Here is a 57,671-nt window from a genome sequence, read left to right as displayed (position 1 = left end):
TTCAATCAACCGCTGGCACCAAGCATTATGGCGCAGTACCTCAACAATAAACTCTCTGGTACGCGCGTGAGTCAGCGTTTCCTCGCTGGACAAGTCAACTTCTGTACCTTGATGCCGATGCGTTCGATCCCGTTTAAGACAGTTTGTCTGCTTGGCATGAATGATGGTGTCTACCCGCGCTCGATGCCACCTGAAGGGTTTGATCTTATGAATGGTCGCACGCGTGCTGGTGACCGTTCCCGTCGCGATGATGACCGCTACCTATTTTTAGAAGCGATTCTCTCCGCGCAGCAAACTTTGTATATCAGCTACGTAGGGCGTTCGATTCAAGATAATACCGAGCGTGTACCGTCGGTATTGGTGTCGGAATTAATGGAATACTGCCATCAAAACTATTGTCTGGTTGGCGACGAAGAGCAGAGTGTGGATGATTCGGGTGATCAGCTTCTAGCACACCTGCATAAACACCACACGATGGTGCCATTTAGTCCAACCGCGTTTAGTCATGATCAAGCCAGCCTAACTTATGCTAGTTATGCTAAAGAGTGGCTACCTGCGGCTAATCGTCTCGGTCAGCGCAGCGGCGAGTTTAACCGCGAGCTCAGTGATTATCTGCTTGATGTCACCTATCCACTTGAGTTGGATATGGTCGAGTTGCAGCGTTTTTGGCGCTTGCCAGTGCAGTACTTCTTTAATCGCCGTTTAAAAGTGATGTTTGAGCCGCCACTGCCGATCTTACCTGACGATGAACCGTTTGTGTTAAATGGTCTAGAAAGCTATCAGATGCGTGATGGGCTGCTACACCAGTTATTGGATCATCATGGCACAAACGATCAAGTGATCGAACAGTTTGTCGTAGAGCAGAGAGCGCAGGGTAAGTTGCCAGTGGCAGCGTTTGGTGAGATTGAATTTGAAACCAACCGCGTGCAAGCGGAGCAGATGCTCGAAGCGCTCAGTTTTGTCTCAAATGCACCAGGTGACGATATTGAAATTAATCTTAGTCTCAATGTGCTCGGTGATGACAAGCTGGTCAATCTGCAAGGTTGGCTGACGCAAAACTACCAAGCAGGTTTGGTGCGTTACCGTAGTGGTAAGATTCGTCCGCAAGATTATCTCGCTGCTTGGATAGATCACTTGGCGATGTCGGCGATGGGTGTGGCTAAGCGCACCCACATGCTGGGTTACGATCGTAAAGAAGGCGTGGTGCATTTAGTTTATCCTGCGCTTGATGACGCCCTGCAGGCAAAAAGCATGCTGTCAGAGTTGGTGCGACTTTTCTATCAAGGCATGACTAAGCCTTTGGCTTATTTCCCGAAAACCTCATTGGCTGCGATAGAAGCGGGCTTTAGTCGTGGTGGCGAATGGGCGGATGATGAAGAAAAATCACTGAAGAAAATGGCCGATGCGTTTAACGATAGTTTTATCGCACCCGGTGAAGGAAAAGATACTTATATTGCACGCATTTGGCCGCAATGGAATGAGCAATTAGCGCAAGAGGTGCGCACGTTGGCTGCGCTTGTGATGCAAGCACCGAGATTACAGATGCGAGATGCACACGATGTATAACGGGGAAAAGCAAAGGAATAAGTGGCCGCCAGTAAATCATTATTTTGTGTAGGGCGTTCGCTGTACGGCCACAGGTCAGAGGGACCATGATTCGGTTGGTTGTAGTATCGAAGACGATTACTCAACACGTGGCGCGGATAGTAAAGCCTTACTTCGGGATCTTCTGTGAGTCGGATCCCATTAAACCGGAATGATGGCTGCAACAAGCAGCTAAACCACCAATATCACGATTAGATCACACCAAGCTGTGTGAATTAATTGATTCAAAAGTTACATAAAGGTTTGATTGTTATGACATCTTCATCAGTTGTCACACCATTGGAAACAATGACGTTCCCCTTACATGGAGCACGATTAATTGAAGCATCTGCAGGTACAGGTAAAACTTTTACCATTGCTGGCTTATATTTACGTCTCTTACTTGGGCATGGCAGCCAAGGAACGCGCCACCAAGTTCCTTTGACGGTCGATCAAATTTTGGTGGTAACTTTTACCGAAGCGGCAACCGCCGAGTTGCGCGATCGTATTCGGGCGCGAATTCATGATGCGCGCATTGCTTTTGCGCGTGGCGAAAGTAGCGATCCGGTGATCCAACCTTTATTAACTGAAATTAGCGATCATCAACAGGCGGCGGCGATTTTGCTGCAAGCTGAACGTCAGATGGATGAAGCGGCGGTCTACACCATTCACGGTTTCTGTCAGCGTATGCTGACGCAAAACGCGTTTGAATCTGGTAGCCGTTTTGACAATGAATTTGTCACCGACGAAAGTCATCTTAAAGCGCAAATCGTGGCGGATTACTGGCGTCGCAACTTCTACCCATTGCCATTAAAACTGGCGGGCGAAGTGCGCTCAATTTGGGGCTCGCCAGCCGCATTGCTTGGTGATGTTTCCGGTTATTTAACTGGCGCGCCACTGAAACTCTCGGTTGCGGCGATGCAAGGTGATTTGGCTGAGCTGCATCAAGCTAACCTTGAACAGATTGACCAGCTTAAAGCGCAGTGGCGCAGTGAGCAAAAAGACTACCATGATCTGATTGCGAATTCGGACATCAATAAGCGCAGTTACAGTAAAAAATCACTGCCGACATGGCTTGCCGCTGTTGATCAATGGGCGAGTGTTGAAACCACCGGTTATGATTACCCAGAGCAGTTAGAAAAATTTGCTCAGAATGTACTTCTAGAGAAAACGCCTAAAGGCAGTGCGCCACAGCATCCAGTGTTTAAAGCAATAGAAGCGTTTCTCGCCGAGCCGATTAGCCTTAAAGCACCGCTGCTCGCTCATGCAATTGAGCATTGCCGCACTATGCTAGCCAAAGCCAAGCAGCAAAAGCAGTGGCTCTCTTTTGATGACCTGCTGACCAACTTATCGGCGGCGCTTGATAACGATGATGATGGCTTATTGGCAGGGCGTATTCGCGAGCTTTATCCAGTGGCGATGATTGACGAATTCCAAGATACCGACCCACTGCAATACAGCATTTTTAGCCGCATTTATCTTCCGCATCCTGAGTGTGGTTTGTTTATGATCGGCGATCCTAAACAGGCGATTTACGGTTTCCGTGGCGCGGACATTTTTACGTATATCAAGGCGCGTAATCAGGTTTCGTCTCACTTTACCCTCGGCACTAACTGGCGTTCGAGCGCCGATATGGTCGCGGCAGTTAACCAAGTGTTTGCTTTGCCTGACAGTGCCTTTATCTATGATCAAGATATTCCATTTATCCCTGTCGCTGCCAGCCCAAATGCTGATAAGCGTCAGTGGCAACTGGGCGGTCAGGTTCAACCTGCCTTGACTTACTGGTTGCAAGAGGCAGAAGACAAACCGCTCGCCAAAGGCGAATACCTTGATGCGATGGCGCAAGCGACCGCTGATCAGATCCAGACCATATTGACTGCTTCCCAACAAGGGCAAGCGAGCTTTCACACTGGTAAAGTCGATCACGCGATTCAAGCGGGTGACATTGCCGTGCTGGTGCGTACCGGTAGTGAAGGGCGAATGATCAAAAAAGCGCTGGCGAAACAGGGTATTGCCAGTGTTTATCTCTCTAACCGTGATAGCGTATTTAGCGCCATTATTGCTCAAGATGTGCAGCGTTTACTGCAAGCGGTGTTAACCCCAGAAAATGACCGCGCGCTGCGTGCCAGTTTGGCTTCGGAATTGTTTGCACTCGATGCAGGCAGTCTTGATGCGCTCAATAACGACGAAAGCGTGTGGGAAAACGCGGTTAATGAGTTTAAAGAGTATCGCAAACTGTGGCTGCAACGCGGCGTGCTACCTATGCTGCGTGCGGTGATGAGCAAGCGTCATATTGCTGAACGTTTATTGGAAGAAGAGAGTGGTGAACGCCACTTAACCGATTTGATGCACCTTGGTGAGTTATTGCAACAAGCGAGCGGCGAACTCGATAGCGACCATGGCTTGTTGCGTTGGTTGGCGCAAGCGATCAGCGACGCGCAAAATGGTCTTGGCGGCAGTGAGGATCAAATTCAGCGTTTGGAATCAGAGCGCAATTTGGTGCAGATCGTCACCATCCATAAATCGAAAGGTCTCGAATATGACTTGGTGTTTTTACCATTTGTGCTGAGTTACCGTGAGGCAAGTGAAGCGAAATACTACGATGTGCAAACTGACTCGACCATTTTGGATATCACCAAAAATGAAGCGGCACTGGCGCAGGCGGACAAAGAACGTCTAGCGGAAGACTTACGTCTGATCTATGTAGCCTTAACCCGTGCGGTTTATGGCTGTTTCATTGGCGCTGCGCCACTGAGAAATGGTCGTTCGACCAAAGAGCCAACGGGCGTGCACCATAGTGCCATGGGTTACTTGCTGCAAAATGGTCAAGCGGGTGGCATTAGCGATCTTACTCAATCGATTGAGCAGCAAGCGAAAGCTTTAGCGTGTGTCACGCTAAGTGGCTTACCTGATAGTAATGACGCGCCATTTGTTGCCGAGCAGCAACAGCAAGAGACTTTGCATGCGCGTGAGTTGGCGCAAGAGATTGATCGCAGCTGGCGCATTACCAGCTATTCAGGGCTAATTAAACAAGGTTCGTATCATTCAGCCGATGACGATTTACTTCGGCTTGATGTTGACTCCTCTCAAGAAGAGGATGAGCAAGAAATGCTAGAGCCAGAGCGCTCAATTTTTACTTTCCCACGTGGCGCGCGTCCGGGTACGTTTTTGCATAGCTTGTTTGAAGAAGTTGAGTTCACCGAACCTGCCAACAGTGAAGCCAACCAACAAGCGATCATCGCTTTGATGGAAAGCGAGCAATTGGATCTTGAGTGGTTGCCAATTTTGCAACAACTGGTGGATACCGTGTTAGCCACGCCATTGGATGGTAAAGAGCTGCGTTTAAATCAGAAATCACCCAACCAACGTTTAGTTGAAATGGAGTTTCTGCTGCCGATTGAAGTATTGGCATCCGCAGAACTGAATCGCGTAATTCAGCGTAACGATACCCTTTCGGCGAAAGCGGGCGATCTTGGTTTTCAAACGGTGCAGGGCATGTTGAAAGGTTTCATCGACTTAGTGTTTGAGCATCAAGGCAAATACTATGTACTTGACTGGAAGTCGAACCATCTTGGTGATGAGATCCACGACTATCACGGTGATGCGCTGCGTCAAGCGATGGCGGACCACCGTTATGATCTGCAATATCAAATTTACGCGCTCGCCTTACATCGTTTTCTGCGTAGTCGCCTAGCCAATTATGATTATCAGCAACATTTTGGTGGGGTTTACTATCTATTCTTACGTGGCATGGATGGGGAAGGGGAACATGGTATCTTTTCCGCCAAACCAAGTTTGCAGTTTTTAACTGAATTAGACCAACTGATTGATGGCGAGACCATTGAAGTACGTGGCAATTCCGCAGGACAAATGGCGCTAGATCTATGAGTAATGTAATCACCCCTCCGTTATCTGCTGCGCCACTAGGCAATGCCCCACTAATGGCGACGCTACAACGTTTGGCACAAAAAGGTTCACTGCGCCAGTTGGACTACCAATTAGCGCGCTTTATTTTCAGTAAATCTCACAGTGATCAATTAGCGTTTATTGCTGGAGTGGTGAGTAGTGAGCTGGGCAAAGGACACATTTGCTTGCTGCTACGCGATGCGCAATCACAACCGGTCGATCTTGCTAGCAAGCTAGGTCTGTTTGGCGATGCGGCGTTAGAGCTTAACCAAGTATTAATCTCGATTGATTGGCAGCAACTGCTGAGTCACTCTATTTGGGTTGCCAATCCGAGTCACAGCAAGGCTTCAGCTTTACCGTTAGTCTTTGACGGTGAGCGAGTTTATTTGCACCGTTACTGGCATTATGAAGTGACACTCGCCGAGCGATTAAATAGCTTTGGGACACCGATGATCTTAAAGCCTGTCGAGATCCAAAAGCTGACCAATTTGCTCGATCATTTGTTCGCCCGTAGTTACCAATACTTGTTTGCCTCCTTAAGTCGTGCGGCGAAAAATCCAAACTTTAGTCAAGTGCAGCGCCAGCAGTTGGTGTGTGATCATTTAGATGTGGTTGAAGATGGCTCGCTGGATTGGTCGGCAATTGATCAAGTATTGCTGCAAGTAAAACGCGCCGAACAATTGGCACCATTGGATCAGCTTGTCCCTCAAGCGGTGTGTGTCAACTGGCAGAAAGTTGCGGCTGCGATTGCGTTGACTAAACGTTTTGCGGTGATTTCGGGTGGTCCTGGTACGGGTAAAACCACTACGGTGACTAAGTTGCTGGCAGCCTTAATTGAACAAGCGCAAAACTCTGAGAGTGGTGCTAATGTCGTTCCTACTATCAAGCTGGTGGCTCCAACGGGTAAAGCCGCGGCACGCTTGACCGAATCGATTGGTAAGGCGGTAGCTGAGCTGCCGGTTAGCCCAGAGCTAAAAGCGGCGATCCCGACCGAATCGAGCACCTTGCATCGCTTGTTAGGTGCATTGCCAAATAGTGTCGAGTTTCGCCATAACCAAACCAACCCGCTGCACCTCGATATTTTGGTGGTCGATGAAGCGTCGATGGTTGATTTGTCGATGATGTACAAGCTGGTGGACGCCCTGCCAAAGCATGCTCGTTTGATCTTGCTGGGCGATAAAGATCAGCTCGCTTCGGTAGAAGCTGGCGCAGTACTGGGTGATATTTGTTCATTCCATCAATATGGTTACAGCAGCAGCCAAGGTGAATTGATTGCTCAGCTCACTGGCTTTAATACCCTTACACAAAGTCAGCAAAAAGGCAGCCAAGTCGGCGATAGTCTTTGTATGCTGCAAAAGAGCTATCGTTTTGATGCTCGCTCAGGCATTGGTCAGCTTGCTAAAGCCGTCAATGCGGGCTCGGGTTTTAAGTACGATGCCGTGTGGCAGCGCGACTTTGCTGATATTGCCCAGTATCCACTTGATATGCAGCACTACAATCAGCTGATTCAAACCATGGTCAGTGAATACAGCGTATACCTTAAGCGCATTGCCAAGCGCGAAGTGAATCCTCAAACCGAACAGCTTGAATCAGTCACAGCTTTGGCAAAGGCGGGTTTAGACGCGTTTGCTGGTTGCCGTTTACTGTGTGCGATACGCGAAGGCGATTTTGGCGTGACGGGCTTAAACCAGCGTATTGAGCGTGCGTTAGTGGCGCGCAAATTGGTGCAAACTCAAGATGAGCTTTGGTATCACGGTCGACCAGTGATGATCACCCGTAACGATCACGCTTTAGGCTTGTATAACGGTGATATCGGTATCTGTATTTGGGATGACTCGCTGGAAGAGCCACGTTTAAAGGTCTTCTTTGAGTTGCCAGATGGTAGTGTGAAATCGGTACTGCCAAGTCGCGTGCCGGAGCATGAGACCGCTTACGCGATGACTATTCACAAATCACAGGGTAGTGAGTTTGAATTCACTTTGATGATTTTGCCAAAAGAGTTTAGTCCGATTTTAACCCGGGAGCTGATATACACTGGTATTACTCGCGCGAAAAAACGTTTGGCGATGTACGTTCAACCTGATGTGGTTAAGCGAGGTATTAAGGTAATGACTGAGCGTGCGAGTGGTTTGGTGGAGAGGCTTAAAAATTAATGCGCATAGGTTTTACGCAGGTAATAAAGAAGATTAAAAACCATCCTTGGTTATCGCCAGCAAAGCGAAGGTGAAGCTTAATTAAATACCGTAGTAAAGGAGATACTGCGGATTTGATATTGTTGTTGATAGTTGAGAATGAAGTTCTTTAAGCTATCAGTGACAGGGAAAACACAATGTACGCTGAGATCGGTCAGCAGTTCGTTTTCAGCCATATCCCAGAAGCTTTGCAGCGAGTTGCAAATAACGGTTTTCATGATGTTTGCTCATAGTTGACGTTGTTTTTATCTACTTAAGCAATCCATGCGGTCTAGTCGAGCTAGGTTAGTTGAGTCCAATTCGACCTCAGTTTTGAGGTGGTCGAATAATATACAACAGAGATTGTGAAATAAAGCTCATAAATGAGAATTTTAAACATATTATGAGCTTTAATTTATGCGCACGCTCGCGAAACCGTTTGCTTAAGTTTTAAGCAGTGTGAGAGGTGCCAATGGCGAGAATTTTCGAGTTGCGTTGATAGTTATAAAGGTTCTTCTTTTGCGATGGCAGTGACTCAACACCGACTTCGTAAAAACCTTGTTCTCTGAACCAGTGCAAACTATGTGTCGTAAGAACAAATAACTGAGTAATACCCTGCTGTTTGCATTGCTGACGCATGTGATTGAGCAAAATTAAACCACGGTTGCCATCACGATATTCAGGGTGAATCGCGACACAGGCCATTTCTGCCATGCAGTCTTCGATGTATGGGTAAAGAGCAGCGCAGCCGATAATTAACCCATCCTTTTCGATGATGGTGAATTGGTGTATTTCTTGTTCAAGTTGCTCACGTGAGCGGCGTACTAAAATACCTTGTTCTTCCAAAGGACGAATCAAGTCCAAAATACCACCAATATCATCGATTTGTGCTAAACGAACTCGCTCTGAACTGGCGTAGACTATTTGCGTACCGATCCCATCAAGGGAGAACAACTCTTGAATCAGCGCGCCATCAACTTTGTAGCTCACCAAATGGCTGCGGGGTACTCCGGCGCGACAAGCGGTAATCGCAGCGCGTAAGAAACGGAGAGATCCTGAAGCATTGTCATTCGACTGATCCACATCTTGCTCTAGCTTATTTAAGATTTGTTCGGCCTCTCGGGGGACGAGTTCAGCGATCACATCTCCTTGTTCATCCAAAATACCTTGCTCTGAACAGAAGCCAATTAATTTGTCGGCATTAAGACGAATAGCGACTTGAGTGGCGACTTCCTCCGAGGTGAGGTTAAAAGACTCGCCCGTCACTGAACTGGCCACAGGCCCAAGTAACACAATCGAGCCTTGCTCTAACATACGGTTAATGCCGGCGATATCAATACGACGAATTTTACCACTGTGGCAGTAATCAACGCCGTCATCGACCCCAAGTGGTTGAGCGATGACAAAGTTACCGCTGACGACATTGAGTTGAGTGCCTGCCATTGGAGTATTGTTTAAGCTCATAGAGAGCTGCGCGGTAATGGCAAGTTGTAATTGTCCAGCAGCTTGCATAACTAATGGTAGAGAATGTTCATCAGTAACCCGAATGCCTTTATGGTAAGCATTGTTAACCGAGTTAGTAGAGAGAATTGAATTGATTTGTGGTCTCGCCCCATGAACCAGAACGATTTTTACACCTAAACTATGCAGTAGTGCTAAATCGCTGATTATATTTTTGAAATTACCATCAGCGACAGCTTCTCCACCCAGCATGATGACCACGGTTTTATCCCGGTGGGCATTGACATAAGGGGCAGATTGACGAAATCCTTTTACTAACGCTGTACTACGTATTTTCACATTAAGTCCATCTTGGGTGAATTTATATGTAATTATAGTGCAAATTTATTCCAATTTAAGCAAGTGTTTTTTTGGAATAGATATCCAACTTAGACGACTTAAAATTGAGCCTTGTACTGCTGCGTGATATAGAGCTTTTTTCTGTAAGGTAAAGTTCAATGAACGTTAGTATAAAAAACAACTCAGGACAGGAAAAAAGACAGGGATTTGTGTCATACCACAATAAGTGGATCGTCACTTCTGTTTGGTTAGTAGCCATCATGAGCACTTACTTTATTATTCAGGCTGCTGTGACCCTCAGTGAGCGTTACCAAAAGATCTCGTATCCTGAATCATTGATTTACGGTGTTTGGATTGAGTCTGAAGTGGCACCGTATCGCGCAGAAAGGCTCGAGATAAACGCAGTTGGTATTGTGTTTGATGGGGCAGTTGTCGCGACAGAGTTTGAGTTCGATGGTGAATTCTTAGTTTATCAACATGGCACGCAAAAACGCCGTTTCAAGTTTCAAAATCACAACTGGAACGAAATGAAACAACTGACAGACAGCACTTACCAGCCCATATTTGTCAAAACTGCTTCAAAATGATTCTTCTACATTGACGATGATAGCGATAGTTTGTCATGCTCGAGCTATCTCGTTAATGGATTTCTACAAATAATGAAAAAGATCTTACCTTTAGCTGCGGTAACGCTGCTGTTTGGCTGTGCTCAGCCAAACGACCGAGCGCAACAATATTTCGATCAAGAGTTTGAAACAACCCTCAATAAAACTGAGAGTGTGCAATCAAACGTGACACGAGATTATACCGAATTCCATAAACAAGCAGAAAAGGTGGTCGATAGGTCACCTTCAATGGCTAAGGTCTATCAACCACTGTATGAAACCCTCAATGAGTGGGTTCTGCAAAGTGGTGATCCAAGTGAGCTAGGTAAATTTGGTATTCAAACGGCGCAGCTAGGTGGTGGCGATAAGAAAGGGAATGTTTTATTTACCGGTTACTTTTCTCCAGTTATGGAGCTTCGTCATCAAGCCGATGAAATCTATAAATATCCAGTTTATGCCAAACCTGATTGCGGTAAAAATTGCCCAACTCGAGCGGAGATTTATGCTGGAGCATTAGAAGGTCAAGGGCTAGAGCTTGGCTATGCTCCGAATATGATTGATCCCTTTTTGATGGAAGTACAAGGTAGTGGTTTCGTCCATTTTGAAGATGACGATACGCTTGAGTATTTCGCTTATGGTGGCAAAAACAACAAAGCGTACGTTAGTATCGGTCGCGTATTGATTGAACGTGGCGAAGTGCCGCGTGAAAAAATGTCGATGAAAGCGATCAAAGACTGGGTACTCGCCAATGATGAGGCGACAGTACGTGAAGTGCTGGAACAAAATCCATCATTTGTCTTTTTCGCCCCACGAGCGGATGCACCAGTAACAGGCTCGGCAGGTATTCCACTGCTACCGATGGCGTCTGTAGCGGGTGACCGAAGCATTTTGCCTATGGGAACCCCAATCCTTGCTGAAGTACCGCTACTCAATGCAGATGGTAGTTGGAGTGGTGCACATCAATTGCGTTTGCTTATTGTGCTTGATACCGGTGGTGCGGTGAAACAGAACCACCTTGATTTATACCACGGCATGGGACCACGTGCCGGCACAGAAGCGGGGCATTACAAGCATTTTGGTCGAGTATGGAAGCTAGGCTTAGAAAACTCACCAACTCAAGCGCCTTGGGCAATGCCACCAGAGAAACAAAACTAATTGTTTCGCACGCGGCCACTTGTTGGCACAGAGAGCGAGTATAGACATTTTCATAAAGAGTGCGTATAAATCGCACTCTTCTTTTTTGTAACCGATTTACGGGCTTAAACTATGCGTGAATTAGACACTCCTGCTTCAGATAATTACAACCAACGTTTTGGTGGTACACGCCGTTTGTATGGTAATAGCGAAGTGGAGATACTCCGTGCTGCACACGTATGTGTGATTGGTATTGGTGGTGTAGGTTCGTGGGCAGTTGAAGCGTTAGCACGTACTGGTATTGGTGAACTAACGTTGATCGATATGGATGATGTGTGTGTGACCAATATTAACCGTCAAATCCATGCGATGAGTGGTACCGTCGGTCAAAGTAAAATTGAAGTGATGGCAGAGCGCGTTAAACTGATTAACCCTGAATGTAAGGTTAATTTGATTGACGACTTTATTACGCCAGATAATCAACACGAGTACTTATCAAAAGATTATGACTATGTACTTGATGCTATCGACAGCGTAAAAGCGAAAGCGGCATTACTGGCTTATTGTCGTAGCAACAAAATCAAAGTGATCACCACGGGTGGTGCTGGTGGTCAGGTTGACCCAACGCAAATTCAAGTGGCGGATTTGACTAAAACTATTCAAGATCCACTGGCCAAGAAGATTAAAGATACGTTGCGTCGTCATCATAACTTCCCGAAAAATCCTCAGCGTAAATTTGGTATCGACTGCGTGTTCTCAACTGAGCAGCTAAAATACCCACAAGCAGACGGTTCTGTATGTGGCGTGAAAGCGACCGCTGAAGGTCCAAAGCGTATGGATTGTGCCAGTGGTTTTGGTGCAGCAACCGTCGTTACAGCAACGTTTGGTTTTGTTGCTGTTGCTCGTATCGTTGAAAAGCTGATTCAAAAGCACAAGAAGTAAGGTGACGTAATGTCGACATTTCCTTTAAATCCATTTGGTACTCAAATCACAGCAGACGACGTTGTCGAAACGATGCAGGGGATGCGTGGTTGGGAAGATCGTTACCGCCAAGTTATTCAATGGGGTAAAAAACTCCCAGTGATGCCTGAAGAATTAAAGTCGCAGCAAGTTACTGTCTCTGGCTGCGAAAGCCAAGTATGGCTGGTCAGTGAATTAGCTGGGGAGACTTGGTCTTTCTGCGCGGATTCCGATGCTCGTATTGTTCGTGGGCTAATTGCCTTAGTCATGGCGGCTTACAATCATAAAACCAGCGAGCAAATTCAACAGTTTGATATTGATGGTTATTTTGCGCAGCTAGGCTTAATTGATCATCTAAGTCCTTCCCGTGGGAATGGTTTAAAAGCGATTGTTGAGCAGATCAAACTGCTTAGTGCTTAATGTAGCTAAATTTTTTAGAATCCCGCGCTTTGGCGGGATTTTTATAGTTAAATGGCGTGTTGGTTAATTTTTAATCACTGCTTTTTTAATGTCTTAGCAAAAACAGGGTCTTGTCACACTTGTTGTCCTTGGCTAAAGGCTGTAAAATCCGCGCCCTTATTTATTGTTCCGTTGTTGAGAGGCTTCATGACTACTGAAAAAATCAACCTGCTTGATTTTGATCGCCAAGGATTGCGTAAATTCTTTGCAGAAGAATTAAACGAAAAAGCATTCCGCGCCGAACAGGTGATGAAGTGGATCTACCATTTTGGTGTTGACGATTTCGACAACATGAACAACATCAACAAGCAATTGCGTGAAAAGCTAAAGCAACGCTGTGAGATTAAAGCTCCAGTGGTTTCAGAGGCTCAGCACTCTTCTGATGGCACCATCAAATGGGCAATGCGTGTAGGTGACCAAGACGTAGAAACGGTTTACATCCCTGAAGATGATCGTGCAACGCTATGTGTTTCTTCACAAGTTGGTTGTGCTCTAGAATGTAAATTCTGTTCAACTGCGCAGCAAGGTTTTAACCGCAACCTGAAAGTATCGGAAATTATCGGTCAGGTATGGCGTGCTGCACGTGAAGTCGGATTGCAGAAAGAAACCGGTCGTCGCCCAATTACCAACGTGGTAATGATGGGCATGGGTGAGCCACTACTAAACATGAAAAACCTAATTCCAGCCTTAGAAATTATGCTGGATGATTTAGGTTTTGGTCTGTCTAAGCGCCGCGTAACGGTATCAACGTCAGGTGTTGTATCAGGTCTTGACCAAATGACTGGTCGTATTGACGTTGCCCTAGCAATTTCACTACACGCGCCAAATGACAAACTGCGTAGCGAAATCATGCCAATTAATGATCGTTGGGATATCCAAGATTTTCTTGCGTCAGTTCGTCGTTACATCGCGTCATCAAACGCCAACCGTGGTAAAGTAACCGTAGAGTACGTGCTGCTGGACCATGTTAACGATGATATGGACCATGCACGCGAGTTAGCGGAGTTAATGAAAGATACGCCATGTAAAATTAACTTGATTCCGTTTAACCCGTATCCAGGTTCGCCGTATAAGAAACCAAGCAATTCACGTATTGATCGCTTCCAGAAAACACTAATGCAATATGAGCATACAGTGACCGTTCGTAAGACTCGCGGTGACGACATTGATGCGGCATGCGGCCAGTTAGTCGGCGATGTTATCGACCGTACCAAACGTACAGCGATGGCAAAAGCTGCCAAAGGCGAAGAAATTGACATTAAAGCGCTATAATTAAATCGATTTAGACCAAAGCCAGAGCAATGCTCTGGCTTTTTTGTTGCAACTTATTTCTACAAAAATATAGCTTTCTCGCAGTTTTTTGGTTTTATCTTATTTAAAAATGTCAGTTTTTAGAAAAACCTTGAGCTTGCTGTAATTTATATCACCTGATTATGTTGTTTCGTGCTTTATATCTATTAGAATTAATAACTACATCCTTAAGTAGATGAACTGAGCTTCTAACCAAACCTCTTAAGGAAGAGTCGTAACAATTTTATCAGTGACATTCTTTTATCTTGTCTGCAAGATGCTTTTAATTGATAAATTAGTTAGCAAACATACATAACTCAGGTTTAGCCCACGACTAACAATAAATAACCAAGAGCGGCAGGCCAAGAGTGACACGAGAGACACAACTATTATGAATACAGAGCAATCGACTCCAATTTTAGAAGAGAATACTGAGAAATTTCACATTGAGCCGGGCACGATTCTAAAGCTAAAACGTGAAGAAGCCGGGCTAAGTAAAAAACAGGTCGCTGACCGTTTACGTTTGCGCGTTGCTATCATTGAGCAGATTGAGAAAAATGAGTTTGAACCGGATCAGGTCGCGACATTTACGCGTGGCTATTTACGCTCATACGCCAAAGTCGTTAATGCCGATGAAGCTGAGGTGCTAGCAGCGCTGGATGCGACTGTGGGTACACAAGCGCCACAAGAACAAGAGATGAAGAGTTTTTCGCGTAAGACGAACCGTGAAAAGCATGATAGCCGTATCATGGCGCTAACTTGGGGGATTGTGGTTGTTATCGTCGCTATCTCGTCTGTATGGTGGTGGCAAAATCAACAAAAAGATGGTCTAGAACTTAGTATCGAAGAAGACAGTGCGTTAATTGCTGAGACAGAACAACAGCCTGAGCTTGATACTGCCATTGATCAAATTTCCGCTGAGCCAAGTGAGCCGGTTGCCTTACCTAATGATGCAGCCGCTGAGCAAAGCCAACCAACCAGCCAAGAGCCCGTAGCAGACAACAGTGAAACAGTTGCCGAGGCAACACCTTCAACAGAAGCAGCAGAACCTATTGAGCCTGAAGTGACCAAACCAGAAGTCGTCGCTAATCGTTTAGAGATTAGTTTTAATGGTGAGTGCTGGGTACAAGTGAAAGATGCGACAGGTAAGACGCTGATTAGTGGTATTAAACGTGGTGGTGAAGCAGTAGAACTTGAAGGAAAACTGCCTTACAACGTGATTTTAGGTGCGCCACAAAACGTTTCTATCACCTTAGCGAGTGAAACTGTCGACCTTTCTGGGTATACTGCAGGCAAAGCAGCAAGATTCACCTTACCTTAGAAAAGATTATGCAACACGAATCTCCTATTAAACGTCGCCCATCGACTCGAATCTATGTGGGCGATGTGCCTATTGGTGATGGCGCACCAATTGCGGTGCAGTCAATGACGAACACCAGAACAACAGACGTGGAAGCGACTGTTGCACAAATTCGAGCATTGGAAAATGTCGGTGCAGATATCGTGCGTGTATCTGTACCAACCATGGATGCCGCTGAGGCATTTAAGTTAATTAAGCAGCAAGTGAACATCCCACTCGTGGCAGATATTCACTTTGACTACCGTATTGCGCTTAAAGTGGCGGAATATGGCGTCGACTGTTTGCGTATTAACCCTGGTAATATTGGCAACGAAGAGCGTATCCGCTCAGTTGTTGATTGTGCGCGTGACAAAAACATCCCAATTCGCATTGGTGTAAATGGTGGCTCTCTGGAAAAAGATATCCAGATGAAATATGGCGAACCAACACCAGAAGCATTGGTTGAATCCGCGATGCGTCACGTCGATATTCTCGATCGCCTTAACTTTGATCAGTTCAAAGTCAGCGTAAAAGCATCCGATGTGTTTCTCGCAGTCGATTCATATCGCCTATTAGCGAAGAAGATTGATCAACCGCTTCATTTAGGTATTACTGAAGCGGGTGGTGCACGTGCTGGTGCTGTTAAATCATCAGTAGGTCTAGGCATGCTACTTGCTGAAGGTATCGGTGATACACTGCGAATTTCCCTTGCAGCAAACCCAGTGGAAGAGATCAAAGTTGGCTTTGATATTCTTAAATCACTGCGTATTCGCTCGCGAGGTATTAACTTTATTGCCTGCCCTAGCTGTTCTCGTCAGGAGTTTGATGTGATCAGTACCGTTAATGCGCTTGAAGAACGTCTTGAAGACATTATTACGCCAATGGATGTATCTATCATCGGTTGTGTTGTAAATGGCCCTGGCGAAGCTGAGGTTTCTCATCTTGGTTTGGCTGGCAGCAACAAGAAGAGCGCATTCTACGAAGATGGTAAACGTCAGAAAGAGCGTTTTGATAACGACGATCTGGTTAATCAGCTAGAAGCAAAAATTCGTGCGAAAGCATCCGTTCTGGATGAAAGCAATCGTATCGACATTAAAGTGCAAAACTAAATCTCAACGAAGTAATTAAAATTACGGTAAATATTGTGGCAAAACCAATTCAAGCAATTCGAGGCATGAACGATTGTCTCCCAACTCAATCACCACTGTGGCAAAAGCTAGAAAACACAGTGAAGAACGTAATTAGCGCATACGGTTATAACGAAATGCGCATGCCAATCGTTGAGATGACGCATCTATTTAGTCGCGCAATTGGTGAAGTGACTGACGTTGTAGAAAAAGAGATGTACACCTTTGAAGATCGCAATGGTGACAGCTTAACACTACGTCCAGAAGGCACGGCGGGTTGTGTTCGTGCAGGCATTGAAAATGGCTTGCTGTACAACCAAGAACAACGTGTATGGTACATGGGTCCTATGTTCCGTCACGAGCGTCCACAAAAAGGTCGTTACCGTCAATTCCACCAATGTGGTGTAGAAGTATTTGGTCTTAACGGTCCTGATGTTGATGCAGAACTTATCATGATGACTGCGCGTCTATGGCGTGAGCTAGGCATTGATAAGCATGTACGCCTAGAGCTGAACTCAATCGGTTCGCTTGAAGCTCGCGCGAACTACCGTGAAGCCCTGATTGCATTCTTAGAGCAACATATGGATGTACTCGATGAAGATTGCAAACGTCGTATGCATACTAACCCGCTGCGTGTTCTGGATACTAAAAACCCAGACGTACAAGCGATCTTAGGTGATGCACCACGTCTATCTGAATACCTAGATGAAGAATCTAAGCAACATTTTGCGGGTCTATGTGAACTTCTTGATGCTGCAGGTATCGAATACACAGTAAATGAGCGTCTAGTACGTGGTCTTGACTACTACAACCGCACAGTATTTGAATGGATTACTGAAAGCCTAGGCTCGCAAGGTACAGTGTGTGGTGGTGGTCGTTACGATGGTCTAGTTGAACAACTAGGTGGTAAAGCGACACCAGCAGTGGGCTTTGCTATGGGCCTTGAGCGTCTAGTGCTAATGCTAGAAACGCTAGAACTAACTGACGTTCGTCGCAGTGTCGATGTTTACATGGTGACTGCAGGCGAAGGTACTATGATGGCGGGTATGAAGCTGGCTGAACAGCTACGCGAACAAGTACCAGGTTTACGCGTGATGAACCACTTCGGTGGTGGTAACTTCAAAAAGCAATTTAAGCGTGCAGATAAAGTTGGCGCAGTGGTTGCTCTTGTTCTCGGTGAGAATGAAGTTGCTGACAATAGCGTTGTATTGAAAGACCTTGTTGGTGGTACGCAAGAAACTTACAGCCAAGCTGACGCTATTGCGAAACTAGCAGAGCTAATCTAACTAAATTTAAGTTTAAGAAAGTGGCGATGAGAGTCGCCACTTTTTGTGATGTTAAGAGGACAGGAAGTGGAACTCTACGATACTGAAGAACAACAAGTTGAAGCGATCAAAGATTGGTGGAAAGAGAACGGTAAAGCAGTCATTTTTGGCGCGGTAATCGGTCTAGGCGGCTTATTTGGCTGGCGCTATTACCAAGATTCAACGCTTGCTGCTCAAGAAGCTGCTTCTGAAAGCTATTCAAAAGTAATTTCAACGTTAGCGACACAAGGTGGCGACGCAGAGCAACAAGTACAAAGCTTTATCGATGCGAATGGTGAGACTGAATACGCGGTTCTTGCTGCGCTTCAGCTAGCAAAAGTTCAAGTTGAAGAAAACCAATTGGATGCCGCTATTGAGCAGCTTCAATGGGCAACAACCGCATCGAAAGACCAAGCTTTACTAGCGGTAATTAACTACCGTCTAGCGCGTTTGCAATCAGAGCAAGGTAAATTTGAAGCAGCAATCTCGCAACTAGACAAGATCACCGACGAAGGTTGGGCTGGTCGTGTTGAGGAGCTAAAAGGCGACATCTTACTACGCAAAGGAGATGCAGCAGGTGCATACGCAGCATACACTGAAGCGCAACAAGCGGGTGATGCAAGTGAAGCGCTACAAATGAAATTGGATGATTTAGCCAAGTAAGGGCACGTTGCATGAAGAAATTGCTGAATAAGGCATTGACGACTGTTGCAGTAATCGGCGTGTTGGCTGGTTGTGCAAGTGAAGAAGACACCATTATCATGGCGCCTGTACCGCAAGTAGATAACGAATTTTCTACCTCATCGGTATGGAGTGCGTCAATTGGTAGTGGTGTTGACCAGTATTTCTCAAAACTGGCACCCGCGTATGCTTATGACAAAGTATTTGTGGCAAGTCGCGATGGTGAAGTCAAAGCTCTGAACCCGGAAACGGGAGATGGTCTTTGGGCGATTGATTTAGAAGACGATGTTCCAGCTCGCCTATCTGGTGGTATTACACCCGCGTACGATAAATTGTTTATTGGTAGTGAAAACGGTGAAGTCATTGCTCTTAACCAAGAAACTGGCGAGCTGCTATGGCGTTCTTCAGTGCAAGGTGAGGTGCTATCGGCACCTGCGACTGATGACAACCTCGTTATGGTACATACCAGTGAAGGTGTGTTGATTGCTTTAGATCAGCAAGATGGCAAACAGAAGTGGGCGATTAGCACTGAAGTTCCAACGCTGACACTACGTGGCACCAGTGCACCGACGACTATCTCCGGTGGTGTATTTTGGGGTACGGCAAATGGTCGACTTGCAGCCGCTATCGTTCAACGTGGTCAACTGATTTGGCAACAACCTATTGGTACGCCAAAAGGCGCGACTGAAATTGATCGTATCGTCGATGTTGATGCATCGCCTATGTTGATGGGCAGCACTTTATTTGTGGTGGGTTACAATGGTCAACTAACCGCAATCGACTTACGCTCTGGTCAGCCGGGTTGGAAACGTACGTACTCTTCTGCAACCGACATGGCAAACGACGGTAGTCGTATTTTCCTTGTGACTGACAAAGATCACTTGGTCGCTGTCGATGCGCGCAGCGGTACTGAACTTTGGACGAATAAGCAGCTAGAGCACCGTCTTTTGACTGCACCTAAAGTGATGGGTGATTACTTAGTGGTAGGTGATAGCGAAGGCTACCTATACTGGGTGGATCGCAGCACAGGTGAGTTTGTTGCGATGGAAAGTGAAGGTGGCGGTGGTTTTGCTGTCGCGCCAGTTCAGCTGGATGATGGTTTCGTAATTACTACCCGCAATGGCAATGTAAAGAAACTAACGCTCAGCGAATAATTTCGTGATATAATTCACATTCGGCTCCTGGCTGGTGACAGTTAGGAGTCGTTTTGTTTATATAAAACAAAGAATTAACCAAATTTGGTGTTGCTATAGGTAACAATTTGGCGGGATGCAATCTTGTCAGTCGTTACCTATAACTACATAAGAATAGAATATTGTAGAGGTTGTTATGGTTCCTGTTGTTGCTCTTGTAGGGCGTCCGAACGTAGGTAAGTCTACGTTGTTTAACCGCTTAACTCGTACGCGTGATGCGCTAGTGGCGGACTTCCCTGGCTTAACTCGTGACCGTAAATATGGCCAAGCGAAGCTTGGTGAGCATGAATTTATTGTGATCGATACCGGCGGTATCGATGGCACTGAAGAAGGCGTAGAAACTAAAATGGCTCAGCAGTCGCTAGCGGCGATTGACGAAGCTGATGTAGTGCTATTTATGGTAGATGGCCGTGCAGGTCTAACTGCTGCGGATGAAGCTATCGCACAGCACCTACGCAAACTTGAAAAGCCAGCGATGCTGGTTGTAAACAAAATCGATGGTATCGACGCAGATGCAGCGAGTGCTGAGTTCTGGCAATTAGGTATGGAAGATATGTACCAAATTGCGGCGGCTCACGGTCGTGGTGTTGCGGCGCTTATCGATCTTGCGCTAAACCCATTTGCAGAAAAATTTGCTGAAGAGACTCAAGGTGAGATCACCGATCTAACTGACTTTGAAGACGAAGAGCAAGAGCAATTGGACTACAGCGAAGAAGAAGCAGAAGCTGAATTCAAACGCTTGCAAGATCAGCCAATTAAATTGGCGATTATCGGTCGTCCTAACGTAGGTAAATCAACCCTAACTAACCGTATTCTAGGTGAAGAACGTGTGGTTGTTTACGATATGCCAGGAACCACGCGTGACTCTATCTACATTCCGATGGAGCGTGATGGTCGTGAGTACGTACTGATTGATACTGCGGGTGTACGTCGTCGTACGCGTATTAACGAAACAGTTGAGAAATTCTCAGTCGTTAAAACGCTAAAAGCGGTTGAAGATGCCAACGTGGTACTTTTGATCATCGATGCACGTGAAAACATTTCAGATCAAGATCTAAGTCTACTTGGCTTTGCACTAAACGCAGGTCGTTCGATTGTGCTTGCTGTGAACAAGTGGGATGGTCTGGATAACGATGTAAAAGAATCCGTGAAGAAAGAACTAGACCGTCGTCTAGGCTTTGTAGACTTCGCACGTATTCACTTTATCTCAGCGCTGCACGGTACAGGTGTTGGTCACCTATTTGAATCAGTACAAGAAGCATACAAGTCAGCAACGACACGTGTAGGTACTTCAGTTCTGACTCGTATCATGAAGATGGCAACAGATGATCACCAGCCACCTATGGTTCGTGGTCGCCGCGTGAAACTAAAATACGCACACGCGGGTGGTTACAACCCACCAATTATCGTTATCCACGGTAACCAAGTACGCGAACTACCAGATTCATACAAGCGCTTCTTGATGAACTATTACCGTAAGTCGCTAGAGATCATGGGTACCCCAATTCGTATCCAGTTCCAAAACAGTGAAAACCCATTTGAAGGTAAGACTACCAAAATGACACTGTCTCAAGAGCGTAATCGTAAACGCCTAATGAGCATGGTTAAAAACCGTAAAAAGTAACGACTAACGATTTACTTGAAAAGCGCCTACAATGTAGGCGCTTTTTTTATCTCTACAGAATAACGAAATCGAAATTACAATGAATGTAACGCCAACTATTATCCAGTTCTGCCATCAAACTTGGCAACTTACCGCGCAAATCCAATTTGCCCAAATTACGGATGATGTCATTTATATCGTCACCGATAAAACGCCGTTTCATCCAGTTAGCCATATTTGGCCTGATCACCCAGCGGATAGAGGCACGCTAGCATTGAATGGTACCGAATACCCGTTAGTCGATTGTTTAGTGGGGGCAGTAGAACTTGCGAGTAATACTCTCTACGTTGATAAAGCCATTCCTGTAAAACGTGATGAGGCAGGCTGGGCATTTGTAGTGGTTCACGTGGTAGAAAATACAAATGCAGTATTTTCTACTGGAGATAGTCTGGCTTTAACGGTTGATAAGGCGTATCAACAAGCATTAAGTCGAGGCCACAGTGCAGGTCATCTTGCCTTTTTGGCTCTAAACAAAGTGCTAACCGAACAAGGTTACTGGCGTAAAGACGCCGATCGCAAAGATACGCTCGGCAGTTATGACTTTAATAACTACGCGCAAGAGACCAGCTTTGTATCCGCTGACAAATGTTTAGATAGTTACCGTTTAGGTAAAACCCTACGTAAACGCGGCCTTAATAGTTCGGATGTTTCCGAGCAACTTAAATCGATAGAAGATCATGTAAATCAGATGGTTAGTGGTTGGTTGTCGAAGGGAAGCGAGGTGGTTATGCACTGTGATGGTGAAGCTTTAACCGACTCACGCTACTGGCGTTGTGATTTAGGTAACGGCAACCTTGCCGAGATTCCTTGCGGCGGTACCCATGTTCACAGCTTAAAAGAATACGCGAGTATTAGAGTGAACCTGCGCGAAACGAGTCCAAATTACATTGAAATGCAGACCGATGTAATTGCAGCAACAGTATAATGCGATCTTTTTATTAAATTCTTTAAATGTGGCTTTATAATTCATATTTAAGATTTTAATATCGATTAAAATCCAAAAACAGGATATGTAACTTATGCTTTCGGTATGTGGTTATATAAATATTCTTTTTGGGGTAGATCGCTGATCAAAATGGATTTAGCAGATGATCTTATGAAGATCATCTTGACAGATAGAGTGCTTTTTAGTCAATTAATCGATGCTCGCAATGTGACGGCTATGTTGACGTGACAAAGATCATAGAGCGATGTGCGACATGCCGTCACAATAGGATCCAGTGGAACCATGAGGGAAAAATAATGTGTGAGAATGTGTGCCCGCAATGCCAGCAAGAACTTGATTGGCAAGGGTACTACCACTGTAACAACTGTACAGAGTCATTTCTAAAGGTCGGTTATTGCCCTGATTGTCAGGCACAACTGGAAAAGTTGCAGGCATGCGGTGCCGCGAACTACTTTTGCAATAGCTGCAATGAGCTTAAATCGAAGTCGCGAGTACGGTTCGAGTTTGAGAAAAAAGTAGATTAATTGACGGTTGAACGTAGTTTGCCATCAGCTAAACGGGTGATCAGTGTATCGCCCGTTTTTACATCTTGCGCTGAGTGAACCACATCGCCGTGTTCTGTTTGGGTGATCGAGTAACCGCGCTTAAGTGTTGCCAGTGGGCTTACCGTATCGAGTTTTTCAGCCGCTAGCGCAAGTTGATGACGAGATTTGAGTAACTTTCTGTCCATTGCATCTAAAAGCTTTTGTTCAACGCGAGCGAGTGCTGCCTGTTGTGCACTAAGACGTTTAGCGGGCGAGTGCAGCTGAATACGGTGTAGCTGGCGCTCGATTTTCTGTTGATACTGAGCAATAAATCGCTGCATCGCACGTTGAAGACGACCGTCCAGTTCATCAAGCTGTTGGCTTTGACGCTGCAACTGCTGCTTTGGATGTTGTCTATCTAAGCGGTGCTCTAGTTGACGCAAGCTCTGTTTCTGCTCGGCAAAGTAGTATCGCATCGCGGCAAAAAGTTTCTGCTCACGAGTCGCTAAACCTTGTGCTTTGTGGCTGTTATCTCGGCTAACGAGTTCAGCTGCGGCAGAAGGTGTTGGTGCACGCATGTCCGCAACAAAGTCAGCGATGGTGACATCAACTTCATGACCTACCGCACTGATGATCGGAATTTGGCTGGCCGCAATGGTGCGCGCCAATATTTCATTGTTGAAACACCACAGATCTTCCAATGAGCCGCCGCCACGACCGACAATCAATACATCACATTCATTGCGGCTATTAGCGCAACCAATCGCTTGAGCAATTTGAATCGCCGCTTCTTCACCTTGCACCATGGTTGGATAAATGATGATAGGTAATGAAGGGTCACGACGTTTTAATACATCAAGAATATCAAACAGTGCAGCGCCGGTTTTTGAGGTAACAATACCCACGCATTTAGGATGTTCTGGTAAAGGCTGTTTACTGGTTTGAGCAAATAGACCTTCCGCTGCCAGCTTCATTTTGAGTTCTTCAAATTGCTGTTGCAGACGACCATCACCTTCAGGCTGCATACTTTCGATGATCAATTGATAGTCACCACGTGGCTCATAGAGAGACAGACGGGCTTTAACTAAGACTTGATTGCCATTGGTTGGCTTGAAAGAGACATGTCGATTGTTACCACGGAACATGGCACATTTGACTTGGGCGCGAGCATCTTTAAGGGTGAAGTACCAGTGACCAGAGACTGGTGCGGAGAAGTTAGATATCTCACCAACTAACCAAACGATCCCCATTTCATTCTCAAGCAAAAGGCGCACTTCTGCGTTAAGTCTCGATACGGTAAAGATATTTTGATTGGTCAGAGATGACACAGCTAATCTCGTAGGCGTGAGTATGGAAATTAGCGGCAATATAATACATAGCAAGGGGGTAAATGCAAGAAAAAAATTAAATAAATTTGTGGTCAAGCGACAATCTTCACCGTATAATCCCTCCGCAATATCTAATCCAAATGCAGCAAAGTTTCCTTACTTTCTGTACTCATTATGCGAAACGATGAGATTGGATTTTCTTTCTACCTATCTATTGTGAGATATTGCAAATGCTAAGAATTGCCAAAGAAGCGCTGACATTCGATGACGTACTACTCGTGCCAGCTCACTCCACTGTTCTCCCAAACACAGCTGATCTTCGCACTCAGTTAACTAAGAACATCACCCTAAACATCCCAATGATTTCGGCGTCTATGGACACCGTTACTGAAGCTCGTCTAGCAATCGCGCTAGCGCAAGAGGGTGGCATTGGCTTTATCCACAAAAACATGTCAATTGAGCAGCAAGCTGCTGAGGTTCGTGCGGTTAAGAAGTACGAATCAGGTGTGGTTACCGATCCGGTCACAGTAAGTCCAGATGCAACGATTGCAGACGTAGTTGCGTTAACTGAGAAGCACGGTTTTGCAGGCTTCCCTGTCGTAACTGAAAGCAACGAACTAGTGGGTATCATCACTGGTCGTGACGTTCGCTTTGTAACAGACCTTTCTAAGAAAGTATCAGTAGTAATGACACCTAAAGAGCGCCTTGCAGCGGTTAAAGAAGGTGCAGAGCGTGCTGAAGTTCAAGAGAAAATGCATGAAGCGCGTGTTGAAAAAGTATTGGTAGTGAACGATGAGTTCCAGCTAACCGGTATGATCACCGCAAAAGACTTCCATAAAGCAGAAACCAAACCAAACGCATGTAAAGATGCGCAAGGTCGCCTACGTGTCGGCGCAGCAGTTGGTGCTGGTGCTGGTAACGAAGAGCGTGTTCAAGCGCTAGTTGATGCTGGTGTTGACGTACTACTTATTGACTCTTCACATGGTCACTCTGAAGGTGTTCTAAACCGTATTCGCGAAACTCGCGCTGCGCATCCAAATCTAGACATCATTGGTGGTAACGTAGCAACAGGTGCTGGCGCTCGTGCATTGATCGAAGCTGGCGTAAGCGCAGTTAAAGTGGGTATCGGCCCTGGCTCTATCTGTACGACTCGTATCGTAACTGGTGTTGGCGTTCCTCAAGTAACGGCTATCGCAGATGCAGCAGAAGTAGCAAACGAATTCGGTATCCCAGTTATCGCTGACGGCGGTATCCGTTTCTCTGGCGACATCTGTAAAGCAATCGTAGCGGGTGCATCATGTGTGATGGTTGGCTCTATGTTTGCAGGTACTGAAGAAGCTCCAGGTGAAGTGATTCTTTACAATGGTCGTTCTTACAAAGCATACCGTGGCATGGGTTCACTAGGTGCAATGTCGCAAGGTTCTTCTGACCGTTACTTCCAGTCTGACAACGCAGCAGACAAGCTAGTACCAGAAGGTATTGAAGGTCGTATCGCATACAAAGGTCTACTTAAAGAGATCGTTCACCAACAAATGGGTGGTCTACGTTCAAGCATGGGTCTTACTGGCTCAGCAACGATCGAAGACATGCGTACTAAAGCGGAATTCGTTCGCATCTCAGGTGCGGGCATGGCTGAATCGCACGTACACGACGTTCAAATTACTAAGGAAGCACCAAACTACCGTCGCGGTTAATTTTTTACTGATTATTTCACTTAATAGCGGCATCGAAAGTGCTCATTTATGCTTATAAACGGCGCGCTTTCTCTTTGCTCTTAGCTGAAATACTGAAGTAAAAATAAAATCTATATATCTGACGTAAACGTTTGCTTTTTTCCTTGAAGCATTGATAAGAGGCGGGTAAACTCGCCTCGTTTTCATAACCTAGCTTATAAGACTGCTCAAAATGACTAAAAATATCCATGACCAACGTATTCTGATCCTGGACTTCGGTTCTCAATACACTCAGCTTGTTGCACGCCGTGTTCGTGAAATCGGTGTTTACTGTGAACTATGGAGCTGGGATGTAGAAGAAGCGGATATTCGTGAATTCAACCCAGATGGCATCATCCTATCTGGTGGTCCTGAAAGCGTAACAGAAGAAAACTCTCCACGCGCTCCACAATACGTATTTGACTCTGGCGTGCCAGTACTAGGTGTATGTTACGGCATGCAGACTATGGCGGAGCAACTAGGTGGTAAGGTAGCGGGTTCTACTGAACGTGAATTCGGCTACGCACAAGTTAAAGTTTCTGGTGAATCTGCAATCTTTAAAGATCTTGAGCTTACTCAAGACGTATGGATGAGCCACGGCGACAAAGTAGTAGAAATCCCTGCAGACTTCGTAAAAGTTGGCGAAACGGACACTTGTCCTTACGCTGCGATGGCGAACGAAGAGAAGAAATACTACGGCGTACAATTTCACCCAGAAGTAACGCACACCAAAGGCGGCCTGCAAATGCTAGAGAACTTTGTTCTTGGCGTATGTAGTTGTGAGCGTCTGTGGACTTCTGAATCTATCATTGAAGATGCAGTTGCACGTATCAAAGAGCAAGTAGGTGACGACGAAGTTATCCTTGGTCTATCTGGTGGTGTTGACTCTTCAGTAGTAGCGATGCTGGTTCACCGTGCAATCGGCGACAAACTAACATGTGTATTCGTTGATAACGGCCTACTTCGTCTAAACGAAGGTCAGCAAGTAATGGATATGTTTGGCGATAAGTTTGGCCTAAACATCATTAAAGTTGATGCCGAAGAGCGTTTCCTAGAAGCCCTAAAAGGCAAATCGGATCCAGAAGAGAAACGTAAGACTATCGGTCACGTTTTCGTAGACGTATTCGATGAAGAATCTAAGAAGCTGAAAAACGCTAAATGGTTGGCGCAAGGTACTATCTACCCTGACGTAATCGAATCAGCGGCTTCTAAAACGGGTAAAGCGCACGTGATCAAATCACACCACAACGTGGGCGGCCTGCCAGAAGATATGGCGATGGGTCTTGTTGAGCCACTACGTGAGCTATTTAAAGATGAAGTACGTAAGATTGGTCTTGAGCTAGGTCTACCGTACAACATGCTATACCGCCACCCATTCCCAGGCCCTGGTCTAGGTGTACGCGTTCTTGGCGAGATCAAGAAAGAGTACTGTGACTTGCTACGTCGTGCTGACGCTATCTTTATTGAAGAGCTACACAACGCAGACCTATACAATAAAGTATCGCAAGCGTTCACCGTATTCCTACCAGTACGCTCTGTAGGTGTAATGGGCGATGGTCGTAAATACGACTGGGTAGTGTCACTACGTGCAGTAGAAACCATCGACTTTATGACTGCGCATTGGGCACACTTACCATACGACTTCCTAGGTAAGGTTTCTAACCGTATCATTAACGAAGTAGATGGCATTTCTCGCGTTGTTTACGATATCTCTGGTAAGCCACCAGCGACAATCGAATGGGAATAATATTGCCGTTATATTTGCAGTAGTAACCTTGTTGACTGCTCCAACTATTTGGTAATGAGTTTGCGTATTTGATGTAAAGATCAAAACAGTAAAACCAGCCTTCGGGCTGGTTTTTTTGTATATTTTGTTAGCAATTAGCATGAAAATTGCTGATTTTTCACTCAAATATTGGCGGGGATGATTGAAAATTTAGCGGCATTTTGTCGTGTATTTTCTGGTTTTTCGTGAAAAATGGTGGTGTTTTCATTGAAATATGATGAATTGTTTATTTGTGTAATATAAGTTTTCAGTCTATTGCTGTTGTGTTTGTTCTAAGCACATTTAAAATCTGCGCGTAATTTTTATCACATTTTTTGAAAGGTACGCCCCCATGTCTACAAAACTGGCTAACCCAGCACCATTAGGTCTGATGGGTTTCGGTATGACAACCATCCTGCTAAACATCCATAACGCAGGCTTTTTCCCAATTGACTCTATGATTCTGGCTATGGGCATCTTCTACGGTGGCCTAGGTCAAGTACTTGTAGGTATGATGTGCTTTAAGCGTGGTGACACGTTTGGTACAACAGCGTTCACATCTTACGGTCTATTCTGGCTGACATTAGTTGGTCTACTAGTAATGCCTGAAATGGGCCTAGCAGCAAGCCCACACAGCTTCATGGGTTGGTACCTAACTCTATGGGGTATCTTCACTGGCTTCATGTTCATTGGCTCACTATGCTACCCAACAGCGAAGCAAGTAGTGTTTGGTTCTCTAACCATCCTATTCTTCCTACTAGCAGCTCGCGATTTCACTGGTAGCACAGTAATCGGCACTATCGCTGGTATTGAAGGTATCTTCTGTGGCGCAAGCGCAATTTACTTTGCAATGGCTCAAGTACTAAACAACGAATTCGGTCGCGTAGTTCTACCAATCGGTGAGAAACGCATTAAGCCTATCGTTGCAGCAGAGCAAGCAACTGCGTAATTAACGCGAGTCGTTTTGAAAAGAAAGGGGCTAACCATTTGGTTAGCCCCTTTTTTAGATCTAGGCATCGAGTGATGCCATAGAGTAGTACAGCTATATACCACTGATTTTTCTTATACCATGCCCATCATATTGGGATGGTTTATTATGATGAAGTGTTATTGAGCACTTCTACGTCGACTTCTTTATCTACTGGGGCTTTTGGATCACCATGCTCTCGGCGGTAGCGATCTTCCCAGTAGTCAGCACCTTTGATCCCCAGTTTTACAGGGTTAAATGTGTACTCTGTTACACCTGCTTTTTGTTGTTCTTCGTAATCTTTTAGTGCTTTGATCGCTGGTTTTGACAAGAAGAAAATAATCAAGATACCGACAATGTTAAGCCATGCCATTAAGCCGACACCCACATCACCCATTGCCCACGCAAGGTTGGCAGTTTTGACCGTACCGTAGAAGACCGCTGAAATTAATACCAGCTTTAGAATAAACATCAGGCCGCTCACTTTGAAAGTACGGCGGATATAAGCGATGTTGGTTTCTGCAATGTAGTAGTAAGCCAAGATTGTGGTGAAGGCGAAGAAGAATAGAGCCACAGCAATAAACGGCTTACCAACGCCTGGTAAAGCGCTTTCAATCGCCATTTGAGTAAATACTGGGCCATTAGCACTGATTTCAGCGGCAACGTTTTGAATCAAGAATGCTTCACCAGCACCGTGTACGTTGTAAGCACCAGTGATTAGGATCATAAACGCAGTTGCGGAACAAACTAATAGCGTATCAATATAGATTGAGAACGACTGTACTAAGCCTTGTTGCGCAGGGTGATCAACGTTAGCGGCAGCGGCAGCGTGAGGACCTGTACCTTGGCCCGCTTCATTTGAGTAAACACCGCGTTTCACACCCCAACCAATTGCTGCACCAAAGCCAGCCATTGGCGAGAAAGCATCTTCGATAATCATGGCGAAAATGACAGGAACCGCACTGATGTTAAGTAGGATGATGACGAATGCCGTCACTATGTACGCCAGTGCCATAAATGGCACGACGATCTGTGTGAAATGAGCAATACGCTTTACACCGCCAAAAATGATGAACGCTAGAATGATAGAGATGACTGTACCAGTGAAAATTTTAGCAAAGCTAAAAGTACCGACTGCAGTTTCGATCATTTGACCGGAACCAAACGCTGCTTCGACTGCGTTCCCGATACTATTTGATTGCACGCCCGGTAGCAGCACACCACAGGCAAAGATGGTCGCGATGGCAAAGATCCACGCGTACCACTTCTGTCCCATCGCTTTTTCGATGTAGTAAGCAGGACCGCCACGGAATTGGCCATCGTCATCTTCTTTATAGATTTGAGCAAGTGTTGATTCTGCATAAGCGGTGGCAGCACCAAAGAAGGCAACCATCCACATCCAAAATACCGCTCCTGGGCCACCAAAACCGATAGCGGCAGCTACACCAGCAATGTTACCTGTACCTACGCGACCTGAAAGTGAGACGGCAAGTGCTTGGAAAGATGAAATACCTTTCTGTGAGCTTTTACCTGAAAAGAGTAGTCGCCACATTTCAAAGAAATGACGGATTTGAACAAAGCGTGTAATGACCGAATAAAACAAGCCGGCGCCCAAGCACAAGTAAATCAGCGCGGGGCTCCAAATGATTCCATTCAGAAAATCAACTAAAGACTGCATAAGCATTTTCCCTGTTAGTGATGGTTGTAATCGAGATGTTGTGTTTGTTGTAATTAGATTTGGTTTGGATGTTAACCTTTATGTAACGCCAATGTTAAATTAAAAAGTCTATATTTGTGAACTTAGTGATGAATAGCACAAAAATCTAAATGGTTAGTTCATTTAGGGGATTAATCTCCAACTTAAAGAATTATCCGTAATATTGAATTTGTTATGATTTGTTATGCAGTTATATGAATGGGTATTGGTTGCACTAAGAATTGGCAAACATATCTATTGGCGGGTAAGTAACTAGTGATAAATACTAGTTGGATTGTGAAATCTAAATGAGGCATTTTAAGGCCTCCTCATCGGCAAATCCCTACTCCTTAAAAGCGACAAGATCATGCTATTGATAAAGTTGTTTTTAACGACCGATATCAAAACTCTTTTTTTTGCTGCTTTATTCACCAGTGAGAAAGGCGCATTATCGAACTTTCACAGCAACTCTCATGGATGAATTATGAAAGACGAAACGTTAGCGATTCACTTTGGTTACGAAACCGATCCAACCACCAAATCGGTTGCAACACCGATTTACCAGACCGTGGCTTATGAGTTTGACAGCGCACAACATGGTGCGGATCTTTTTAACTTGGAAGTACCGGGTAATATCTACACACGCATTATGAACCCGACCAATGATGTCCTTGAGAAGCGCATGGCGGCGCTAGAAGGGGGGATTGCAGGTTTGGTGGTGAGTGCAGGTAGTGCGGCGATTAACTACGCGATTCTTACCTTAGCTGAGGCTGGGGACAATATCGTTTCTACACCACAGTTATATGGTGGTACTTATACTTTGTTCGCGCACATGCTGCCAAAGCAGGGTATTGAGGTTCGTTTTGCTAAAGATGATAAACCAGAGAGCTTAGCGGAACTGATTGATGAAAAAACCAAAGCGGTTTACTGCGAGAGTATCGGCAACCCTGCTGGAAACATTATTGATCTCGAGCGCGTAGCCGATCTTGCCCACGCGCAAGGTGTTCCTGTGATTGTCGATAATACCGTTGCTACGCCAGCGCTGTGCAAGCCAATCGAATTTGGTGCTGATATTGTGGTTCACTCGTTGACAAAATATGTCGGTGGGCATGGGACGACTCTTGGCGGTATTATTGTTGATTCAGGTAAATTCCCTTGGGCAGAGCACAAGGAACGTTTCCCGGTATTTAACCAACCAGAGCCTTCTTACCATGGTGTGGTGTATACCGAAGCATTTGGTCCCGCAGCCTTTATTGGTCGTGCACGTACCGTACCTCTGCGTAATACCGGCTCAGCCATGTCACCGATGAATGCCTTTATGTTGATGCAAGGTCTGGAAACATTGTCACTGCGAATGGAGCGTCATACTGAAAACGCACTAAAAGTGGCTGAGTTTTTGAAGCAGCATGAGAAAGTCAGTTGGGTGAGCTATGCTGGCTTGCCAGACTCTCCATTCTATCCGTTGGCAGAAAAGTACATGCAAGGTAAACCGTCGGCCATTTTGTCATTTGGTCTGAAAGATGGTTATCAAGCAGGGGTGCGTTTTTACGATGCGCTGCAGATATTCAAACGTTTGGTGAATATTGGCGATGCAAAATCACTGGCTTGTCACCCAGCGTCTACCACGCACCGACAACTGGATGAAGCTGAGCAGCGTCAAGCGGGAGTATCGCCTGAGATGATCCGCTTATCTGTCGGTATCGAACATATTGAAGATATTCTGCAAGATCTCGACCAAGCATTGAAGGCATAGTAAAAACTGAAAACTAAGTTTTAACAGTCTGAATTTGTTTAAAAAGGCGCCATAAATGGCGCCTTTTCTGTTTCATGGACATCTTGCCATCCAACAATGCGCGTACCAAGTCGGGGTTTTTGGCTTATGATGATCTAAAAGCTATTTTTTGCGCGTGTCGTGCGCAAGATAGGCATTGCAGATGAGTAAGGGTAACCAATGGCAGGACTTAGTTTACTGACGCTTTTAGATGACATTGCAACGGTGCTTGATGATGTGGCATTGATGTCAAAAGTGGCGGCTCGAAAGACCGCTGGCGTGTTAGGAGATGATTTAGCGCTTAACGCGCAGCAAGTATCAGGTGTACGAGCAGAGCGTGAAATTCCGGTGGTATGGGGAGTGGCGAAAGGTTCGTTTAAAAATAAGCTGATATTGGTTCCCGCAGCATTATTGATTAGCTCGATAGCGCCGTGGTTAATCACACCACTGCTGTTGATTGGTGGTTTGTTTCTTTGCTTTGAAGGGGCAGAAAAAATCCATGAAAAGTTTTTTCATCACCATGATGCAGAATCTCACGGCTCAGAGGAAGATCAACAGATTGAACAAAGTGAAGCGGATTTAGCCGACTATGAGCAGCGAAAAATCAAAGGTGCGATCCGAACCGACTTTATTCTCTCGGCAGAGATTATTGTGATTGCGCTTGGCACCGTGCAAGGACACCCGTTTATTACGCAGGTGTTAGTGATGAGTTTAATCGCCATCCTAATGACTATCGGTGTGTATGGCTTAGTGGCGGGCATTGTTAAAATGGATGACCTTGGCTTTTATCTTCAGCGTAAGAGTGCAGGCAAAGGCGTAATGGGTTCGCTCGGTGACGGCTTAGTTGCCACTGCGCCTAAATTGATGAAAATATTGACGGTGGTGGGCACTATCGCGATGTTTCTTGTGGGGGGGGGAATCGTAGTGCACAGCTTGCCGTTCGTTCATCATGGCTTAGAAGGTGTATTGAGCATATTACCGAGTGTGCCTTACGTATCCGCAACGTATTCGGTGATCGGTAATGGCATTGTGGGTCTTATCAGCGGCTACATTATTCTGGCGGTCATTAGTCTGTACCAGCGGGTGAAACCAAGTAAATAGAGTATTTGGATCATCATGATCCAAATACTTGTAGAGCGCGAAATCGTGCGCTAACTGATTGTAAGAGCAGACTTACAAACCTATAGCAAATTGCAACCTTAGACTGGATATCAATCGATAGAATTGTTGTTGGCAACGTGTATAACAACAAATGGATTATAACTATGATAGAAGGTCTAAAAGGTGGTCTATCCAAGCTTTCCTCCATCGGGAAAGCTTTGATGTTACCAATCTCTATTCTCCCTGCCGCAGGTCTATTATTGGCTTTCGGCGCAAAACTCGACATGCCGCTAATGATGCGCGCTGGTGGGGTTATTTTTGATAACCTCGCTTTGCTGTTTGCGGTTGGTGCAGCGGTCGGCTTAACCAAAGAATCTGGTATTGCAGCACTTGCGGCGATTGTGGCGATGGCGGTGATGAATGCCACGATGGGCGTCGCATTAGGTATTACGCCTGAAATGGCAATGGCGGGTGGCCGCTATGCGATGGTGATGGGCATTCCAACCCTGCAAACCGGTGTTTTTGGTGGTTTGATTGCCGGTATACTCGCCGCATTCATGTATCAAAAGTTCTTTGATACCAAACTACCAGACTTCCTTGGCTTCTTTGCGGGTAAACGCTTTGTTCCTATTGTTACTGCATTTTCGGCGTTCCTGATTGGTTTGATCCTGCCTTACATTTGGTCTTACATCCAATCAGGTATCGACGCGCTCTCGCATATGGCGAATAGCGGTAATATGTACATCTCTACCTTTATTTATGGCTTTATGGAGCGTGCCCTGATCCCGGTTGGTCTGCACCATATTTTCTACAGCCCTTATTGGTTCTCGTTCGGTGAGTACACTACCGCGGCAGGTACAGTGGTTAATGGTGACCACACGATTTGGTTCAAGATGCTTGAAGATGGCGTGAAAACATTCTCAACTGAAGAGTATGTTGATGCGGGTAAATTCCTATCAGGTAACTTTGCTATCTACATGTTTGCTTTCCCAGCAGCGTGTTTAGCGATGTACCACGAAGCCAATGACAAGAACAAAAAGATTGCCGCAGGCATCTTAGGTTCAGCTGCATTAACCTCGTTTGTCACTGGTATTACTGAGCCAGTTGAGTTTGCCTTTATCTTCGTTGCGCCGCTGCTGTACGTGTTCTCAGCCATTATGGCGGGGGTCTCTTACGCGGTGACTTATGCACTTGATGTTCATATTGGTAAAACCTTCTCTGCAGGTATTATCGATTTCGTTTCATTTGGTGTATTACCAGCGATGGATGGCTTTAAAACCAACTGGGTGAACGTTCTATTGTGGGGCTCGTGCATGTTCGCGATTTACTACTCAGTATTCCGCTTTGCGATTCGTAAGTTTGATTTCAAAACGGTCGGTCGAGAAGATACTGAGCGTAAAGAAATCACGCTTGAAAATGATGAGCTAGCAGCAGAAATTACTAAACTGCTTGGCGGACGTGGCAACATCACTACTGTTGGCGCCTGTATCACTCGTTTGCGTCTTGAAGTGAAAGATCAGTCATTAATTGATGAAGATGGTATTAATGATCTTGGTGCTATGGGCGTAATCAAAGTCGGTAAGCACGGTGTGCAAGTGATTCTAGGCGCAAGGGCGCAGTTTGTTGCTGATGCCATGAATAGTGGAGCCAGTGGTCATCAACCTGTTACCGCTTAAAGGTAAGCACGCTTAATTTAGTCAATTAGCACTCCCCTTTAGCAATAGAGCTCCATTCTTGTATTAGATGGAGCTCTTTTCTTATCGGTCATATTGAGGTTATTCAGTTACTCAACCACTTGATAGCCTAAATTACGCAGTTGCGTAGCAAACTCTCGTTTACTTTCGTCTTCGCCATGAATTAAGTGGATGATTTTAGGCTTGGGCTCAATGCCTTGAATAAATTTGAGCAAATCAGCTTGGTCTGCATGGGCTGAATAGCCAGACATCGTGTGTACTTGAGCGTTAATTTCCACTTCTTCTTGATCAATGTCGACTAACATCTCACCACTTTGAATTGCACGACCAAGGGTTCCTTGAGCTTGATAACCCGCCAGCAAAACATCCGTGCGTTCATCTGGTAGTAGCGCCTTAAGATAATCCATGATCCGTCCGCCTTGACACATTCCAGATGCAGCCACGACAATCGATGCTTCGCCAGTTGATTTCAGTCGATTCACCAGTTTGAGATGGTATCGGTGGTCATCGACAGTGATGCATTGCTCAAATGCCAGTGGGTGACGTGAAGCCGCCAGGCGGTCTTTGGCTTCTTCTCCCCAGAGCTTTTTAAAGCTTCGATATGACTCAGTGACTTTTTGCGCCATGGGTGAGTCGAGAATAATCGGTATATTGATATCGATTTTGTGCTCATAGATCAGCTGCTCGATATCGAATAATAGCTCTTGAGTCCGACCAACACTGAAAGCGGGGATCAGTATCGCACCGCCATCAGCTAAGGAGCGATCGATGATCGCCTTCAACCGTTCGGCGCGGCTCTCTATTTCATCGTGACGCTTATTTCCGTAGGTGGTTTCAATCAGCAGATAATCCGCTCGTTCGGGTGAGATTGGGTCGGGCAGTAGTGGTGTATTACTTGGGCCTAAATCACCGGAAAACAGCACGATTTCGCCATTACCTAGCTGCACTTCGATGTAGGAGGAGCCGAGTATGTGCCCCGCGGGCTGAAAACGCGCTTTAAGTGGCAATTTGCCTTCTGGGTCGATGCTAAACCATTGGTTATAAGGTTGTGGGCGTAGTAGACAGTCGATTTGATTGAGGACGTATTGGACTTCTTTATTGTTGAGTCCAAGTTGAAGTTTTAGACCATCTTCAAGCATCAGTGGAATCAGTTCTGCGGTCGCTTCCGTGCAGTAGATAGGTTGATAAAAACCATGTCCGACTAACCAAGGAACTCGACCAATATGATCGATATGAGCATGAGTAAGCAGTAGGGCAGAGATGTGTTCGATAGCAAAGTCGATTTCTAGTGGCCGCTCATCTGCGCCTTGAAACAAACCGCAATCAACTAAGATAGATTGACCATCAGAGCTGAGTTCATGGCATGAACCCGTCACCGTATGTTTACCACCATGATGCACTAATTCCATATCGACCTCCAAAGCAGCGTTAGCGCGTTGCACTTGATCATCCAGAATAGTTTTCTCGTTCTACTTTACTCAACCGTAGTCGAATTAACTGTGAGGAAGTAACGGTTATTGATGCTTTTTGTTGTAAGCCGAGTGGGCCTTTTTACGAAGCGAAAGGTTATTTGCTAACAGGTTGCGAGTAGAGAAAGCCGCGAGGCTGGGCTCGCGGCTGGCTGTCGGGTCGGGTTACTCTTCGTTTGGTCCCTCTTTGGCGCAAGTAAAGCCGCCATAGAGATCAAGTCGACGGTGACGGAGGTTCGTCACTGAACCCTCGGTATTGAGCTGCTTGAGTTTGGTGAGATCGACATCGGCAAAGATGATCATTTCAGTATTGGCATTGGCTTCGGTTAACGTCGCATCATGTGGGAAGTAGATATCCGATGGCGAGAACACCGCAGATTGTGCGTACTGAATATCAACGTTATCCACTCTTGGCAAGTTACCTACGCTGCCGCCAATCGCGACATAGCACTCGTTTTCAATCGCACGTGCTTGTGAGCAGAGTCGAACCCGTTGATAGCCGTTTTTAGTGTCAGTCCAAAATGGTACAAATAGGATCTGCACCCCTTCTTCTGCCATCATGCGCCCCAGTTCAGGGAACTCACTGTCGTAACAGATCAAAATACCCACTTTACCCGCATCGGTTTCAAATACATGCACCTTGTCACCGCCATCGATGACCCAGTCTTTCTCTTCATGCGGGGTAATGTGGATCTTATCTTGGGCGTTGATTTGACCATCACGTTGCAATAAGTAAGCAACGTTATACAATTTACCATCACGGATCTCCGGCATGCTACCGGCAATGATGTTGATGTTGTAGGTCACCGCCATTTGAGAGAAACGATTTTTGATCTCTTCGGTAAACTCGGCTAAAAAGCGGATTGCTTCTACCGAATTTTGCCCTTTTTGCAGCCCCATGAGTGGCGCGTTGAAAAACTCAGGAAACAGTGCAAAGTCGGCCTTGTAATTAGCAAGTGACGAGATAAAGAATTCGGCTTGGTCGATTAGGTCATTCAAATCGTGCATCGCACGCATTTGCCACTGTACCACACCAATGCGGACTAACGTTTTCTCGACATCATGGATAGATTCAATGTCTTCTTCATAAAAGAAATTGTCCCATTCTAGTAGGGTGGCATAACCCTGTGAGGCGTCATCTTCTGGCAAGTAACCACGCATGATGCGTTTAACATCAAAGCCGTTCGCAAGCTGGAATGAGAGGATCGGGTCGTGTAACTCTCGGCGTTGTACTTTCTCGATGTACTCGGTCACGCTCAGTTCATCGGCGTGCTGGTGGTAATTGGGGATACGTCCACCGGCTAAAATCGCCTTATAGTTTTTACTGCGACAGAGCTCTTTGCGCGCATCGTACAAGCGGCGGCCTAAACGTAAACCACGATAGTCAGGGTGAACAAATACATCCAAGCCATACATCGCATCGCCAGTTACTTGGTTTTGAATCACATTGTTTTCATTGATGATATCAGTGTAAAGGTGAGGCAAAGAGAAGCGGTTGTAGTTGACCTTGATGGTGAGCGCAGCACCGACTATTTTACCATTGTCCTCAATACAAATTTGCCCATCGGGAAACTGATGGATCAGATCCATGATGGTTAAACGTGGCCAAGATCCACCCACATCATGAAAAACGAGGTCCATTAGTGTGGCGAGTTCAGGGTAATCTGTGGGTTCAATTGTGCGCAGAGAAAGCTTGGGAGTGTTGCCATCCATATATTCTGCCTGTCCTTTTTTCTTTTCTTCCATTAAATATACCCAAGTAGCCTTTCTCGCTTCTCGGCTCTCAAACCTCAGTTCTCAACCGTCAAAGCCACTTGGGTATAGTTATGGATCAGAATGCCAGAGTTTAAGTATGGCAAACATATTAAGAACTCACAGTTTCTATACGTTACGGTAAAGGTTTTCATTGGAGACGACAAAGAATTTTATTTTGTCGGTTTAGGCGAATAAAAAACCTCCAAAATGGAGGTTTAACGGCAACAGTGTTCTTTATCGGTTTAGGACACTACATCAAATCCCGCATTAACACTTCGTATTCTTCGTTAGCTTCTTCAATAAGAGTGGAGAGTTCCAATGCGTCAGACACCGCTAAATTACATTGCCAAGGCACGGAATGTTCTTTACCACTCACCTCGATACAATTGCCTTTTGATTTGAAAGTCAGATCGTCAAACTCGGTAGTGTGATGCTCCTGAAGTTCGATGATCTCCACGTCTAGTTTTCCTATCGGGTTAACTTCAAAGTGGGCATGTAAGTTAGGGCGGTTGGATAAACAGTATTTTCTATGGGTTGCAATCATGGCTGCCTCCTTGCTTTGGCATACTCATTATTGAGTCTAGTCAACTCAACTTGAAGCTTGCATGAAATAAACATGAAGCTTGATCCACCGCAAGGTCGATGAATATTTAATAAATTGAGTCAAATTGTGGCATGGAAGCACTGTTGGTTTTTCATCCCACTGTACAAGCATTTTATATTTGGTTATTCTCTTGCCTCTTGAGCTAACAAGCCCAAAAAGGTTACTCAACATCGCTGCATTGAGACAGTAGATGGTTATCTGGTTAGCAACAACCAGCGCCTGCACAATAGGCATGAGTCTTTCTCTCGTTACCCTAGTTAATAAGTAGTTTTGAAACCTCTTTTATCACCACAAGAACGCATTCATTTATTACTTAGAGAATTGGCTCTAAGTGCTTTGTTACACATTGAATTTCATCAGCTCGATAAAGGGCGTCGCCTCAATGTCGCTGACAAGAACTCGCTGTTTCGCCTTTGGCTAAAAAAGCAAGCGGCTTCGCAACGCTATAAGCTGTTGAAGAAGAAAATTAAAGTATTGATTCAGCATTCACAAGGTAATAACTATAACCTTGAGAAGATGTTCCTTGAGTTGATTAATTTCAGTGAGGGCGACTCTCTGACTCAACTTGAAGAGTATTTGTTATTAGTGCGCTCAATCGAGAAAGATCTGGGTTTGACTGTGCTACTTTCCTCTCCGCACGACGTTGATCTTAACTTTCAACAGGGTAAGGACTTTGTTTGTGTTCTCGCCGCGGATCTCAATAATCACTTCTCTGCTGAAGGCAACATGGTGGCTCCGATTACGTTTTTGGTCAGAGCAAGTGTCTATGAACGCTCTGCAGTGTTAAGCTCTGTGTATAAGTTTGAGCAATTTAGCCATAATGTGCTTTACGAAGACAGTGAGTTTTTACGCTTTGAATTGAAAAGCTAGTACTTGTGACTAAAACAACGACTCAGAATGCTAAGGGCCAATCAGATGATTGGCCCTTTTTACTCGCGAGGGGTTAGCTTAACTTGATGTGTTGAGCATCGTGACTGGTTAAGGTTTGATAAGGACGCAGTCCAAACATCGGCATCGCGGAGTAGATATGATCGAACAAATCCGCTTGAACCCCTTCATACGTAGCCCAATCGACATCATTACAAAACGCATACACCTGTAGAGGAATACCTTCAGGAGTCGGCTCAAGCTGTCGAACCATAATCAACATATATTGATGAATATCGTTATTGGCGCGCAGATAAGCATTAAGGTAAGCGCGGAACAGCCCCAGATTGGTCATTTGGCGCAGGTTGCCTGTCTCTCTATCTTCTACTTCTAGACCTTGATTGTACTCGTCAATATCACGAGATTTCTCATAGATATACTGACGTAAAATGCGGATTTTCTTCAGTGATTCAATTTCCTCATCGTCCATAAAACGAATCGAGGTTACATCAATATTCACCGCACGTTTAATGCGTCGGCCGCCTGAATCTGACATCCCTTGCCAGTTGATGAAGGCGTTTTGCACCAGTGCGTATGCTGGCAACATGCTGATGGTGTTATCGAAGTTTCTCACTTTAACGGTGGTTAACGAGATCTCCTCTACCGTACCATTGGCACCGTAAGCATCCATTTGAATCCAATCATTGAGGCTGATCATTTGGTTAGCCGAGAGCTGAATACCGGCGACAAAACCCAGAATTGTGTCTTTAAACACCAGCATTACAAAGCCAGTCGCGACACCTAAACCAGAGAGGAAAATTACCGGTGATTCATTCGCAAGGATGGAAACTGCGATTATCAGGCCGACAAAGAAGGTAAACAGCTTCGTCAGCTGGACAAAGCTCTTGATTGGCATCTTACGCGTGATGCCTTTAAAGGTGGCAATGTCGTTAAGGGCGTCGAGTAGAGCAAACACCACCCAAGTGACCATCAGCACAATCAATATACCCAATAGGCGATCGAGAATACCTGCCAGCAAGCTGTAATGCCCAACCGCGATTGGGATCAGTACATCGAGAATCATCACAGGGATTAATAAAGAGATTTTCCCGAGTAGGTCGTATTTGGCTAGGCTCTCACTGAGCGGTTTATTGGTTTTTTGCAGTACGTTTTTCACCGAGCGAACAATGACGTGGTGGACAATTAGGTAGCTTATGACAGCAATCGCCAACACGGACAAAACAAATACGCTGGTTAGTTCAATGCCATAAGGATCACTGTTGATTCCTACATCAGCGAGTTTGGCTGCAATGTAATTACGTACATGATGTTCCAGCAAAATATCATCCTCTGTTTTTATAGTTTATGAGGTTCTTAATCGTACCCAGAAAGTGAATTCTGAATCGTTTTTGAAATTGTAGCTGCCATTTGGCAAGGGCGATTTGATTTTATTCGCGCTTTTTAATCAGCATGTTATCAGTACGTGAGAGGAAATGCATGGAGAGAGAAGTTTGATCTCGAGATGATACTAAGTAAAGAAGTCGCAAAACAAAGTAAAATATCGCTTTACTTGTAAATGATAACCATTATCATTAAGTGGTCATCGATACTTTTACCACAGGGAATGAAATGAAAATGAATTTTAGAGCTTCGCTTTTTACCGCCATCGCATTATGCAGTTTTAGTCTTCCAGCATTAGCGAAGTTTAAGGTAGTGACTACTTTTACTGTGATTCAAGATATCGCACAAAATGTGGCGGGTGACGCTGCGGAAGTTGTGTCTATTACCAAACCCGGCGCGGAGATCCATGGTTATCAACCCACCCCCAAAGACATAGTCAAAGCACAAAAAGCAGACTTGGTGGTGTGGAATGGCATGAACCTCGAATTGTGGTTTGAGAAATTTTTTCAGAACGTCAAAGATGTTCCATCTGTTGTAGTGACAGAGGGGATCAAACCGATTTCTATCTATTCGGGGCCTTATACAGGAAAGCCGAATCCACACGCATGGATGTCAGCCTCCAACGCGCTAATTTATGTCGACAACATTCGTGATGCATTGGTTAAACATGATCCGGAAAACGCCGATGTCTATCGCGCTAATGCCAAACAATATAAGTCGCAAATCTTGGCTCTGGATGCCAAAAATCGCGCGGCATTCTCTGATATCGCGGTGGACAGTAAGTGGCTTGTGACCAGCGAAGGTGCGTTTAGTTACTTAGCTCATGATTACGGCTTTAAAGAGGCATTCTTATGGCCAATGAATGCTGATCAACAAGGTACCCCTCAGCAAGTAAAATCTCTGATCGACAAAGTTCGTGATAATCAAATCCCAGTGGTTTTCAGTGAAAGTACCATTTCGCCAAAACCGGCTAAGCAAGTCGCGAAAGAGACCAATGCAAATTATGGTGGTGTCTTATATGTGGATTCACTGACGACCGCTGATGGTGCAGTACCGACTTACCTTGACTTGCTCCGCGTGACAACTGAAACGATCGCTGAAGGATTTGCTTTATGAGTAATCAAGTGAGCATCGTGGCAAACGGTGTTGGTGTTGTGTATAGCAATGGACACAGTGCAATTAATGATGTCTCGTTCTCACTCGAACAAGGCACGATTTGTGCCCTAGTTGGAATCAATGGTGGCGGTAAATCGACACTGTTTAAAGGCATTATGGGGTTGGTTGATTTAACTTCCGGTTCGATTCAATTAGCCGGTTTAAACGTCAAACAAGCGCTTAAACAAAACTTGGTGGCGTATGTTCCCCAAACCGAAGATATCGATTGGAATTTTCCGATACTCACCCGTGATGTGGTGATGCAAGGTCGCTATGGCTACATGGGATTTTTACGCATTCCAAGCAAAGCTGACCATCATGCCGTCGATGGAGCGATGGAGAAAATGGGTATCGCTCATCTTGCCAGTCGTCAAATTGGTGAATTGTCTGGCGGGCAGAAAAAGCGTGTCTTTCTTGCTCGTGCTTTGGCGCAAAAAAGCAAAATCATCCTGCTTGATGAACCTTTTACCGGCGTGGATTTCAATACCGAGAACGTAATCATGGCCTTGCTCAAAGAACTACAAGAGCAGGGGCATTTGATTCTCGTTTCCACGCATAACTTAGGCAGCGTGCCTGATTATTGTAATCAAGTACTGTTTATCAATCGCACCATTATTGCCGCGGGCTCAATTGAAACCACTTTCAATCAAGAGAACTTGCATGCCACCTTTGGTGGGGTGCTAAAACAAGTTGATATTGCGGGTAAAACGCTGCACAAAGACGATGACGAACGCAATATGTTGATCATCTCTGATCATGATAAACCCGCCGTGTTCTACGGAAAATCCAAGTCAGAGGCGGTGATAGTGAGCGATAAAAATTCGGGGAGCTCTCATCATGTTTGATTTGCTTCTCGAGCCTTTTGGCTACCAGTATATGACCAATGCGCTGATCGCCGCCGCGCTGGTGGGGGGCGTCTGCGCGTTTTTATCCGCTTTTTTAGTGCTTAAAGGCTGGTCTTTGATGGGCGACGCCTTGTCTCATGCCGTGGTGCCCGGTGTGGCGGGGGCGTATGCACTCGGCTTACCATTTTCAGTTGGCGCATTCTTTTCTGGTTTTCTTGCTGCGGGCAGTATTTTTTTTATTAAGTCTCTCTCTTCACTGCGTGAAGACGCCATCATAGGTTTTGTTTTTACCACCTTCTTTGCTGCGGGTATGTTGATGATTTCGCTTAACCCGACTTCTGTGGATGTGCAAACCATTATCTTCGGTAACATCCTCGCTGTTGATAGTAGTGACTTACAACAGATGCTGATCATTGGTTGTGTCTCGTTAACCATTTTGCTGTTCATCTGGAAAGACCTAATGCTGCTGTTTTTTGATGAAAACCAAGCCGCCTCAGTTGGACTATCGGCCGGTAAACTCAAAGTACTGTTTTTCGCTCTGCTCAGCGCTTGCACGGTCGCCTCATTGCAACTAGTGGGTGCGGTATTGGTGATTGCTTTAGTGATTATTCCGGGCGCGACCGCTTATCTATTGACCGATCGGTTTGGGATGATGTTAACCCTTGCGACGGTTATCGGTGTGGTCTCAGCACTATTTGGTACCTATTTGAGCTACTACCTCGATGGCGTAACCGGTGGTTTGATTGTTCTTACCCAAGCCGCGCTGTTTATTGTCGCGTTTCTATTTGCGCCTAAATATGGCTTGCTCAAGACGCGCTATTCCATTCAGTTGAGAACTGCACAAACCAAGCAATGGAGAGAGCGTGATGTTTGAATATTTCATTGAGCCACTGAGCTTTAGCTTTATGCAAAATGCGCTGTTCGCTGGCGCAGCGGTAGCGATTGTATGTGCGGTACTCTCTTGCTATTTAGTTCTCAAAGGCTGGGCACTGATGGGCGATGCGGTTTCTCATGCGGTGTTGCCGGGGGTGATTCTCGCCTACGTGCTGGCTCTGCCCTTAGGTGTAGGGGCATTTGTCTCCGGGCTCGGCTGTGCCTTGCTAACCGGTTACGTCAAAGATAATAGTCGTATTAAGGAAGATACGGTGATGGGAATTGTATTCTCAGCGCTTTTCGCTCTTGGCATCGTGCTGTTTGCCAAAATTGAAACCGAGCATCACCTGACTCATATTCTGTTTGGCAACATGCTTGGTGTATCGAGCGCCGATATGTGGCAAATCATCATCACTTCAGTCATCGTGACTTTGGTGCTGACGGTAAAATACAAAGATTTTATGCTGTATTGCTTTGATAAAAGCCACGCTAAAGTTGCAGGGTTAAACGTAAAACTGCTGCATTATGGTTTACTCACGTTGATGGCATTGGCGATTGTGGCCTCAATTCAGATTGTTGGTGTGATCATGGTTGTGGCGATGCTGATAGGGCCGGGCATCATTGCCATGATGCTGACCAAGCAGTTTGGTTGGATGATGTTTACCGCGTGTATTGTTTCGCTGCTCAGCACTTTCGCTGGGGTAGTGGTGAGTTACCACATTGATGGTGCCACCAGTTCATGCATTATCTTAATTCAATCTGCACTGTTTATTGCCGCATTGGCATTTTCTAAGTGGCAGAGCAAAGCCTCACATCGTCAACTAAGCCAAGTCGCTCATTAGGGAACACAAGTTACTCAGTAGAGGACATGGGGGCAAAGAGATCCCCCCCAATAAAGAGCAATGCCAGTCTGTGACTGGCATTGATGTTCTATCGTAAGTGTTTACGATGTGGTTAGTTGCCAGCAAAGGCTTTAAAGGTTTTACCATTCTCGATGCCAAGAGCACTGCGAAGGTAAAACTGCGCCACGTCTTTGGCATCGATTGAGTGAAAGCCAGGGAAATAGTCACCATAGATAGACAGCGATTCAGTGACCACGGTTGGGCTAACGGCATTAATGCGAATACCACGCGGCAGTTCGTGGGATACTGCGGTAACAAAATGCTCAAGGGCGCCATTAAGTGTCGCTGCGCTGACGCCATAAGCAATTGGGTAATCGGCGATGATGCCACTGGTCAAAGTAATACTGCCGTTGTCATTTAAGTAGTGAAGTGCAATCTGGCTGAGGTTAACTTGTCCCATCAGGCGGCTATTAATACCGGCGTCCCACTCTTCACGACTGATTTGTTCAAAGGTATTGAAAGCCACATCGCCAGCCGCACAAATGATGCCATCTACTTTGCCAATTTTATCTAACGTCGCTTGGACCGAATTGGCATCCGCGATATCGATTTGCACATCACCACTGTTTTTCCCTGCGGTGATCACTTGGTGGTTGTGGGTAAGAGCCTTAGTGATTTCTGAACCGATAGTACCTGCTGCGCCAATAACTAAAATTTTCATAATTTCTCTCCGTTGTGTTTACGTTTTGTATCTTATTCCCTTGAGTGTTGCGGAAAAACCACACAAAATGAGCGCACTGTTTACTAAATGGTGTTAATCATGAATCTCACCTATCTACAAACTTTTTTGACCGTGGCGCAAGAAGGCAGCTTTACCAAGGCCGCAGAGGAACTGGATGTTTCCAAAGGTTTGGTGTCGCGCCATATTCAGCGATTAGAAAGCTCACTAAACAGTAAGCTGTTCCATCGCACCACGCGCTCGATTAGTTTGACGGAGTCAGGGCGTGATTTACTGACCCGCGCGCAACAGATCCAGCTATTAGCCACCGAGGCGGAAATGCGTGTGCGAGATATGGCGCAGGAGATCAGCGGCGAGCTACGTATTACTGCACCATTAGAATTTGGTCGTTCACTGTGCCAAAGGGTGATTCCCAACTATTGCCAACAAAACCCCAAAGTCGAGGTGATTTGCGATTTCGGTCCCGGAAAAAAGCGTATTGAGCTAGGTGAGTTTGATGTGGCGATTCGTGCCTTTGACGCGCTGCCAGATGATGTGGTGGCGAAAGATCTCGGCTATATGCGCAATGTGTTGGTGGCGGCGCCTGCCTACTTAGATTCTGTCGCGGAAATTACGATAGACAATCTCGAACAGCAGCGATTTATTCTCAATAGCCAAAACGAGCGCTGGAATCATCTGCAATTGGTGCGGGAGGATGAAACGCTATTCAAGCAGGTGATTGGTAATATTCGCGCCAATACCTATACGGCGATTTTGTCTTTAGCGCAGCAAGGGATGGGGCTTGCTTGCGTGCCGTTTATGCACGCAGAGAATATGATCAATCGAGGCGAGCTGGTGGAGGTGTTGCCAGAGTGGTCGGTGAAATCTCATAAGCTCAGTTTGATTTACGCCCAGCGTCGAATCACGCCCTCAAAGTTGGTGAAGTTTAATCAAGCGGTAATTGAGTGGTTGCGGGCAAACCCAAGGTATCTGATTTAGGATCAGCAATATAATCTGCCAAGTATTTACTCAGGACTTGGCAGAATAGATAACTCACCACTTAACGTTGGTATTGGTACAAGTTATTGAGCATGTCATAGAGTTCCATGGGCTGTTTGAACTCGAACCCAACCGCTTTAAGCAGTTTATTCGATCTCAAATTGTCTGGCAGGGTAACCGCAAGCACGGTATCCAATTGACACGCGCTCATCGTGCTCGTCAATACTTGTTTAGCCGCTTCACTGGCGTAGCCTTTGCCTGCAAACTCATCTAAAAACGCATAGCCCAAATCAGGGTGTTCCAACTCATCTCTTTTTAGCACGCCACACATACCAATTGGCGTCTGGCACAGCTTGAGTACCACCAAGCTAAGACCAAAGCCATACTTGGCGTAGCTCGCCATCGGACCTTGTTTTAGGTAATTGATTGCGTCTTCTTCTGTGCGCACATTCTTATCCGCGATGTAGCGAATAAACGAATCTTGATTCAGTAAGCGCACAATAAACTCGGCGTCGCTCAACTCAAAATGACGGACAATCAGCCTTTCTGTTTCACATACCACTGTCATGTGAATTTCCTCTGAACGTATAAAATAGCGTAATCGCAGAGATTACTAATCAAAGCTGATTTTGCCACAGATTCTAATGTTATGAGTTGAGGTAGATGAAGTATTACTGCGCCTTTTCTTGATTAAAAAACGTTTCGATTTGATGTTTAGCGCGCTGAGTTAGAAGCTCGATATCTCTGTTGTCATCGACGATATGCATTTTTCGATGGCAGTTAGGGCATAAGGCAACAGTATTTTCAGGCGTATCTTCACCACCTTGAGATAGCCAAATAATATGATGTGTTTCTAGATACGCCGTGCCTTTTTTGTCATTGAAAGGTGCTGGCTGTAAGCATAATTGGCAATTTCCTTTTGCTAGCCTTTTGGCAAACTCAGCGACCCAGACGTTTCTTTCATATACGTTGGTTTTCACTCTGGTTTTACTTGGCTTTCTTGTTGAGTGTTCAACTCGAAGCGCAATCTCTTGATCATTGAGCTTTTTAGCTTTGTTTTCTTTTACTTGGTAAGTGTGTTGTCGGTCTTCTGCTGTTATATACCGGCGTGAGGATTTTAATGTTAAGGGAAAAACATAGACTGTACGCTCTTGTCCTTCGCGATCCGGTTGGATTTCAGTGTACGGTTCAGAGCACAAAATGACTTGTCCAGCATAGGTATATTGCTTGTCTTTAAAGACTTCAAATAAGTGAAGCCCCACACCATTGCTATTCGATTGATGTAAAGTTTTATTCTGCGCGAAATTTAGGCTTTGATGGCCAGTTGTTCCCATTCCAGTGTAATGAAGAACATCATTATCCCATCTGTCTTCATAGATAGATTCAATGTGATTAGATACTAGAACTAATGTGTTCGTAGAGTTGGATTTGCGCATACCACCTTGAGGGCTACAGCCAAAGATATCGCAGAGTTGTTGATTGGTTAATTTATCGCCTATTTCTAGCTGTTCAATAGTATGTGTGCTCATGCTTGTCAGTACCGCTAACTTTTTGTTATTCAAACAAACTTTGATAGCAGTGTGGCATGGAACTAAAATATGCAACAAGTGGTTATGTCTTCTTTTGATTATTTCCATGACGCAAATTTCTGGTCGTTTAAACAAAAAAATTTAGCCGTGATTAGAGGGGGGATGGATAGGCGATAAATGTATTGGTAACACGAGTGTATTTCTTTAAGGCGTGTTACCAAACGTGTTACTAAGGGATTTGGGTAGGTGGTAAACCCTGTATAGGGTCGTAGATGGATATACATTAGTTAGTCGTTATCTACTTGAAATTACGACAAATACAAAAAGGGCCAACTCTTTCGAGTTGGCCCTTTCCAAACGTTTGGTGGAGCTGGCGGGAGTTGAACCCGCGTCCGAAAACCTTTCATCATTGGTACTACATGCTTAGTCGATCTTTAATTTCACCACCGACCTGCGAACCGACACGCTAGCTGATGGCTATCCTGAATTATAATTCGTCGTTCATCTCTCAGGCGGGAGAATCCGGACTAGCGCGTTTGGGTTTGATCCCTCGTTGGTCCCCGTCTTACGTGCGGAAGCTAGGGCGAGAGAGCTCTGAGCAGGTTATTAAGCTGCTAGTGCGTAGTTTTCGTCGTTTGCGACTATTTTTTTGCGGTTTGTTAACGAGGCCTACCGCACCTCGGCATGCACCTCAGACTTCTGAATTCCCGTCGAATCCTAAATCAGCCCCAAGTGTTGGAAGCATAGTACCAGAAAAGCTAGGCCTGTCTAGTACTCTACCTCTTAAGTGGTCAAGATTAGCGCAATCCGCTCTTCATTACGCGCGCTTTTTCACGAGCCCAATCTTTTTCTTTAAGATCAGTACGTTTATCGTGCAGTTTCTTACCTTTCGCTACACCAATCTTAATCTTCACCCATGAGCGAGACCAGTATAGTGATAGCGCAGCTAGTGTCATACCTTCGCGGTTAATTCGACCAAACAAGTTGTCGAGTTCGCGACGGCTCATTAGTAGTTTACGCACGCGTGTCGGGTTTGCGACAACGTGGGTCGATGCTTGATTAAGAGGAGTGATCGTCATGCCGCTGATAAAGGCTTCTCCGTCACGCATAAACACATAGCTTTCTGCGATATTGGCTTTGCCTTGGCGTAGGGCTTTCACTTCCCAGCCTTGTAGCTCCAAGCCAGCTTCTATTTCATCGTCAATGAAGTATTCGTGGCGAGCTTTCTTGTTAAGCGCGATAGTATTGCTACCCGCTTTTTGTTTTGAATTTTTCTTTGCCATAATGGCGACATTATACGGTGCACTGATGGGTTAGCAAATCCCTTTATTTGCGCTGAAGGCAAATAAAAGTAAAATTGCATAGAGCTTAACGCTTAGATCGTTCTGAAGTAGGAGAATATATGAAGCAAGTCACTCGTTCTGCGTTGGTGTCATTTAGTGCCGAGCAGATGTTTGATCTAGTTAATGATGTAGCCAGTTACCCAGAGTTCTTGCCTGGTTGTTCAGGTTCACGCGTCCTTGAAGCGAGCGCGTCGGGTATGGTTGCTTCGGTAGATGTCTCTAAAGCAGGGATCAGCAAAACTTTCACAACCTCCAATGAGCTTGTGGCTGGTGAGGCTATTTTGATGAGCCTAGTGGATGGCCCATTTAAAACCCTTAAAGGTGGCTGGTTCTTTACTGCCCTTGATGAACAAGCGTGTAAAGTTGAGCTAAAACTGGAATTTGAGTTTTCCAGCAAGATGATTGAAATGGCTTTCGGCAAAATTTTTAATGAGCTGACCGGTAATATGGTGAATGCTTTCACTAAGCGTGCGAAACAGGTGTACGAGTGTTATGAGTATTGAGTCGGATATGATTCATGTTGAGGTAGTGTTCGCACTGCCACACGAGCAACGTGTGTTTACTCTAGTAGTAAATAAAGCGATGACGGTTGAAGAGATCATTGCACAATCGGGTGTACTTGAGTTGTACCCAGAGATTGACCTGAAAGAGAACAAAGTTGGCGTATATAGCCGTAATGTGCGTTTAGACGCCACAGTGCGCGACGGCGATCGCATTGAAATTTATCGCCCGCTATTGGCCGATCCAAAAGAGATTCGTCGTAAACGTGCCGAGCAAGCAAAAGCCGCTGGCGCAGCTGATCCGGTAACCGGTGGTAAACCAAGCCCTCAGCGTAAAACCGATTAAGCACGATTAGGCGCAGAGAAAAACAAAGGCTCGCAGTTGCGAGCCTTTTTAATGTTTTGAATTCTGATTGGTATTAATTAATGCTTTCGTAGAAAGATTCACTGATTGGGTAATCACCAGTGACTTCTACTAGGCGATCTTGATCATCAAAGCTCACGATCAGGTCACGTTGAATCGACGGTTTATGACCTTCAGTATGGGAGTAGATGTAATACCAAGTATTTGGGAACCCATTTTCAACTAGCATTGGTGAGCCCATTACAAAGCGCACTTGCTCCTTGCTCATACCAAACTTTAACTTATCTACCGCTTTCTGCTCGATGTAGTTGCCTTGGTTAATATCAATGCGATACACCAATTTTTCCAACAGTGAGCAACCCGTTAGCATTGTCATAGCGAGTGGTAGTGCGATTAGCCACTTTTTAAATTGCATACTCAAATTCTTGTAACTATCCATTTGTTTATCTGGGCTGATAATAAACAAGCTTGCCCCTAATGTAAAAAGCTCATCTTGTTTTGAATTACTTCAGACCATGATTTTTGAATTAGGTTGCAAAGTCACGACACAAATCGGGCAAAAATTTGTGGTTACGCAGCGATAAGCAGTTCGCGAGCATTTGCTAGAGTCGATTCCGTGATTTGACTACCCCCTAGTAGGCGTGCCAGCTCCGCTACGCGTTGTTCTTCTGCCAGTTGATTCATCTGCGTTTCTGTTTTGCCTGCTTTGGTTTGCTTAGCGACAAATAACTGTTGGTGCCCACAACCTGCTACTTGAGGTAGATGCGTTACACACAGCACTTGGGTAGACTCGCCAAGTTTACGCAGCATTTTTCCAACTACCGCCGCTGTTGGGCCACTGATACCTACGTCCACCTCATCGAAGATCAGGCTAGGGGTATCAACTTTCTGTGCGGTGATCACTTGGATCGCCAGTGAAATACGGGATAGCTCACCACCAGAAGCCACTTTGGCGATTGGCTGCATTGGTTGGCCAGGGTTGGTTGAAACCACAAAACATACGCTGTCCAAACCTAGTGGCGATGGATGCGTACCTTGGTTACTTACCTCGATACTAAACTGCGCTTTTTCCATGCTCAGCTCATGCATGCTTTCGGTGATGAGCTTGTTGAGCTCTTTGGCGTAACGACAACGAGATTTATGCAGTTTTTCCGCGCTAGATAAAAATGCTTGGTATTTGGTTTCGACGTCTTGGGCAAGCTCATCAAGCTTTTCATCTGAGCAATCAAGCTGTTCAATTTGCGCTAATAAGTCTTGATGGTGTTGGTATAGCTCTTCTGGCAACACGTGGTGTTTACGCGACATCGACATTACTTTTGAGAAACGCTCTTCCACAAAGGACATGCGTGCAGGATCAACATCGATGTTATCAAGGTAGTTACGCAGCTCACTGTTGGCTTCTTCCACTTGAATGATGGCTTCTGCCAGCATATTTGGCAGTTCAGCCAGTTTTTCATCCAGTTCAGCAAGCTGAATTAAGGAGTGATTGGCTGATTGCAAAATACCAAGCGCATTAACTTCTTCACCTTCATAAATAAGCTCGATGGCTTGTTGGCAAGTTGAGGCAAGTTCTCCGCTATTGGACAAGCGTTTGTGCTCTTGTTCGAGTTCTTCATACTCTTCCTCACCAAGTGAAAGTTCATTAAGTTCTTTGATTTGGTATTCCAACAGCTGTTTCTGAGCTTGATTTTGTGCGCTATTTTCGCGTAGCTGTTTTAGGTTGTTGTCCGCTTGACGCCATGTTTGGTAAGCGTTGCGGGTACTTTTTAGCAAGTTTAGGTGTCCGGCGTATTGATCGAGCATCGCCAGTTGGTATTCACTTTTCATCAACTGATGATGAGCGTGTTGACCGTGGATATTAATCAGCAGTTGCCCTAAAGATTTAAGTTGAGAAAGGGGAACAGGGCTACCGTTAATAAAGGCGCGTGAGCGGCCATCTTTGGTGATGGTGCGACGCAAGATGCAGTCATTGCTATCTAACAGTTCATTATCTTCTAACCAGCGGGTGGCGTGGAGGTTATTCTCCAGTGAAAAAGCCGCACTTACTTCGGTTTTTTCCTCACCTTGACGCACCATTGAAGCTTCAGCGCGGCCGCCTAAACACAACCCTAACGCGTCAATCGCAATGGATTTACCTGCACCAGTTTCACCTGTAATGGTGGTCATGCCTTTAGAAAGTTCTAGCTGCAAAGATTTAACAATAGCGAAATTATTAACACTTAAATGAGCCAGCATTTTTATTACCTGTTTAAATGAACAATACTGTATATAGACTCAGTATATACTGTTTCTTTATACAGTAAATACAGGTAACCAAAAAATTGTGAGGAAAGTGGAGGAAAATCAAAGTTAATTTACATGCGTTGCTTATTTCTTGGCTGTTTTGTAGAGGAAATAAGCAAAGGGCCGTGATCTAAGTGATTGCTATGTATGGCAAAAATAATGCAGCGGCTCAGTTTGACTGACTTAGTTTGATAAACGTTTTGCTAACATTTCTATGCTTTTTTGCACCGCTATCGGTGGGTGTGCGTTGAATGCGGTGAGGGCGAATACTGTGTTGGTCGGCAGTGTCCATTGTGGGGTGAGATTGACGATTTCTGTCGATGTGTGTACGAGATAAAAGTCAGGAATTAGGCCAATGCCAGCACCTGCACGGATCAGCGCAAGGCAGCTATGAAACGAATTTGTCATGCAGGTCGCGTTGCTAGTAAATGGAGGTACATCACCCGAAGTGGCTTGAAATTGGTGTTTGTATTGTTGTCCTTGCCAAGAGTTGGCGATATAAGCCAAATCTTCCAACGGTTTGCCGATCAAAGTGGCGTTGCCACATAACACATCACGAAACTGTCCAAGACGTTTTTGTTTGAGCGTGCTGTCGGGTGAGTTACCAACTCGAATAGCAAGGTCGATGTCGTGCTGCATGAAGTCGAGTCGTTGATCGTCGTTAATCAGTTCAGGGCGCAGTTTCGGGTACTGTTTGATGAGCTCTGCGATCACCGGAGCGACGAGTGTATCCATGAGTGCGTGTGGTGCGGTAATGCGGATTCTTCCCGCTGGTTCGGCTTGGTGTTGGCGTGTGCTATCCCACGCTTGATCGGCAATGGTGTTGATGTTTTTACAACTCAGGTAGAACTGTTCACCCAGTTCAGTCAGAGCTTGGCGGCGTGTCGTGCGCTTTAATAACGTTACGCCGAGTTCATGTTCAAGGGCTTTGAGATGCTGACTGACGACTGATTTGGAGAGTTCGAGTTTATCTGCTGCAGCGGAAACGGAACCTTGTTCCACTATATGAGCGAAGATCGACATTTGTCTCAGTCTAGTCATTATTGTTCTCTTTTTCTAAACAGTGTTTTCTATTACCTTTGTATTTCATTGTAATTAATCTGCCTACACTTGGGGTATCAAAATTATTAATGAGAAATGGATATGACAGTGAATACTACCGAGCAAAATGTAGTGTTAGCGGCGTGCAAACAAGGCATTAAAGCGTGGCAAACAGCGTTTAATCAACAAGATGCAAAAGGCTGCGCGGCTCAGTATCAAGAGAGTTGCACTATGCACGCTCGACCATTTGGTGAGTTTACTGGGCGCGAAGCGATCCAAGCTTTTTGGCAAGGCATCATGGATAAAGGATTTAAAGATGTCGATTACACCGAAGTAGAGTGGCAACCTCATGGTGACGATGCATTTATTCTGTCTGCTAAGTGGACCATGAACCAAGCCTTCGGAGTGGTGCACAAAGAAGTATGGCAACTAGAAGCCGACGGCAAAGCCCGTCTAGCCAGCGATGACTTTGAAGTCTTGGGTGAACGTTAATCGTTGCTTTGTTGATGTCATTCCATGGAGCGCGCAAGCGTGAGCAGGGTAGCTTACTTTTGTGGTTTAAAAGCGAGATTCCCAACTCGGTCGTTCCTCCCTCTCGGGAATGACTAACTTTTATTTTTGTCATTCCATGGAGCGCGCAGCGCGAGCAGGGAATCTTGTTTTTGTGGTTTAAAAGCGAGATTCCCAATTCGGTCGTTCCTCCCTCTCGGGAATGACTAACTTTTATTTTTGTCATTCCATGGAGCGCGCAAGCGTGAGCAGGGGAGCTTATTTTTGTGGCTTAAAAGCGAGATTCCCAACTCGGTCGTTCCTCCCTCTTGGGAATGACTAACTTTTATTTTTGTCATTCCATGGAGTGCGCAGCGCGAGCAGGGAATCTTGTTTTTGTGGTTTAAAAGCGAGATTCCCAACTCGGTCGTTCCTCCCTCTCGGGAATGACTAACTTTTACTTTTGTCATTCCATGGAGTGCGCAGCGCGAGCAGGGAATCTTGTTTTTGTTGTTTTAAAAGCGAGATTCCCAACTCGGTCGTTCCTCCCTCTCGGGAATGACTAACTTTTACTTTTGTCATTCCATGGAGTGCGCAGCGCGAGCAGGGAATCTTGTTTTTGTGGTTTAAAAGCGAGATTCCCAATTCGGTCGTTCCTCCCTCTCGGGAATGACTAACTTTTATTTTTGTCATTCCATGGAGTGCGCAGCGCGAGCAGGGAATCTTGTTTTTGTGGTTTAAAAGCGAGATTCCCAATTCGGTCGTTCCTCCCTCTCGGGAATGACTAACTTTTATTTTTGTTATTCCATGGAGCGCCTAAGCGCGAGCAAGGAATCTAGTGTTTTTCGTTTAAAAGCGAGATTCCTAACTCGGTTGTTCTTCCCTCTCGAGAATGACAACGCTGAAGTGTGAAAGAATTCCTCGGGCTTCATACTATTTCAATGCGACTGTATTAGCTTACCGTGGCAGATTAAGTCTTAAATTCTATGCCATTAAAATATCGATGAAACAACCAGCGGTTTACATCCTATCTAATCATACAAAACGAGCAATATACGTTGGGGTAACGACAAATTTAAAAGCGCGAGTATGGCAGCATAAGAGCGGTGTTTGTGAAGGGTTTACCAAGCGCTATCGAATTAACAGATTGGTATATTTCGAACTTTTCAGTGATATAAGAGATGCTATAGCTCGTGAAAAGCAAATAAAAAACTGGAAGCGTGCATGGAAGAACAATTTGATCGAACAAGTGAATCCTTCATGGAAAGATATGTATTCGGATATATAAATCAAAAAAGCGAAGCCCAAAGCTTCGCTCTTGTCCGTAAGTAAAGCGCAAGCTTTACGTTCCGTAATCCGTAATCCGTAATCCGTAATCCGTAATCCGTAGCCAAGCTTGTCTTGGCGTTCCGTTATCAGAACAGCTTACTCGACCAACCCAGCTTATTACGCAGTACATGGTAGTAGCTGTAGTCTTTCGGGTGGATCAGCTTTAGCACATTTGGGCTTTGGTAAATATGGATCTCATCACCCGGTGACACCGGCAGTGAAACTTGTCCGTCACAGCTAACCTCTTGCGTGCCACGGTTGTCTGGTGAGACCACGAGTTTAATGCGGCGTTTGCTATCAACCACCAGTGGGCGGCTTGATAGCGTATGCGGGAACATTGGTACCAGCGAAATGGCGTTTAAGCTTGGGGATAAAATTGGACCGCCCCCAGAGAGTGAATAAGCGGTTGAACCAGTTGGGGTTGAAATGATCAAACCATCAGAGCGTTGAGAAAACGCGAAGCTATCATCGATATAAACTTCAAATTCAATCATGTGTGCCACTTGTCCTGGGTGGAGCACCGCTTCGTTTAGTGCTGCATTGTGGCTTTTGATTTGTTTATGGCGATGAATTTCCGCTTCAAGTAAGAAGCGTTCTTCTTCGATAAATTCGCCGTCCAACACCGCTTTAAGTGCTGTCTGGAAATCTTCTGGGTTTAGATCGGTGAGAAACCCAAGGTTGCCACGATTTACACCAATAACGGAGATATCGAATCGTGAAAGCACGCGCGCAGCGCCCAGCATGTTGCCATCACCACCGACGACAATTGCTAAATCGGCAATTTTTCCAAGTTGGATAAGGCTCGCAAAATGTTCTTGTGGGATATCACTAAGAATGTCGTTTAAGCGATCGTCAATATATACGCTGTAACCCTCGGCAGTTAACCAATCAAACAACTCTCTATGAGTTTGAATTGCTTGTTGATCTCGAGGTTTACCGATGATGGCGATCACTTCAAAAGTTTTTTTCATGGCTTTTCCGGCACAATTAGGCTTGATTCGATAATCTTCATCCCCATAATAATGGCAAGTTAGCTAAATATGCGAATTTTTGTGTATTTATAGCGTGTATTCGTGACACGCGGGCAGCACAAATACGTGAATTCTGGAGATATCATGAGCAACGAAGAGAAAAAGATCCAAGAAGAAGAGCTTCAACAGCAAGAGACAGCGGTTGAGTCTGACGTAGAAGCAGTTGGTACAGACGCTGATATCGAATGGAACGAAGAGACTGAGCTAGACGTGCAAGAAGCGAAGATCGCTCAACTAGAAGCAGCTCTACTTTCTAGCGAAGCAAAAATTAAAGATCAGCAAGATGGCGTTCTACGTGCGAAAGCAGAAGTAGAAAATATGCGTCGTCGTACTGAAACTGAAATCGACAAAGCGCGTAAATACGCGCTTAATAAGTTTGCTGAAGAGCTACTGCCAGTAATCGATAACCTAGAGCGCGCTATCGCAGCCGCTGATGGTGAAAACGAAGCAGTTAAGCCACTACTTGAAGGCGTAGAACTGACGCACAAAACTTTCGCAGACGCAGTAGCGAAGTTCGGCTTGAAAGAAATTAATCCTGAAGGTGAAGCATTCAACCCTGAATTCCACCAAGCGATGTCGATTCAAGAAAGCGCTGACCATGAGTCAAACACAGTTATGTTTGTAATGCAGAAAGGTTACGAGCTTAACGGTCGCGTGATCCGCCCAGCAATGGTGATGGTTGCGAAGTAATCTTTTAGATTGCAAAAAACGCCTCGTCTCTCGACGGGGCGTTTTTTTGGAGCGCTTCGCTTACGGACGCTTCGCTTACGGACGCTTCGCTTACGGACGCTTCGCTTACGGACGCTTCGCTTACGGACGCTTCGCTTACGGACGCTTCGCTTACGGACGCTTCGCTTACAGGACGCTAGCGCTACGGAGCAATGGATGTTTGTTGTTAAGCTTTGGACTTAAGCTGTAAACCTACGATGTTTGCGGATTAGGCTAAACAGCATTTTACTTATTCGCTCACATTGCTCGCAAAGTAAGTCACAATCTGATTGAGGTATGTAATTGAGCTCTTTTGCCATCATCAACTGTGTTTTAAGTTCTCCAGTTGAACCTTTCGCAACGTTAAAAAAATACGCGGTTTCTTTATCGCTATACCTTTCAACACCCTCCGCGATATTGCTGGGAATGGATAATGCTGACCGGCGAATTTGATCGCGAAAAGCGTAGTCATTGGTGAATCGAAATTGCAGGTAGGTTTCTTTACACAATGCAAAGCTTAATTTCCATACGTCTAAGTTCTGGTATTTCATGGCGGTGTTCCCCCGTTTGCGAAAACGCTAGTTTTGCCGAAGGGCATTGCAATCTAGTGGGAAAATAGGATGAGAGTTTGGAAGTTGATTCAACAGTTGACAATGCTTGTCCCCAAAAAAACAAAATATCCCGCATCCCGCATCCCGCATCCCGCATCCCGCATCCCGCATCCCGCATCCCGCATCCCGCATCCCGCATCCCGCATCCCGCATCCCGCATCCCGCATCCCGCATCCCGCATCCCGCATCCCGCAT

At 45.4% G+C, this 57,671-nt stretch carries 52 protein-coding genes and 1 other RNA gene (1 of these 53 running past the window's edge); 35 read left to right on the top strand and 18 right to left on the bottom strand.

Features of this window, described 5'->3' with window-relative positions; translation table 11 throughout:
- The 3 genes from recC to recD all read left to right on the top strand — a co-directional run.
- Positions 1-1,566, top strand: partial view of an exodeoxyribonuclease V subunit gamma gene (gene recC / locus IRQ95_RS16480; RefSeq protein ID WP_194437944.1) — the 3' end only. The gene continues 1,905 nt to the left of window position 1, outside the view; only the last 1,566 of its 3,471 coding nucleotides appear in the window; the start codon falls outside the window, past its left edge; the stop codon is at positions 1,564-1,566.
- A gap of 291 nt (positions 1,567-1,857) precedes the next feature.
- Positions 1,858-5,472: an exodeoxyribonuclease V subunit beta gene (recB, locus tag IRQ95_RS16475; protein ID WP_194437943.1), complete on the top strand. Its 3,615-nt coding sequence runs from the start codon at positions 1,858-1,860 to the stop codon at positions 5,470-5,472.
- Entirely contained in the window at positions 5,469-7,643 is a 2,175-nt protein-coding gene (recD, locus tag IRQ95_RS16470) for an exodeoxyribonuclease V subunit alpha (RefSeq protein ID WP_194437942.1), read from the top strand. The genes recB and recD overlap by 4 nt, the downstream gene beginning before the upstream one ends.
- A gap of 77 nt (positions 7,644-7,720) precedes the next feature.
- Here the strand turns inward: recD and IRQ95_RS16465 are convergent, their stop codons facing one another.
- Positions 7,721-7,900, bottom strand: coding sequence for a hypothetical protein (locus IRQ95_RS16465; protein ID WP_194437941.1), 180 nt, complete (start codon positions 7,898-7,900; stop codon positions 7,721-7,723).
- Positions 7,901-8,111: 211 nt separating this feature from the next.
- Positions 8,112-9,461, bottom strand: coding sequence for an amino-acid N-acetyltransferase (argA, locus tag IRQ95_RS16460; protein ID WP_194437940.1), 1,350 nt, complete (start codon positions 9,459-9,461; stop codon positions 8,112-8,114).
- Between the two features lie 158 nt (positions 9,462-9,619).
- On the opposite strand from argA, the gene IRQ95_RS16455 reads away from it, so the two are divergent.
- From IRQ95_RS16455 to IRQ95_RS16395, 13 genes are all read left to right on the top strand, one after another.
- A complete protein-coding gene (locus tag IRQ95_RS16455; RefSeq protein WP_194437939.1) occupies positions 9,620-10,048 on the top strand; it encodes a DUF2850 domain-containing protein in 429 nt (142 codons plus the stop codon).
- Between the two features lie 69 nt (positions 10,049-10,117).
- The gene (gene mltA, locus IRQ95_RS16450) at positions 10,118-11,221 is read left to right on the top strand and encodes a murein transglycosylase A (protein WP_194437952.1); all 1,104 of its coding nucleotides are present in this window, start codon (positions 10,118-10,120) and stop codon (positions 11,219-11,221) included.
- Positions 11,222-11,332: 111 nt separating this feature from the next.
- Positions 11,333-12,142, top strand: coding sequence for a tRNA cyclic N6-threonylcarbamoyladenosine(37) synthase TcdA (gene tcdA / locus IRQ95_RS16445; RefSeq protein WP_194437938.1), 810 nt, complete (start codon positions 11,333-11,335; stop codon positions 12,140-12,142).
- A gap of 9 nt (positions 12,143-12,151) precedes the next feature.
- The gene (csdE, locus tag IRQ95_RS16440; protein WP_194437937.1) at positions 12,152-12,580 is read left to right on the top strand and encodes a cysteine desulfurase sulfur acceptor subunit CsdE; all 429 of its coding nucleotides are present in this window, start codon (positions 12,152-12,154) and stop codon (positions 12,578-12,580) included.
- A gap of 186 nt (positions 12,581-12,766) precedes the next feature.
- Positions 12,767-13,891, top strand: a complete 1,125-nt coding sequence (rlmN, locus tag IRQ95_RS16435) for a dual-specificity RNA methyltransferase RlmN (RefSeq protein ID WP_194437936.1) — start codon at positions 12,767-12,769, stop codon at positions 13,889-13,891.
- 409 nt (positions 13,892-14,300) lie between these two features.
- The gene (locus IRQ95_RS16430; RefSeq protein ID WP_194437935.1) at positions 14,301-15,230 is read left to right on the top strand and encodes a RodZ domain-containing protein; all 930 of its coding nucleotides are present in this window, start codon (positions 14,301-14,303) and stop codon (positions 15,228-15,230) included.
- Between the two features lie 8 nt (positions 15,231-15,238).
- Positions 15,239-16,357: a flavodoxin-dependent (E)-4-hydroxy-3-methylbut-2-enyl-diphosphate synthase gene (gene ispG / locus IRQ95_RS16425; protein ID WP_194437934.1), complete on the top strand. Its 1,119-nt coding sequence runs from the start codon at positions 15,239-15,241 to the stop codon at positions 16,355-16,357.
- 35 nt (positions 16,358-16,392) lie between these two features.
- Complete coding sequence (gene hisS, locus IRQ95_RS16420; protein ID WP_194437933.1) at positions 16,393-17,661, top strand: histidine--tRNA ligase; 1,269 nt, start codon at positions 16,393-16,395, stop codon at positions 17,659-17,661.
- A 66-nt stretch (positions 17,662-17,727) separates the two neighbouring features.
- Positions 17,728-18,342 carry a tetratricopeptide repeat protein gene (locus IRQ95_RS16415; RefSeq protein WP_194437932.1) on the top strand — a complete coding sequence of 205 codons (615 nt, stop codon included), beginning with the start codon at positions 17,728-17,730 and terminating at the stop codon, positions 18,340-18,342.
- Between the two features lie 11 nt (positions 18,343-18,353).
- Entirely contained in the window at positions 18,354-19,514 is a 1,161-nt protein-coding gene (gene bamB / locus IRQ95_RS16410) for an outer membrane protein assembly factor BamB (RefSeq protein ID WP_194437931.1), read from the top strand.
- A 175-nt stretch (positions 19,515-19,689) separates the two neighbouring features.
- Entirely contained in the window at positions 19,690-21,177 is a 1,488-nt protein-coding gene (der, locus tag IRQ95_RS16405) for a ribosome biogenesis GTPase Der (protein ID WP_194437930.1), read from the top strand.
- Positions 21,178-21,256: 79 nt separating this feature from the next.
- Positions 21,257-22,141 carry an alanyl-tRNA editing protein gene (locus IRQ95_RS16400; RefSeq protein WP_194437929.1) on the top strand — a complete coding sequence of 295 codons (885 nt, stop codon included), beginning with the start codon at positions 21,257-21,259 and terminating at the stop codon, positions 22,139-22,141.
- 317 nt (positions 22,142-22,458) lie between these two features.
- Positions 22,459-22,686 (top strand): zinc ribbon domain-containing protein, encoded by a 228-nt coding sequence (locus IRQ95_RS16395; protein WP_194437928.1) that lies wholly within the window; start codon positions 22,459-22,461, stop codon positions 22,684-22,686.
- Here the strand turns inward: IRQ95_RS16395 and xseA are convergent.
- Positions 22,683-24,014, bottom strand: coding sequence for an exodeoxyribonuclease VII large subunit (gene xseA / locus IRQ95_RS16390; protein ID WP_194437927.1), 1,332 nt, complete (start codon positions 24,012-24,014; stop codon positions 22,683-22,685). The two genes, IRQ95_RS16395 and xseA, sit on opposite strands and share 4 nt — an antisense overlap.
- 230 nt (positions 24,015-24,244) lie before the next feature.
- Between xseA and guaB the strand changes: the two genes are divergently transcribed.
- From guaB to IRQ95_RS16375, 3 genes are all read left to right on the top strand, one after another.
- Positions 24,245-25,708 carry an IMP dehydrogenase gene (gene guaB, locus IRQ95_RS16385; RefSeq protein ID WP_194437926.1) on the top strand — a complete coding sequence of 488 codons (1,464 nt, stop codon included), beginning with the start codon at positions 24,245-24,247 and terminating at the stop codon, positions 25,706-25,708.
- A gap of 211 nt (positions 25,709-25,919) precedes the next feature.
- Positions 25,920-27,473 (top strand): glutamine-hydrolyzing GMP synthase, encoded by a 1,554-nt coding sequence (gene guaA / locus IRQ95_RS16380; protein ID WP_194437925.1) that lies wholly within the window; start codon positions 25,920-25,922, stop codon positions 27,471-27,473.
- A gap of 370 nt (positions 27,474-27,843) precedes the next feature.
- A complete protein-coding gene (locus tag IRQ95_RS16375) occupies positions 27,844-28,440 on the top strand; it encodes an acetate uptake transporter (RefSeq protein WP_194437924.1) in 597 nt (198 codons plus the stop codon).
- A 145-nt stretch (positions 28,441-28,585) separates the two neighbouring features.
- Here IRQ95_RS16375 and IRQ95_RS16370 read toward each other — a convergent pair whose 3' ends face one another.
- Positions 28,586-30,136 carry an alanine/glycine:cation symporter family protein gene (locus IRQ95_RS16370; protein ID WP_194437923.1) on the bottom strand — a complete coding sequence of 517 codons (1,551 nt, stop codon included), beginning with the start codon at positions 30,134-30,136 and terminating at the stop codon, positions 28,586-28,588.
- 502 nt (positions 30,137-30,638) lie between these two features.
- Between IRQ95_RS16370 and IRQ95_RS16365 the strand changes: the two genes are divergently transcribed.
- The 3 genes from IRQ95_RS16365 (at position 30,639) to IRQ95_RS16355 (ending at position 34,702) form a co-directional block, all read left to right on the top strand.
- Positions 30,639-31,907 carry an O-acetylhomoserine aminocarboxypropyltransferase/cysteine synthase family protein gene (locus IRQ95_RS16365; protein WP_123783155.1) on the top strand — a complete coding sequence of 423 codons (1,269 nt, stop codon included), beginning with the start codon at positions 30,639-30,641 and terminating at the stop codon, positions 31,905-31,907.
- A gap of 198 nt (positions 31,908-32,105) precedes the next feature.
- The gene (locus IRQ95_RS16360) at positions 32,106-33,026 is read left to right on the top strand and encodes a DUF808 domain-containing protein (protein WP_194437922.1); all 921 of its coding nucleotides are present in this window, start codon (positions 32,106-32,108) and stop codon (positions 33,024-33,026) included.
- Positions 33,027-33,190: 164 nt separating this feature from the next.
- A complete protein-coding gene (locus IRQ95_RS16355) occupies positions 33,191-34,702 on the top strand; it encodes a PTS transporter subunit EIIC (protein WP_194437921.1) in 1,512 nt (503 codons plus the stop codon).
- 107 nt (positions 34,703-34,809) lie between these two features.
- On the opposite strand, the gene IRQ95_RS16350 is transcribed toward IRQ95_RS16355, so the two are convergent.
- The 3 genes from IRQ95_RS16350 to IRQ95_RS16340 form a co-directional block, all read right to left on the bottom strand.
- Entirely contained in the window at positions 34,810-36,129 is a 1,320-nt protein-coding gene (locus IRQ95_RS16350; RefSeq protein WP_194437920.1) for an MBL fold metallo-hydrolase RNA specificity domain-containing protein, read from the bottom strand.
- Positions 36,130-36,354: 225 nt separating this feature from the next.
- Positions 36,355-37,902, bottom strand: a complete 1,548-nt coding sequence (locus tag IRQ95_RS16345; RefSeq protein WP_194437951.1) for a bifunctional GNAT family N-acetyltransferase/carbon-nitrogen hydrolase family protein — start codon at positions 37,900-37,902, stop codon at positions 36,355-36,357.
- A 292-nt stretch (positions 37,903-38,194) separates the two neighbouring features.
- The gene (locus IRQ95_RS16340) at positions 38,195-38,488 is read right to left on the bottom strand and encodes a hypothetical protein (RefSeq protein ID WP_194437919.1); all 294 of its coding nucleotides are present in this window, start codon (positions 38,486-38,488) and stop codon (positions 38,195-38,197) included.
- 330 nt (positions 38,489-38,818) lie between these two features.
- On the opposite strand from IRQ95_RS16340, the gene IRQ95_RS16335 reads away from it, so the two are divergent.
- A complete protein-coding gene (locus tag IRQ95_RS16335; RefSeq protein ID WP_194437918.1) occupies positions 38,819-39,418 on the top strand; it encodes a DUF2913 family protein in 600 nt (199 codons plus the stop codon).
- Between the two features lie 73 nt (positions 39,419-39,491).
- Here the strand turns inward: IRQ95_RS16335 and IRQ95_RS16330 are convergent, their stop codons facing one another.
- Positions 39,492-40,754: a mechanosensitive ion channel family protein gene (locus IRQ95_RS16330; protein WP_194437917.1), complete on the bottom strand. Its 1,263-nt coding sequence runs from the start codon at positions 40,752-40,754 to the stop codon at positions 39,492-39,494.
- 296 nt (positions 40,755-41,050) lie between these two features.
- Here IRQ95_RS16330 and IRQ95_RS16325 point away from each other — a divergent pair, with 296 nt between their 5' ends.
- Genes IRQ95_RS16325 through IRQ95_RS16310 form a run of 4 tightly spaced genes read left to right on the top strand, consistent with a single transcriptional unit; the run spans position 41,051 to position 44,531 of the window.
- Entirely contained in the window at positions 41,051-41,932 is an 882-nt protein-coding gene (locus tag IRQ95_RS16325) for a metal ABC transporter substrate-binding protein (RefSeq protein WP_194437950.1), read from the top strand.
- A complete protein-coding gene (locus IRQ95_RS16320; protein ID WP_194437916.1) occupies positions 41,929-42,816 on the top strand; it encodes a metal ABC transporter ATP-binding protein in 888 nt (295 codons plus the stop codon). The genes IRQ95_RS16325 and IRQ95_RS16320 overlap by 4 nt, the downstream gene beginning before the upstream one ends.
- Positions 42,809-43,690 carry a metal ABC transporter permease gene (locus tag IRQ95_RS16315; RefSeq protein ID WP_194437915.1) on the top strand — a complete coding sequence of 294 codons (882 nt, stop codon included), beginning with the start codon at positions 42,809-42,811 and terminating at the stop codon, positions 43,688-43,690. Before IRQ95_RS16320 ends, IRQ95_RS16315 begins: the two co-directional genes overlap by 8 nt.
- Positions 43,683-44,531: a metal ABC transporter permease gene (locus IRQ95_RS16310; protein WP_194437914.1), complete on the top strand. Its 849-nt coding sequence runs from the start codon at positions 43,683-43,685 to the stop codon at positions 44,529-44,531. The genes IRQ95_RS16315 and IRQ95_RS16310 overlap by 8 nt, the downstream gene beginning before the upstream one ends.
- Positions 44,532-44,643: 112 nt before the next feature.
- Here IRQ95_RS16310 and IRQ95_RS16305 read toward each other — a convergent pair whose 3' ends face one another.
- A complete protein-coding gene (locus IRQ95_RS16305; protein WP_194437913.1) occupies positions 44,644-45,252 on the bottom strand; it encodes a short chain dehydrogenase in 609 nt (202 codons plus the stop codon).
- 99 nt (positions 45,253-45,351) lie between these two features.
- Here IRQ95_RS16305 and IRQ95_RS16300 point away from each other — a divergent pair, with 99 nt between their 5' ends.
- Positions 45,352-46,248 (top strand): LysR family transcriptional regulator, encoded by an 897-nt coding sequence (locus tag IRQ95_RS16300; protein ID WP_194437912.1) that lies wholly within the window; start codon positions 45,352-45,354, stop codon positions 46,246-46,248.
- Positions 46,249-46,309: 61 nt separating this feature from the next.
- On the opposite strand, the gene IRQ95_RS16295 is transcribed toward IRQ95_RS16300, so the two are convergent.
- The 4 genes from IRQ95_RS16295 to smpB form a co-directional block, all read right to left on the bottom strand.
- Positions 46,310-46,816 carry a GNAT family N-acetyltransferase gene (locus IRQ95_RS16295; protein ID WP_194437911.1) on the bottom strand — a complete coding sequence of 169 codons (507 nt, stop codon included), beginning with the start codon at positions 46,814-46,816 and terminating at the stop codon, positions 46,310-46,312.
- A 103-nt stretch (positions 46,817-46,919) separates the two neighbouring features.
- On the bottom strand, positions 46,920-47,885 hold the full coding sequence (locus IRQ95_RS16290) for an HNH endonuclease (protein ID WP_228481461.1): 966 nt from the start codon (positions 47,883-47,885) through the stop codon (positions 46,920-46,922).
- Between the two features lie 254 nt (positions 47,886-48,139).
- Positions 48,140-48,507: a transfer-messenger RNA gene (ssrA, locus tag IRQ95_RS16285) on the bottom strand.
- A gap of 67 nt (positions 48,508-48,574) precedes the next feature.
- Positions 48,575-49,060 carry an SsrA-binding protein SmpB gene (smpB, locus tag IRQ95_RS16280; protein ID WP_075652281.1) on the bottom strand — a complete coding sequence of 162 codons (486 nt, stop codon included), beginning with the start codon at positions 49,058-49,060 and terminating at the stop codon, positions 48,575-48,577.
- A gap of 119 nt (positions 49,061-49,179) precedes the next feature.
- On the opposite strand from smpB, the gene IRQ95_RS16275 reads away from it, so the two are divergent.
- Both IRQ95_RS16275 and IRQ95_RS16270 read left to right on the top strand, forming a co-directional pair.
- Positions 49,180-49,623 carry an SRPBCC family protein gene (locus IRQ95_RS16275; protein ID WP_194437910.1) on the top strand — a complete coding sequence of 148 codons (444 nt, stop codon included), beginning with the start codon at positions 49,180-49,182 and terminating at the stop codon, positions 49,621-49,623.
- On the top strand, positions 49,613-49,966 hold the full coding sequence (locus IRQ95_RS16270) for an RnfH family protein (protein WP_194437909.1): 354 nt from the start codon (positions 49,613-49,615) through the stop codon (positions 49,964-49,966). Before IRQ95_RS16275 ends, IRQ95_RS16270 begins: the two co-directional genes overlap by 11 nt.
- Before the next feature lie 73 nt (positions 49,967-50,039).
- Here IRQ95_RS16270 and bamE read toward each other — a convergent pair whose 3' ends face one another.
- The 3 genes from bamE to IRQ95_RS16255 all read right to left on the bottom strand — a co-directional run bounded on the left by bamE (position 50,040) and on the right by IRQ95_RS16255 (position 53,308).
- Positions 50,040-50,399, bottom strand: a complete 360-nt coding sequence (gene bamE, locus IRQ95_RS16265) for an outer membrane protein assembly factor BamE (protein WP_194437908.1) — start codon at positions 50,397-50,399, stop codon at positions 50,040-50,042.
- Positions 50,400-50,554: 155 nt separating this feature from the next.
- Positions 50,555-52,219: a DNA repair protein RecN gene (recN, locus tag IRQ95_RS16260; RefSeq protein WP_194437907.1), complete on the bottom strand. Its 1,665-nt coding sequence runs from the start codon at positions 52,217-52,219 to the stop codon at positions 50,555-50,557.
- A gap of 231 nt (positions 52,220-52,450) precedes the next feature.
- A complete protein-coding gene (locus IRQ95_RS16255; RefSeq protein WP_194437906.1) occupies positions 52,451-53,308 on the bottom strand; it encodes a LysR family transcriptional regulator in 858 nt (285 codons plus the stop codon).
- Positions 53,309-53,410: 102 nt separating this feature from the next.
- On the opposite strand from IRQ95_RS16255, the gene IRQ95_RS16250 reads away from it, so the two are divergent.
- On the top strand, positions 53,411-53,800 hold the full coding sequence (locus IRQ95_RS16250; RefSeq protein ID WP_194437905.1) for a YybH family protein: 390 nt from the start codon (positions 53,411-53,413) through the stop codon (positions 53,798-53,800).
- Positions 53,801-54,689: 889 nt separating this feature from the next.
- Complete coding sequence (locus IRQ95_RS16245; protein ID WP_348541624.1) at positions 54,690-55,085, top strand: GIY-YIG nuclease family protein; 396 nt, start codon at positions 54,690-54,692, stop codon at positions 55,083-55,085.
- A gap of 127 nt (positions 55,086-55,212) precedes the next feature.
- On the opposite strand, the gene nadK is transcribed toward IRQ95_RS16245, so the two are convergent.
- Positions 55,213-56,097, bottom strand: coding sequence for an NAD(+) kinase (nadK, locus tag IRQ95_RS16240; protein WP_194437903.1), 885 nt, complete (start codon positions 56,095-56,097; stop codon positions 55,213-55,215).
- A gap of 144 nt (positions 56,098-56,241) precedes the next feature.
- Between nadK and grpE the strand changes: the two genes are divergently transcribed.
- Together grpE and IRQ95_RS22450 are read left to right on the top strand one after the other, a co-directional pair.
- Entirely contained in the window at positions 56,242-56,847 is a 606-nt protein-coding gene (gene grpE / locus IRQ95_RS16235) for a nucleotide exchange factor GrpE (RefSeq protein ID WP_194437902.1), read from the top strand.
- Positions 56,848-56,855: 8 nt separating this feature from the next.
- The gene (locus IRQ95_RS22450) at positions 56,856-57,026 is read left to right on the top strand and encodes a pentapeptide repeat-containing protein (protein WP_194437948.1); all 171 of its coding nucleotides are present in this window, start codon (positions 56,856-56,858) and stop codon (positions 57,024-57,026) included.
- A gap of 39 nt (positions 57,027-57,065) precedes the next feature.
- Here IRQ95_RS22450 and IRQ95_RS16225 read toward each other — a convergent pair whose 3' ends face one another.
- Positions 57,066-57,416, bottom strand: a complete 351-nt coding sequence (locus IRQ95_RS16225) for a four helix bundle protein (protein ID WP_194437901.1) — start codon at positions 57,414-57,416, stop codon at positions 57,066-57,068.
- Positions 57,417-57,485: 69 nt separating this feature from the next.
- Here IRQ95_RS16225 and IRQ95_RS22240 point away from each other — a divergent pair.
- Positions 57,486-57,671 (top strand): hypothetical protein (locus tag IRQ95_RS22240; protein WP_228481460.1); only part of this gene is annotated, 186 nt, incomplete at its 3' end.

The organism is Vibrio fluminensis, assembly GCF_015278125.1.
Taxonomy (GTDB): Bacteria; Pseudomonadota; Gammaproteobacteria; order Enterobacterales; family Vibrionaceae; genus Vibrio; species Vibrio fluminensis.
Note: the sequence above shows the minus strand (reverse complement) of the source record. Positions and strands in the feature narration are given on the sequence as shown.

Coding starts and splice junctions, on each gene's coding strand:
- recB (WP_194437943.1), top strand. CDS start 1,858: ATGACATCTTCATCAGTTGTCACACCATTGGAAACAATGACGTTCCCC.
- recD (WP_194437942.1), top strand. CDS start 5,469: ATGAGTAATGTAATCACCCCTCCGTTATCTGCTGCGCCACTAGGCAAT.
- IRQ95_RS16465 (WP_194437941.1), bottom strand. CDS start 7,900: ATGAAAACCGTTATTTGCAACTCGCTGCAAAGCTTCTGGGATATGGCT.
- IRQ95_RS16455 (WP_194437939.1), top strand. CDS start 9,620: ATGAACGTTAGTATAAAAAACAACTCAGGACAGGAAAAAAGACAGGGA.
- tcdA (WP_194437938.1), top strand. CDS start 11,333: ATGCGTGAATTAGACACTCCTGCTTCAGATAATTACAACCAACGTTTT.
- csdE (WP_194437937.1), top strand. CDS start 12,152: ATGTCGACATTTCCTTTAAATCCATTTGGTACTCAAATCACAGCAGAC.
- rlmN (WP_194437936.1), top strand. CDS start 12,767: ATGACTACTGAAAAAATCAACCTGCTTGATTTTGATCGCCAAGGATTG.
- IRQ95_RS16430 (WP_194437935.1), top strand. CDS start 14,301: ATGAATACAGAGCAATCGACTCCAATTTTAGAAGAGAATACTGAGAAA.
- ispG (WP_194437934.1), top strand. CDS start 15,239: ATGCAACACGAATCTCCTATTAAACGTCGCCCATCGACTCGAATCTAT.
- bamB (WP_194437931.1), top strand. CDS start 18,354: ATGAAGAAATTGCTGAATAAGGCATTGACGACTGTTGCAGTAATCGGC.
- der (WP_194437930.1), top strand. CDS start 19,690: ATGGTTCCTGTTGTTGCTCTTGTAGGGCGTCCGAACGTAGGTAAGTCT.
- IRQ95_RS16400 (WP_194437929.1), top strand. CDS start 21,257: ATGAATGTAACGCCAACTATTATCCAGTTCTGCCATCAAACTTGGCAA.
- IRQ95_RS16395 (WP_194437928.1), top strand. CDS start 22,459: ATGTGTGAGAATGTGTGCCCGCAATGCCAGCAAGAACTTGATTGGCAA.
- guaB (WP_194437926.1), top strand. CDS start 24,245: ATGCTAAGAATTGCCAAAGAAGCGCTGACATTCGATGACGTACTACTC.
- guaA (WP_194437925.1), top strand. CDS start 25,920: ATGACTAAAAATATCCATGACCAACGTATTCTGATCCTGGACTTCGGT.
- IRQ95_RS16375 (WP_194437924.1), top strand. CDS start 27,844: ATGTCTACAAAACTGGCTAACCCAGCACCATTAGGTCTGATGGGTTTC.
- IRQ95_RS16370 (WP_194437923.1), bottom strand. CDS start 30,136: ATGCAGTCTTTAGTTGATTTTCTGAATGGAATCATTTGGAGCCCCGCG.
- IRQ95_RS16365 (WP_123783155.1), top strand. CDS start 30,639: ATGAAAGACGAAACGTTAGCGATTCACTTTGGTTACGAAACCGATCCA.
- IRQ95_RS16360 (WP_194437922.1), top strand. CDS start 32,106: ATGGCAGGACTTAGTTTACTGACGCTTTTAGATGACATTGCAACGGTG.
- IRQ95_RS16355 (WP_194437921.1), top strand. CDS start 33,191: ATGATAGAAGGTCTAAAAGGTGGTCTATCCAAGCTTTCCTCCATCGGG.
- IRQ95_RS16350 (WP_194437920.1), bottom strand. CDS start 36,129: ATGGAATTAGTGCATCATGGTGGTAAACATACGGTGACGGGTTCATGC.
- IRQ95_RS16345 (WP_194437951.1), bottom strand. CDS start 37,902: ATGGATGGCAACACTCCCAAGCTTTCTCTGCGCACAATTGAACCCACA.
- IRQ95_RS16340 (WP_194437919.1), bottom strand. CDS start 38,488: ATGATTGCAACCCATAGAAAATACTGTTTATCCAACCGCCCTAACTTA.
- IRQ95_RS16325 (WP_194437950.1), top strand. CDS start 41,051: ATGAATTTTAGAGCTTCGCTTTTTACCGCCATCGCATTATGCAGTTTT.
- IRQ95_RS16320 (WP_194437916.1), top strand. CDS start 41,929: ATGAGTAATCAAGTGAGCATCGTGGCAAACGGTGTTGGTGTTGTGTAT.
- IRQ95_RS16315 (WP_194437915.1), top strand. CDS start 42,809: ATGTTTGATTTGCTTCTCGAGCCTTTTGGCTACCAGTATATGACCAAT.
- IRQ95_RS16310 (WP_194437914.1), top strand. CDS start 43,683: ATGTTTGAATATTTCATTGAGCCACTGAGCTTTAGCTTTATGCAAAAT.
- IRQ95_RS16305 (WP_194437913.1), bottom strand. CDS start 45,252: ATGAAAATTTTAGTTATTGGCGCAGCAGGTACTATCGGTTCAGAAATC.
- IRQ95_RS16300 (WP_194437912.1), top strand. CDS start 45,352: ATGAATCTCACCTATCTACAAACTTTTTTGACCGTGGCGCAAGAAGGC.
- IRQ95_RS16295 (WP_194437911.1), bottom strand. CDS start 46,816: ATGACAGTGGTATGTGAAACAGAAAGGCTGATTGTCCGTCATTTTGAG.
- IRQ95_RS16290 (WP_228481461.1), bottom strand. CDS start 47,885: ATGGAAATAATCAAAAGAAGACATAACCACTTGTTGCATATTTTAGTT.
- smpB (WP_075652281.1), bottom strand. CDS start 49,060: ATGGCAAAGAAAAATTCAAAACAAAAAGCGGGTAGCAATACTATCGCG.
- IRQ95_RS16275 (WP_194437910.1), top strand. CDS start 49,180: ATGAAGCAAGTCACTCGTTCTGCGTTGGTGTCATTTAGTGCCGAGCAG.
- IRQ95_RS16270 (WP_194437909.1), top strand. CDS start 49,613: ATGAGTATTGAGTCGGATATGATTCATGTTGAGGTAGTGTTCGCACTG.
- bamE (WP_194437908.1), bottom strand. CDS start 50,399: ATGCAATTTAAAAAGTGGCTAATCGCACTACCACTCGCTATGACAATG.
- recN (WP_194437907.1), bottom strand. CDS start 52,219: ATGCTGGCTCATTTAAGTGTTAATAATTTCGCTATTGTTAAATCTTTG.
- IRQ95_RS16255 (WP_194437906.1), bottom strand. CDS start 53,308: ATGACTAGACTGAGACAAATGTCGATCTTCGCTCATATAGTGGAACAA.
- IRQ95_RS16250 (WP_194437905.1), top strand. CDS start 53,411: ATGACAGTGAATACTACCGAGCAAAATGTAGTGTTAGCGGCGTGCAAA.
- IRQ95_RS16245 (WP_348541624.1), top strand. CDS start 54,690: ATGACAACGCTGAAGTGTGAAAGAATTCCTCGGGCTTCATACTATTTC.
- nadK (WP_194437903.1), bottom strand. CDS start 56,097: ATGAAAAAAACTTTTGAAGTGATCGCCATCATCGGTAAACCTCGAGAT.
- grpE (WP_194437902.1), top strand. CDS start 56,242: ATGAGCAACGAAGAGAAAAAGATCCAAGAAGAAGAGCTTCAACAGCAA.
- IRQ95_RS16225 (WP_194437901.1), bottom strand. CDS start 57,416: ATGAAATACCAGAACTTAGACGTATGGAAATTAAGCTTTGCATTGTGT.